This is a genomic window from Vreelandella songnenensis, assembly GCF_003002925.1.
In the GTDB taxonomy this organism is placed as follows: Bacteria; Pseudomonadota; Gammaproteobacteria; order Pseudomonadales; family Halomonadaceae; genus Vreelandella; species Vreelandella songnenensis.
The window spans coordinates 1-56,636 of the sequence record NZ_PVTK01000011.1 but is presented as its reverse complement, the minus strand read 5'-3'; the positions used below and the strand labels follow the sequence as shown (position 1 = coordinate 56,636).

55 protein-coding genes (1 of these 55 running past the window's edge) are annotated in these 56,636 nt (G+C 58.7%); 36 read left to right on the top strand and 19 right to left on the bottom strand.

What is annotated here, in order from left to right:
* The 5 genes in view from sufC to B0H98_RS15350 are tightly spaced (at most 26 nt apart) and all read left to right on the top strand, a layout consistent with a single transcriptional unit that may run on beyond the window.
* Positions 1–720, top strand: partial view of a Fe-S cluster assembly ATPase SufC gene (sufC, locus tag B0H98_RS15370; RefSeq protein WP_106375949.1) — the 3' portion only. The gene continues 30 nt to the left of window position 1, outside the view; 720 of the gene's 750 nt are visible here — the last part of the coding sequence; the start codon falls outside the window, past its left edge; it ends in the stop codon at positions 718–720.
* Positions 717–2,060, top strand: coding sequence for a Fe-S cluster assembly protein SufD (sufD, locus tag B0H98_RS15365; protein WP_106375948.1), 1,344 nt, complete (start codon positions 717–719; stop codon positions 2,058–2,060). The genes sufC and sufD overlap by 4 nt, the downstream gene beginning before the upstream one ends.
* 26 nt (positions 2,061–2,086) lie before the next feature.
* Positions 2,087–3,352, top strand: a complete 1,266-nt coding sequence (locus B0H98_RS15360; protein ID WP_106375947.1) for a cysteine desulfurase — start codon at positions 2,087–2,089, stop codon at positions 3,350–3,352.
* A gap of 8 nt (positions 3,353–3,360) precedes the next feature.
* The gene (sufT, locus tag B0H98_RS15355; protein ID WP_106375946.1) at positions 3,361–3,930 is read left to right on the top strand and encodes a putative Fe-S cluster assembly protein SufT; all 570 of its coding nucleotides are present in this window, start codon (positions 3,361–3,363) and stop codon (positions 3,928–3,930) included.
* 18 nt (positions 3,931–3,948) lie between these two features.
* Positions 3,949–4,710, top strand: a complete 762-nt coding sequence (locus tag B0H98_RS15350) for a SanA/YdcF family protein (protein WP_244183197.1) — start codon at positions 3,949–3,951, stop codon at positions 4,708–4,710.
* 18 nt (positions 4,711–4,728) lie between these two features.
* Here B0H98_RS15350 and B0H98_RS15345 read toward each other — a convergent pair whose 3' ends face one another.
* The 4 genes from B0H98_RS15345 to B0H98_RS15330 all read right to left on the bottom strand — a co-directional run bounded on the left by B0H98_RS15345 (position 4,729) and on the right by B0H98_RS15330 (position 7,723).
* Complete coding sequence (locus B0H98_RS15345; protein ID WP_106375945.1) at positions 4,729–5,175, bottom strand: hypothetical protein; 447 nt, start codon at positions 5,173–5,175, stop codon at positions 4,729–4,731.
* Positions 5,176–5,263: 88 nt separating this feature from the next.
* Entirely contained in the window at positions 5,264–6,172 is a 909-nt protein-coding gene (gene rimK / locus B0H98_RS15340) for a 30S ribosomal protein S6--L-glutamate ligase (RefSeq protein WP_106375944.1), read from the bottom strand.
* 40 nt (positions 6,173–6,212) lie between these two features.
* Positions 6,213–6,653, bottom strand: coding sequence for an ATP-dependent zinc protease family protein (locus tag B0H98_RS15335; RefSeq protein WP_106375943.1), 441 nt, complete (start codon positions 6,651–6,653; stop codon positions 6,213–6,215).
* Positions 6,654–6,688: 35 nt separating this feature from the next.
* Positions 6,689–7,723: a DUF3549 family protein gene (locus tag B0H98_RS15330; protein ID WP_106375942.1), complete on the bottom strand. Its 1,035-nt coding sequence runs from the start codon at positions 7,721–7,723 to the stop codon at positions 6,689–6,691.
* A gap of 286 nt (positions 7,724–8,009) precedes the next feature.
* On the opposite strand from B0H98_RS15330, the gene B0H98_RS15325 reads away from it, so the two are divergent.
* Positions 8,010–8,342 (top strand): YqcC family protein, encoded by a 333-nt coding sequence (locus tag B0H98_RS15325; RefSeq protein ID WP_106375941.1) that lies wholly within the window; start codon positions 8,010–8,012, stop codon positions 8,340–8,342.
* Between the two features lie 61 nt (positions 8,343–8,403).
* Here B0H98_RS15325 and B0H98_RS15320 read toward each other — a convergent pair whose 3' ends face one another.
* The 5 genes from B0H98_RS15320 to B0H98_RS15300 form a co-directional block, all read right to left on the bottom strand.
* Positions 8,404–9,030, bottom strand: a complete 627-nt coding sequence (locus B0H98_RS15320) for an OmpW/AlkL family protein (protein ID WP_106375940.1) — start codon at positions 9,028–9,030, stop codon at positions 8,404–8,406.
* A 250-nt stretch (positions 9,031–9,280) separates the two neighbouring features.
* Positions 9,281–10,771, bottom strand: a complete 1,491-nt coding sequence (gene putP / locus B0H98_RS15315) for a sodium/proline symporter PutP (RefSeq protein ID WP_106375939.1) — start codon at positions 10,769–10,771, stop codon at positions 9,281–9,283.
* A 137-nt stretch (positions 10,772–10,908) separates the two neighbouring features.
* Complete coding sequence (putA, locus tag B0H98_RS15310) at positions 10,909–14,100, bottom strand: bifunctional proline dehydrogenase/L-glutamate gamma-semialdehyde dehydrogenase PutA (protein ID WP_106375938.1); 3,192 nt, start codon at positions 14,098–14,100, stop codon at positions 10,909–10,911.
* A 150-nt stretch (positions 14,101–14,250) separates the two neighbouring features.
* The gene (locus B0H98_RS15305; RefSeq protein WP_106375937.1) at positions 14,251–15,084 is read right to left on the bottom strand and encodes an AraC family transcriptional regulator; all 834 of its coding nucleotides are present in this window, start codon (positions 15,082–15,084) and stop codon (positions 14,251–14,253) included.
* A 30-nt stretch (positions 15,085–15,114) separates the two neighbouring features.
* Complete coding sequence (locus B0H98_RS15300) at positions 15,115–15,474, bottom strand: hypothetical protein (RefSeq protein WP_106375936.1); 360 nt, start codon at positions 15,472–15,474, stop codon at positions 15,115–15,117.
* Between the two features lie 372 nt (positions 15,475–15,846).
* On the opposite strand from B0H98_RS15300, the gene B0H98_RS15295 reads away from it, so the two are divergent.
* The 8 genes from B0H98_RS15295 (at position 15,847) to B0H98_RS15260 (ending at position 22,100) form a co-directional block, all read left to right on the top strand.
* Positions 15,847–16,386, top strand: a complete 540-nt coding sequence (locus tag B0H98_RS15295) for a YqaE/Pmp3 family membrane protein (protein ID WP_106375935.1) — start codon at positions 15,847–15,849, stop codon at positions 16,384–16,386.
* Positions 16,387–16,473: 87 nt separating this feature from the next.
* Positions 16,474–17,343 carry a carboxylate/amino acid/amine transporter gene (locus B0H98_RS15290; RefSeq protein WP_106375934.1) on the top strand — a complete coding sequence of 290 codons (870 nt, stop codon included), beginning with the start codon at positions 16,474–16,476 and terminating at the stop codon, positions 17,341–17,343.
* A 116-nt stretch (positions 17,344–17,459) separates the two neighbouring features.
* Positions 17,460–18,404, top strand: a complete 945-nt coding sequence (locus B0H98_RS15285; RefSeq protein ID WP_106375933.1) for an NAD(+) kinase — start codon at positions 17,460–17,462, stop codon at positions 18,402–18,404.
* Positions 18,405–18,406: 2 nt separating this feature from the next.
* Complete coding sequence (locus tag B0H98_RS15280; protein WP_106375932.1) at positions 18,407–19,363, top strand: metallophosphoesterase; 957 nt, start codon at positions 18,407–18,409, stop codon at positions 19,361–19,363.
* A gap of 250 nt (positions 19,364–19,613) precedes the next feature.
* The gene (locus B0H98_RS15275) at positions 19,614–20,462 is read left to right on the top strand and encodes a rhomboid family intramembrane serine protease (RefSeq protein WP_106375931.1); all 849 of its coding nucleotides are present in this window, start codon (positions 19,614–19,616) and stop codon (positions 20,460–20,462) included.
* Between the two features lie 10 nt (positions 20,463–20,472).
* Positions 20,473–20,757, top strand: a complete 285-nt coding sequence (locus tag B0H98_RS15270) for a YeaC family protein (protein WP_106375930.1) — start codon at positions 20,473–20,475, stop codon at positions 20,755–20,757.
* The gene (locus B0H98_RS15265) at positions 20,741–21,592 is read left to right on the top strand and encodes a DUF2797 domain-containing protein (RefSeq protein ID WP_106375929.1); all 852 of its coding nucleotides are present in this window, start codon (positions 20,741–20,743) and stop codon (positions 21,590–21,592) included. Before B0H98_RS15270 ends, B0H98_RS15265 begins: the two co-directional genes overlap by 17 nt.
* Before the next feature lie 82 nt (positions 21,593–21,674).
* Positions 21,675–22,100 carry a CopD family protein gene (locus B0H98_RS15260; RefSeq protein ID WP_106375928.1) on the top strand — a complete coding sequence of 142 codons (426 nt, stop codon included), beginning with the start codon at positions 21,675–21,677 and terminating at the stop codon, positions 22,098–22,100.
* Between the two features lie 21 nt (positions 22,101–22,121).
* Here the strand turns inward: B0H98_RS15260 and B0H98_RS15255 are convergent, their stop codons facing one another.
* Positions 22,122–22,583 carry a DUF2231 domain-containing protein gene (locus B0H98_RS15255; RefSeq protein WP_106375927.1) on the bottom strand — a complete coding sequence of 154 codons (462 nt, stop codon included), beginning with the start codon at positions 22,581–22,583 and terminating at the stop codon, positions 22,122–22,124.
* 35 nt (positions 22,584–22,618) lie between these two features.
* On the opposite strand from B0H98_RS15255, the gene coxB reads away from it, so the two are divergent.
* From coxB to B0H98_RS15235, 4 genes are read left to right on the top strand one after another with little or no spacing between them, the layout of a single operon-like run.
* The gene (gene coxB, locus B0H98_RS15250; RefSeq protein WP_106375926.1) at positions 22,619–23,680 is read left to right on the top strand and encodes a cytochrome c oxidase subunit II; all 1,062 of its coding nucleotides are present in this window, start codon (positions 22,619–22,621) and stop codon (positions 23,678–23,680) included.
* A complete protein-coding gene (ctaD, locus tag B0H98_RS15245; protein WP_106375925.1) occupies positions 23,677–26,202 on the top strand; it encodes a cytochrome c oxidase subunit I in 2,526 nt (841 codons plus the stop codon). Before coxB ends, ctaD begins: the two co-directional genes overlap by 4 nt.
* A gap of 5 nt (positions 26,203–26,207) precedes the next feature.
* Positions 26,208–26,564: a hypothetical protein gene (locus B0H98_RS15240; protein WP_106375924.1), complete on the top strand. Its 357-nt coding sequence runs from the start codon at positions 26,208–26,210 to the stop codon at positions 26,562–26,564.
* A 31-nt stretch (positions 26,565–26,595) separates the two neighbouring features.
* The gene (locus B0H98_RS15235) at positions 26,596–28,779 is read left to right on the top strand and encodes a heavy metal translocating P-type ATPase (RefSeq protein ID WP_106375923.1); all 2,184 of its coding nucleotides are present in this window, start codon (positions 26,596–26,598) and stop codon (positions 28,777–28,779) included.
* Between the two features lie 12 nt (positions 28,780–28,791).
* Here the strand turns inward: B0H98_RS15235 and B0H98_RS15230 are convergent, their stop codons facing one another.
* On the bottom strand, positions 28,792–29,112 hold the full coding sequence (locus tag B0H98_RS15230; protein ID WP_106375922.1) for a winged helix-turn-helix domain-containing protein: 321 nt from the start codon (positions 29,110–29,112) through the stop codon (positions 28,792–28,794).
* A 239-nt stretch (positions 29,113–29,351) separates the two neighbouring features.
* On the opposite strand from B0H98_RS15230, the gene B0H98_RS15225 reads away from it, so the two are divergent.
* Entirely contained in the window at positions 29,352–30,533 is a 1,182-nt protein-coding gene (locus B0H98_RS15225) for a Na/Pi symporter (RefSeq protein WP_106375921.1), read from the top strand.
* Positions 30,534–30,537: 4 nt separating this feature from the next.
* Positions 30,538–30,768, top strand: a complete 231-nt coding sequence (locus tag B0H98_RS15220) for a hypothetical protein (protein ID WP_106375920.1) — start codon at positions 30,538–30,540, stop codon at positions 30,766–30,768.
* A gap of 15 nt (positions 30,769–30,783) precedes the next feature.
* Here the strand turns inward: B0H98_RS15220 and B0H98_RS15215 are convergent, their stop codons facing one another.
* Positions 30,784–31,869 carry a PA0069 family radical SAM protein gene (locus tag B0H98_RS15215; RefSeq protein ID WP_106375919.1) on the bottom strand — a complete coding sequence of 362 codons (1,086 nt, stop codon included), beginning with the start codon at positions 31,867–31,869 and terminating at the stop codon, positions 30,784–30,786.
* 227 nt (positions 31,870–32,096) lie between these two features.
* Between B0H98_RS15215 and B0H98_RS15210 the strand changes: the two genes are divergently transcribed.
* The 5 genes from B0H98_RS15210 (at position 32,097) to B0H98_RS15190 (ending at position 37,573) form a co-directional block, all read left to right on the top strand.
* Positions 32,097–33,536, top strand: coding sequence for an alkaline phosphatase (locus tag B0H98_RS15210; protein ID WP_106375918.1), 1,440 nt, complete (start codon positions 32,097–32,099; stop codon positions 33,534–33,536).
* Positions 33,537–33,619: 83 nt separating this feature from the next.
* Positions 33,620–34,081, top strand: a complete 462-nt coding sequence (locus B0H98_RS15205; RefSeq protein ID WP_106375917.1) for a hypothetical protein — start codon at positions 33,620–33,622, stop codon at positions 34,079–34,081.
* Between the two features lie 149 nt (positions 34,082–34,230).
* A complete protein-coding gene (locus tag B0H98_RS15200) occupies positions 34,231–34,677 on the top strand; it encodes a hypothetical protein (protein WP_106375916.1) in 447 nt (148 codons plus the stop codon).
* A 98-nt stretch (positions 34,678–34,775) separates the two neighbouring features.
* Entirely contained in the window at positions 34,776–35,336 is a 561-nt protein-coding gene (locus B0H98_RS15195; RefSeq protein ID WP_106375915.1) for a cysteine hydrolase family protein, read from the top strand.
* Between the two features lie 395 nt (positions 35,337–35,731).
* Positions 35,732–37,573 (top strand): autotransporter domain-containing protein, encoded by a 1,842-nt coding sequence (locus tag B0H98_RS15190; protein WP_106375914.1) that lies wholly within the window; start codon positions 35,732–35,734, stop codon positions 37,571–37,573.
* An 89-nt stretch (positions 37,574–37,662) separates the two neighbouring features.
* On the opposite strand, the gene B0H98_RS15185 is transcribed toward B0H98_RS15190, so the two are convergent.
* Positions 37,663–38,580 (bottom strand): RodZ family helix-turn-helix domain-containing protein, encoded by a 918-nt coding sequence (locus B0H98_RS15185; RefSeq protein ID WP_106375913.1) that lies wholly within the window; start codon positions 38,578–38,580, stop codon positions 37,663–37,665.
* A gap of 105 nt (positions 38,581–38,685) precedes the next feature.
* On the opposite strand from B0H98_RS15185, the gene B0H98_RS15180 reads away from it, so the two are divergent.
* The 6 genes from B0H98_RS15180 to B0H98_RS15155 all read left to right on the top strand — a co-directional run bounded on the left by B0H98_RS15180 (position 38,686) and on the right by B0H98_RS15155 (position 42,441).
* Positions 38,686–39,282 carry a GNAT family N-acetyltransferase gene (locus B0H98_RS15180; RefSeq protein ID WP_106375912.1) on the top strand — a complete coding sequence of 199 codons (597 nt, stop codon included), beginning with the start codon at positions 38,686–38,688 and terminating at the stop codon, positions 39,280–39,282.
* Between the two features lie 266 nt (positions 39,283–39,548).
* A complete protein-coding gene (locus tag B0H98_RS15175; protein WP_146130265.1) occupies positions 39,549–39,977 on the top strand; it encodes a hypothetical protein in 429 nt (142 codons plus the stop codon).
* Between the two features lie 99 nt (positions 39,978–40,076).
* The gene (locus B0H98_RS15170) at positions 40,077–40,571 is read left to right on the top strand and encodes a super-infection exclusion protein B (RefSeq protein ID WP_106375910.1); all 495 of its coding nucleotides are present in this window, start codon (positions 40,077–40,079) and stop codon (positions 40,569–40,571) included.
* Between the two features lie 113 nt (positions 40,572–40,684).
* Positions 40,685–41,239 (top strand): hypothetical protein, encoded by a 555-nt coding sequence (locus B0H98_RS15165; RefSeq protein WP_146130264.1) that lies wholly within the window; start codon positions 40,685–40,687, stop codon positions 41,237–41,239.
* Between the two features lie 430 nt (positions 41,240–41,669).
* Positions 41,670–41,945: a hypothetical protein gene (locus B0H98_RS15160; protein WP_106375908.1), complete on the top strand. Its 276-nt coding sequence runs from the start codon at positions 41,670–41,672 to the stop codon at positions 41,943–41,945.
* Between the two features lie 43 nt (positions 41,946–41,988).
* On the top strand, positions 41,989–42,441 hold the full coding sequence (locus tag B0H98_RS15155) for a hypothetical protein (protein WP_146130263.1): 453 nt from the start codon (positions 41,989–41,991) through the stop codon (positions 42,439–42,441).
* Positions 42,442–42,626: 185 nt separating this feature from the next.
* Here B0H98_RS15155 and pgi read toward each other — a convergent pair whose 3' ends face one another.
* From pgi to ptsP, 4 genes are all read right to left on the bottom strand, one after another.
* The gene (pgi, locus tag B0H98_RS15150) at positions 42,627–44,288 is read right to left on the bottom strand and encodes a glucose-6-phosphate isomerase (RefSeq protein ID WP_106375973.1); all 1,662 of its coding nucleotides are present in this window, start codon (positions 44,286–44,288) and stop codon (positions 42,627–42,629) included.
* A 182-nt stretch (positions 44,289–44,470) separates the two neighbouring features.
* Complete coding sequence (locus B0H98_RS15145; protein ID WP_106375906.1) at positions 44,471–46,207, bottom strand: PTS fructose-like transporter subunit IIB; 1,737 nt, start codon at positions 46,205–46,207, stop codon at positions 44,471–44,473.
* Entirely contained in the window at positions 46,207–47,172 is a 966-nt protein-coding gene (pfkB, locus tag B0H98_RS15140; protein WP_106375905.1) for a 1-phosphofructokinase, read from the bottom strand. The genes B0H98_RS15145 and pfkB overlap by 1 nt, the downstream gene beginning before the upstream one ends.
* Positions 47,172–50,063, bottom strand: coding sequence for a phosphoenolpyruvate--protein phosphotransferase (ptsP, locus tag B0H98_RS15135; protein ID WP_106375904.1), 2,892 nt, complete (start codon positions 50,061–50,063; stop codon positions 47,172–47,174). Before ptsP ends, pfkB begins: the two co-directional genes overlap by 1 nt.
* A 212-nt stretch (positions 50,064–50,275) precedes the next feature.
* Here ptsP and cra point away from each other — a divergent pair, with 212 nt between their 5' ends.
* Positions 50,276–51,256, top strand: coding sequence for a catabolite repressor/activator (gene cra, locus B0H98_RS15130; protein ID WP_106375903.1), 981 nt, complete (start codon positions 50,276–50,278; stop codon positions 51,254–51,256).
* On the opposite strand, the gene B0H98_RS15125 is transcribed toward cra, so the two are convergent.
* Together B0H98_RS15125 and pyk are read right to left on the bottom strand one after the other, a co-directional pair.
* A complete protein-coding gene (locus tag B0H98_RS15125) occupies positions 51,253–51,726 on the bottom strand; it encodes a methylglyoxal synthase (RefSeq protein WP_106375902.1) in 474 nt (157 codons plus the stop codon). The genes cra and B0H98_RS15125 overlap by 4 nt on opposite strands.
* A gap of 2 nt (positions 51,727–51,728) precedes the next feature.
* Positions 51,729–53,204, bottom strand: coding sequence for a pyruvate kinase (gene pyk / locus B0H98_RS15120; RefSeq protein WP_106375901.1), 1,476 nt, complete (start codon positions 53,202–53,204; stop codon positions 51,729–51,731).
* A gap of 232 nt (positions 53,205–53,436) precedes the next feature.
* On the opposite strand from pyk, the gene gap reads away from it, so the two are divergent.
* From gap to B0H98_RS15100, 4 genes are all read left to right on the top strand, one after another.
* Positions 53,437–54,441, top strand: a complete 1,005-nt coding sequence (gap, locus tag B0H98_RS15115) for a type I glyceraldehyde-3-phosphate dehydrogenase (RefSeq protein WP_106375900.1) — start codon at positions 53,437–53,439, stop codon at positions 54,439–54,441.
* A gap of 178 nt (positions 54,442–54,619) precedes the next feature.
* Complete coding sequence (locus B0H98_RS15110) at positions 54,620–55,141, top strand: DUF3455 domain-containing protein (RefSeq protein WP_106375899.1); 522 nt, start codon at positions 54,620–54,622, stop codon at positions 55,139–55,141.
* 112 nt (positions 55,142–55,253) lie between these two features.
* On the top strand, positions 55,254–55,817 hold the full coding sequence (locus B0H98_RS15105; protein WP_106375898.1) for a sigma-70 family RNA polymerase sigma factor: 564 nt from the start codon (positions 55,254–55,256) through the stop codon (positions 55,815–55,817).
* Positions 55,814–56,530 carry an anti-sigma factor gene (locus B0H98_RS15100; protein ID WP_106375897.1) on the top strand — a complete coding sequence of 239 codons (717 nt, stop codon included), beginning with the start codon at positions 55,814–55,816 and terminating at the stop codon, positions 56,528–56,530. Before B0H98_RS15105 ends, B0H98_RS15100 begins: the two co-directional genes overlap by 4 nt.
* Positions 56,531–56,636: the final 106 nt, after the last annotated feature.

The following is a 56,636-nucleotide window of genomic DNA, read 5'->3' as shown; positions in this document are numbered from 1 at the left end:
GTTGAAGACAAAGAGATTCTCAAGGGCCTGACCCTGACCATCAATGCCGGCGAAGTGCACGCCATCATGGGGCCTAACGGCGCGGGTAAATCGACCCTGTCAGCGGTGATTGCCGGTAAGGATGGCTACGAAGTCACCCAGGGCAGCATCACCTTTGAAGGCCAGGACGTGCTGGAAATGGAGATCGAGGAGCGCGCCCAGGCAGGCCTGCTGCTGGGCTTTCAGTACCCGGTCGAAATTCCGGGGGTGAAGAACATCTACCTGCTGAAGTCCGCGCTCAACGCACAGCGCAAGGCCCGTGGCCTTGACGACATGCCGGCACCTGAGTTCATGAAGCTGGTGAAAGAGAAACTCGGCTTCATGAAGATGGATGCCAGCTTTTTGCAGCGCGCCGTCAACGAAGGCTTCTCCGGTGGCGAGAAAAAGCGCAACGAAATTCTGCAGATGCTGGTACTCCAGCCCAAGCTCGCCATGCTCGATGAAATCGATTCCGGTCTGGATATCGATGCCATGAAAGTAGTGGCTGACGGCGTCAACAGCCTGCGCGCGCAAGAGCGGGCGATTCTGCTGGTGACCCACTACCAGCGTCTGCTGGATTACATCGTGCCGGACAAGGTTCACGTTCTGGTAGATGGCCGCATCGTCAAGACCGGCGACGCCGAACTTGCCAAACAGCTAGAGGCCAACGGTTACGAAGGTATCGAGGAGTCCGCGGCATGAGCGATACGCAAACCTTTCTGGATACGCTGAAAACGCGCAGCCAGCAGCGCGATGCGGAGCCTTCCTGGATTGCCGCGCGCCGTCAGGCGGGTGCCGCACGCTTTGAAGCGCTGGGTTTTCCGACCCGTCGCGATGAAGAGTGGAAATACACCGACGTGCGCAGCATCGCCCAGGGCAACTTTGCTCTGGCCGACAACGCGGATTTCTCGCCGGCCCAGGCCGCCGCCTTGACGCTGCCGGTAGATGCGTACCGTCTGACCTTCGTGGACGGCGTCTACGCGCCGGCGCTTTCCGACGTGGATGCGCTGCCTGAAAGCGTGCACGTGCTGCCGCTCTCCAAGGCGCTGAGCGAAAACCACGAAGCGGTAGGCGGCCCGCTGGGGCGTTTGACCGGGGTCGACTTCTCCACGTTTGCCGCGCTCAATACCGCCTTTATGGAAGAGGGCGCCGTGGTGCGTATCGCGCCTGGTACGGTGGTCGACAAGCCCATCCTGCTGCAGTTTCTCTCACGCGCCAACGCCACACCGGTGATGAGCCACCCGCGTATTCTTGTCGAGGCCGGCGGGCGCAGTGAAGCCACGTTGATCGAGCACTACTGCGGTGATCTGGAAGCGGCGAACTTTACCAACGTGGTGGGTGAGTTCATGCTGGATCGCGGCGCTATCCTCAATCACTACAAGCTGCAGGAAGCACCGCTCAATGACATGCACGTGGCCAGCATGCACGTCGAGCAGGGTCGCGATACGCGCTACACCTCCTATAACCTGAACCTGGGCGGCGCGCTGGTGCGCAACGACCTGATCAGTGACTTGAATGGGCAGGGTGCCGAGACCAACTTCTTTGGTCTGTTCTTCGGCCAGGGCCGTCAGCACGTGGATAACCACACCAAGGTCAATCACAACGCGCCGCTGACGTTCTCCAACGAGAACTACAAGGGCATTCTGGATGATCGCGCCCACGGTGTGTTCAATGGCAAGGTGTACGTCAAGCGTGACAGCCAGAAGATCGAGGGCTTCCAGAGCAACCAGAACCTGCTGCTCTCGGACCGCGCCCAGATCGATGCCAAGCCCGAGCTTGAGATCTATGCCGATGACGTGAAGTGCTCCCACGGCACGACCACCGGCCAGCTGGACGAAGAAGCGATCTACGCACTGCGCACCCGCGGCATCGATGAAGCCACGGCGCGCGGCCTGCTGACCCTGGCGTTTGCCGGCGAAGTACTGGATAAGGTAACCCTGGACGCTGTGGCCGAACGGGTCGAGCTTGCCGTTGCCGGCAAGCTGCCCGAGCGTTTCAATCTGGCCGGGCTGGTGGAAACCGCCGTCGCGCTTAACGACTAGGCCTCGCGCCTTTAAAGGAGTGAACAATGTCCTCGACGGTCCTTGAAAAGGCCAATGCGTTTGCCCAGGCGCCCTATGACGTGCTGGCGCTGCGTCAGGATTTCCCGATCCTGGATCGCAAGGTCCATGGCAAGCCGCTTGTCTATCTGGATAACGCGGCGACCAGCCAGACGCCTCGGCAGGTGATTGACGTGTTCAGCGATTACTACTCGCGCTGTAATGCCAATATTCACCGGGGGCTGCATACGCTTGCCGATGAGGCAACGGCAGCCTTCGAGGGCACGCGTCATAAGGTCAGGGCATTTCTCAATGCAGAGGATGCACGGCAAATCATCTTTACCCGCGGCACTACCGAGGCCATCAATCTGGTGGCCCAGACCTGGGGGCGTACGCACCTGGGCGCGGGTGATGAAGTGCTGATCTCGCTGCTTGAGCATCACTCCAATATCGTGCCCTGGCAGCTGCTGGCCGCCGAGCGCGGGTTCACCATCAAGGTCATACCGGTGGATGATAGCGGCGCGCTGGACATGCAGGCGTACCGTGAACTGCTCAATGAGCGCACCAGGCTGGTTGCGGTGAATCACGTCTCCAACGCCCTGGGTACCATCAACCCGGTCAAAGAGATGGCGGCACTGGCGCATCAGCAGGGTGCACTGATTCTGGTGGATGGGGCTCAGGCCACACCGCATCAGGCGGTGGACGTTCAGGCCATTGACGCTGATTTCTACGCCTTCTCGGGCCACAAGGTTTACGGCCCGACAGGGGTTGGCGTGCTCTACGGCAAAAAGGCGTTGCTCGAGGCCATGCCGCCCTGGCAGGGCGGCGGCGAGATGATCAAGACCGTCTCGTTTGATGCGGGTACCACCTTTGCGGGCATTCCGCACAAGTTTGAAGCGGGTACGCCGGCAATCGCCGAAGTGATTGCCCTGGGACGCGCCCTTGAGTGGCTGGAAGAGGTGGGCGTGGGCGCCATTGGGCAGTGGGAACACGTGCTGCTTGAGCACGCCACACACGCGGTATCGTCGATTGACGGGCTACGCATTCTGGGAACGGCGCCTGACAAGGCGGGCGTGCTCTCGTTCGTGGTGGATGGGGCGCATTCCCAGGATATCGGTCTGCTGATCGACCAGTTGGGTGTGGCGATTCGTACCGGCCATCACTGCGCACAGCCACTGCTGCATCATTTTGGTGTGGATGCCACGTGCCGTGCGTCATTTGCCGCGTATAATACCCTTGATGAAGTAGACACCTTCGTGGATGCTCTCAATCGGGTGATTGGTATGGTGCGTTAAGGAAACCTATGAATATCGAGCAAGTCGCAAGCCTTGAGCGAGGCCAGAAACTGCCGCTTCAGCGCGACGTCGAGGCGATTGCGATTCCGTTTGGCAAGACGGAAACCCTGGCGGAAGATAGCGTGGTCAGCGTTATGCAGGCGAAGGGCAGCTCGGTCAGCGTTGGTTATGAAGGGCGGTTGTACCTGGTGGAAGGACGCAACCTGGACGCGCTGGGCCTTGAATCGCTGCCGCGCCCGACCCTGCATGAGAATGCCAGTGAGGAAGAGATCGAGCAGTTCGTATGGGATCAGTTGCGCACCTGTTTCGATCCGGAGATCCCCGTCAATATCGTGGATCTTGGATTGGTGTACGGTTGCCGAATCGAGCGCCTGATCAGCGGTGAGCGCATGGTGACCATTCGCATGACCCTGACAGCGCCTGGCTGTGGCATGGGGGATGTGATTGCTGCCGATGCCCGCAACAAGATTCTGGGCGCGCCGCAGATCAATAAAGTACACACCGAAATCGTCTTCAGCCCTCCCTGGAGCCGCGACATGATGAGCGATGAGGCAAAACTTGAGCTTGGCATGTTTTAAGCGCCCTTGGGTCACAAGATGCACAGCGTGCTGTTAACCTGGGCAAAACGCCTGTTGATGTCGCTAGGAGCCTTGTTGCTGCTGGCGGCATTGCTGTTTGTGGTGGGTAATTTATGGGTGTTGGCGACGACCGCACGCTATATCGACAGGCAGGTGCTCGAGTGCCGGCCTGCCGATGTGGGTATCGTATTCGGCACCTCGCACTGGACGCGTAGCGGGTTACGCAACCCGCATTTTCATGCGCGCATGCGTACCTCTGCTTCGCTGATTGCCGAGTCGCGCGTATCGCACCTGCTACTTTCCGGAGACAACCGTACCCAGGCCTACAACGAACCCCGTGCCATGTGGCGCGACCTTTATCGGCGCGGCGTACCTGCCGAGCAACTTACCATGGATTTTGCCGGTTTCAGCACCTACGACACGCTGGTGCGAGCCCGCGATGTATTTCAGCTTGAAAAAGCGCTTCTGGTAACACAAAGCTGGCACCTGCCGCGCGCCATCTTTATTGGCCGGGCGCTGGGCATGGAAGTCACCGGGTGCGTGGCAGAGGAGGAGCCGGCAGCGGGAGAGTGGCGCTTGAGAATGCGCGAGTGGGCTGCCCGGGTTGCAACGCTCGGCGATATCTACGTCTGGGCCAGGCAGCCTTATTTTCTTGGCCCGGCCGAACCGATCGAGGTTAACAAGGCGCTTGAGAACACCGAAATGCCAGCAATGTCGGTGCCGTATCTTCTGGAGACGGGCGACCTCGATACAGGCGAGCTCCAGATGGGTGAACCCTAAGTATCAGGACCCCGGATATCAGCGGTGCGTCTTGCGTTTTTGCAAGGCGTAAAGTTCACGAATCAGCTGGCGGCACCCCTGCATGCATTCATCCACGACCGGCTCGATCGGGTCGGGCAGCGGGTGAGTGAATAGGGTAGACAATGCCTGCATCAGCACGCGCTCCTGCTCTAAAAGCTCGTTGATCAGTACCTGGCTATCATTACCGACAAAGCTTTTCAGGCGGCTCCAGAGCCACAGGAAGTCGTCGCGCTCAACGTCAGCATCACGAGGCAACATCTTCAGGTGCGCACGGGCAAGTTCCTGCAACTTGCGCATCTGTTTCAGCCGGGCCGTATAGTGCGGTTTCAGCGCATCGCGCAGCGAGGGGCGCAGGCGTTCGATATTGTCCTGGAAATAATCAATGCTGTCGGCCAGCGCTTCCAGCACGCTGTCCATCGCCACTTGGCGATTGTCGAGAAACATGAGCGTCTACCTCCTTCGGTGACGCAGATTGTGGGGGTGGCAGCGACGATTTGCCACCCCTAATGCGGATTATTTTTTGGTTTTCCCCTTAGCCTTTAGGCTTGGGGGGGGCTTTACGCACAGGAGAGGCATTCTTCTCGATATGCTCGATGATCATGCCCGCGATATCCTTGCCAGTAGAGCTCTCGATACCCTGCAAACCGGGGGAGGAGTTGACCTCCATGATGACCGGGCCGTGATTGGAGCGCAAAAGATCTACCCCCGCCACGCTGAGCCCCATGGCCTTGGCAGCACGAATGGCCGTCGAGCGCTCTTCCGGCGTGATACGGATAACGCTCGCAGTACCTCCACGGTGAAGATTGGAGCGGAACTCGCCTTCGGCTGCCTGACGCTTCATGGAGGCCACGACCTTGTCACCGATCACGAAACAGCGGATATCGGCGCCACGCGCTTCCTTGATGTACTCCTGCACCATGATATTGGTCTTCATGCCCATGAAGGCCTGAATGACGGATTCCGCCGCCTGGTTGGTTTCAGCCAGAACCACACCGATACCCTGGGTGCCTTCCAGAAGCTTGATGACCAGCGGTGCGCCCTTGACCATGGTAATCAGATCGGGAATATCGTCCGGCGAATGGGCGAAGCCGGTAATGGGTAGCCCCAGCCCCTTGCGTGAAAGCAGCTGTAGCGAGCGCAGCTTGTCCCGCGACCGGGTGATCGCCACCGAGTCGTTGATGACGTAAGTGCCCATCATTTCAAACTGGCGCAGCACGGCACAGCCGTAAAACGTGACCGATGCACCGATACGCGGGATGACCGCGTCAAACGGCTCGATCTCCTGGCCTTTATAATGGATGGAGGGATGGTGCGAGGCGATGCTCATGTAGCAGCGCAGCGTATCCACCACGCGTGCGGTATGGCCACGCACCTCGGCCGCCTCGATAAGGCGCCGAGTGGAGTACAGGTTGCGATTACGAGAAAGAAGAGCGATGTGCATTCAGGACTCCGGGCCAGAAAAAGGGCTAGTCATTGTTGAGTTAAGGCTCGCCATGAAGAAATGCGGCGCCTGGAGCAACCAGCAGGCGGCGCATGGCGCGGCGTCCAAGTAACATGGGGTGGCGCATATTGCTGCGATCGGTCAGGGTTAGTTCAACGAAAAAGTTCAGCTGACCCATCTGCATGGGCGTTCGAATCACGTAGCGCCACTCGCTGTGTCCGTTTGAGCTGGTAACTCGGCGCCGGTCATGAAGATGCAGCTTGAGACGGTGTTCAGGCGTTGTCGGCCCGCCGCTATGGGTCAGAAAGCTCACCCAAAGTTGGCCGTGCTCATCTTCATGAGTTTCAATCTCTTCGGCGTGCAGCGCTGAAGTCCGGGCACCCGTGTCTGCTTTACAGCATAGGTGAAGACCCAGTTCAGGCAACGTCACCATCTCACGACGGCCAATTACCGCTTTAGCCTGATAGGGTAGTTCCTTCACGGTACACTCCTTGCAATTCGTTGATAATGTCCAGATCAGCGTTTGACCGCCTGTGTCATGGCGGCAAGTCGACGTTGAACAGCCGAGCCTTCCGGCGCATCGCGCAGCGCCAGCATGACAGGCAGGCGCAGGCGAGGTATCAGGGCAATGTCGCGAACCACGCTGGCAAAATTGGTGCGTTCGTCGTCTGCCAGGCGATCAAGAAAGAGCGGCAGTCGGTATGCATCTTCAAGCAGCGGCCAGCCACGCCCGGCGATGGCCGCCAGAACGTCAGGGCCACAGGCATGCGGATCATCCAGCAAGCTTGAGTACCACGTGCCCACGTCCGATGCATCAGAGCTTCCGACCGCGCGAATACAGGCACACAGCGTTTCCATATCGCCTTCACTCGCCGCCTGTTCGCCACGCTTGCGAAGCGCTACGACCAGCGGCGTTGCCAGTGACTGATGCTCTAAACAGTAGCAGAGTGAATGCACAACGCTAGTGGGCAGTGTTCCAAGCCGCGATGCCAGCACATCACTCTGCTCGGCATCCAGGCGAACCGCATAATCGGCGATTCCCTGCAGCCCCAGCGCCTGCCAATCGATGGCCAGCTGGCCGCTCAGATAAGCGTCGACCGGCTCGAAATGCTGGCTTGCCGGCAGGCCTTTCGCATGAGTGGCATGGGCGTTAAGCATTGCCTGGAAGGTCACGCTGGGCGTAAAGGCGAGCGGATTATCCTTCATAAAATGGTCCACGTCTTTAGCGTTGTGATCCATCGCTGAAACATTTTTACCCAGCGTTTCCATCAGTCGATTTAGAAAGCCATCACGCTGGGCAGGAGAGAGCATCCCCTGTTCATCCAGGGGAAGCGCCAGGAACCAGATGGCAGGCTCCGGCATGTCGCCCAGGCTGAATACGGCGGCCAAGCGCGCCTGGCCCTGCCAGGGCTCGGGCCATGGCCGTTGGCCCTGCTCGAATTCGGCAAGCGTCTCGCGTGAAAGAGGTGCCACGCGTCGGCCCATGTGGTAGAGCGAAACTTCAGCGCCGCTGCGTGTAAAAAAATCTTCAATGGTCTGAATTGGTTGCATGATGTCCTTCCGCATTGCAAGTTTGCACTCTACCTTGCCCCTTTCGCGGTGTCAGCCGAAACGGCTGATAAATCCTTGCTTTGTTACCTGTATGGTCAAAAAATGAACAACTTTGCGAAAGCCTTCTGAGAGTAGCGCTGGCGAGACCTTTCCATAGTTTATCCACAGGCTCTTGCAGGTTTTCTGTGAATCTGTGAGTAACCCTTGTTGGCGGGGTATAAGTGGCAACTCGACTGCAGAGTTGGGATAATGGGGTCAACCCAAAAATGATCTTACCAAGGTGTTTATGAGCGTCCATCAACAGCTTCAAACCGCGCTTCTCGAGCTTGAAGCCGCCATGAAGGCCGCCAATCTGTGGCGCGTCCCGACTCCCGAGGCCAGTGCCTTTGCAAGCCAGGAGCCTTTTTGTATCGACACCATGTCGCTCCCACAGTGGGTGCGCTTTGTGTTTGTAGCCAGGCTCAACGCGCTTGTTGAAGCGAAAGCGCCCATGCCTGCCAAGTGCGATGTAGCCCCGGCCATGGCCGCCTACATGATTCAGGAAAAGCTGCGGGCCAGTGACCACCTGCTGGTGGTGCGCGCTTTTGAGAAGGTCGACCAGCTGGTGACGGATAACTAACCATAAAACACCGGGCCTGCACGATGGCAGGCCCGGTGGCAAAAGCGTCCAGTCCGTTCAGTTAAAAGCGGTAGCTTAGCCCACCCATGACCACGACCGGGTCGATATCCACAGAGCCTGCGGCGGCGCCGTTGATAGTGGCATCGGTGTTGATATCCAGATACCAGGCGGCAGCATTCAGCGCCCAGTGATCGTCTATCACCAGATCCACGCCCACCTGACCTGCTGCTCCCCAGGAATTTTCCAGATCAAGCTCGCCAATCGCCAGATGCTCGCTTGAGAAACGTGTGTAGTTGACGCCTGCGCCAACATAAGGCTGCACGCGGGACGCAGTGCCGCCTAGCGGGTAGTACTGCAGTGTCAGCGTGGGCGGAAGGTGCTTGGTAGACGCAAGGTTATCCCCGTTAAGCGCGATGTCATGCTCAAACGGGCGTGCGGCCAGTAGTTCAACACCTAGCTTGTCGTGAAAGCGATAGCCAAGGGTAAAGGCAAAATCAGTTTTATCCTGTACATCTACTGAAAAAGCGCCGTTGGCGAGCGTGCCGTTATCGCCTTTAGGGGATACCTTGGCGACCCCTACACGGGTAAAGAAATCGCCCGCGCCGTAGGCGAGTGCCTGGGTGCTGGCCAGCAGTGACGCGGCGGCGAGGCCGGTTACAAATAAAATAGGAAGTGATGAGTGGCGCATAGCATTGCTCCTGCCGTTAACGTGATTCCGGTGAATGATTTAAATCGTTGCGAATCATGGAGGTAGTGTATCGGCGCAATAACACGGTGTTATTGACCTGAAGCAAAGAGTGATGCGCTGGCGGAGGCATGAATCAGAACGGGGTGGGTGGTCAGAGGGCTTGTGCACTGTGCAGGGTTATTGGCAGTGCTGAATGCAAAAGGCCTCCCCGTGATGTCACGGGGTGGCCTTTTCGCTCGCGGTAAGGCTTTTAGCGCTCGATATGCTGATATTCGCCTGAGTCCGCCGTGATGGAGCTGACCACAAGGATGGCGATAAACGATGCAATGAAACCAGGAATGATCTCGTAGATACCGGGGCCACCCAGGAACTCGCTGCTCCAGCCCAGTGAAATCCAGATCATGACCGTGGCGGCGCCAACAATCATACCTGCGATGGCACCGGCACCGTTGGTGCGTGACCACATCAGCGACAAGAGGATCAGCGGACCGAACGCGGCGCCAAAGCCTGCCCAGGCGTTACTCACAAGCCCCAGCACCTGAGAGTCAGGATTGGAGGCAATGACGGCGGCCACCAGACCCACCAGCACAACGCTTATCCGGCCAACGGTCACGGTCTGCTTTTCAGACGCCTGCTTGTTCAAGAACAGGCGGTAGAAGTCCTCGGTCAATGAAGAAGACGCCACCAGCAGCTGGCTTGAAATCGTACTCATCACGGCTGCGAGCAGAGCCGCATACAGGAAGCCGGTAATCAGCGGATGGAACAGCAGTTCCGCCAGAATGATGAAGATAGTTTCCGGGTCCTGAATTTCCATGCCGTTACGAATCGCATAGGCCCGTCCGAAAATGCCCAGAGAGACCGCCCCGATCAGCGAAATGGCCATCCAGCCCATACCGATGTTGCGCGCCGTCGGCACATCTTTCAGGTGACGAATGGCCATGAAACGCACGATGATATGCGGCTGGCCAAAGTAGCCCAGGCCCCAGGTCACCGCCGAGAGCCAGCCGATGAAGGTCAGCCCATCAGTCCAGGAAAGCAGGGTGGGGTCAACGCTATTGAGCGTCTGCGACGCCTGGGTGAAGCCGCCACCGCCTTCGCCGAACAGCACTACCGCCGGCATGATGATCAGCGCCAGCATCATGATGCAGCCCTGCACGAAGTCCGTCATGCTCACGGCCAGAAAGCCGCCCACCACGGTGTAGATAAGCACCACGCCCAGGGTAATGATGACGCCCAGGGCATAGTCACTCATGTCGCCAATGTTGATGATGCCGGCAAAGGCGCTTTCAAAAAGCTTGCCGCCAGCCACCAGGCCGGACGCCGTATACACCGCAAAGAAGATAACGATGACAATGGCCGATACCGTTCTAAGCGACATCGCCCGCGTGGGGAATCGGTTGGCCAGAAAGGCCGGAATGGTGATCGCATTGCCGTAGTGAACGGTCTGCTCACGCAGGCGCGGGGCGACCAGAATCCAGTTGAGAAAAGCACCCACGAACAGGCCAATGCCGATCCAGGCCGAGCCCAGCCCGGATACGAACATCGCGCCCGGCAGGCCAAGCAGCAGCCAGCCGCTCATGTCCGAGGCGCCAGCCGAAAGGGCCGCTACCTTCGGGCTCAGCGTTCGCCCGCCCAGCACGTAATCTTCAGAGGTTGACGTTGATGTGCGCATGGCATACACGCCGATGCCAATCATGAGCGCAAAGTAAGCAAAAAGGCTGATCCAGACGCCAATAGCCATGAAGTTCTCCTGTTATCGAGTCGGATAGCTCCGACAGGTTAGTGCGCCTTCCTGTCCGTGGCAGGTAAGGCGCCGCCTTGTTGTTGTTAACCCTTTTTATCTATTGACGTTGCCGATCTCAGCGAACGCCTGGTCGTTCAGTCATCACCCAGCGCCAGCAGGGAGGCATTGCCACCCAGCGCCGCCGTATTGTTGGTGACGGTTTTTTCAGTAATGAAGCGCTGCAGGTAGTGCGGTCCGCCCGCTTTGGGGCCTGTGCCTGAAAGCCCTTGGCCGCCAAAGGGTTGAACGCCTACCACGGCCCCGATGATATTACGGTTTATATAGACATTGCCCACTCGAATTTTCTGCGCTATTTCAGCGGCAAAGGATTCATTGCGGCTATGCACGCCAAACGTCAGGCCATAACCCCGGCCGTTGATATCCTTGATCACCTGATCAAGCTCGCGGGCCTTGTAGCGCACGATATGCAGCACGGGGCCGAACTGCTCGCGGGTCAGGGAGTTGATGCTGTCAATGACAAAGGCAACCGGCGCCACGAAGGTGCCGTTTTGAGTCTGCTCGGCCGCCATGGGCGTTTCAGCCACCATGCGGTTTTCACCCTTGAGCTTTTCGATATGCTCAAGCAGCCCCTTGCGTGCCTCTTCGTCAATCACCGGGCCAACGTCGGTTCCCAGATCGCGCGGGTCACCAATGCGCAACTCGTTCATCGCCCCTTGCAAGATGGTGATCACGCGGTCGGCAACGTCATCCTGCAGGTAAAGCACGCGTAGCGCCGAACAGCGCTGGCCCGCGCTCTGGAAGGCAGACTGAATCACATCCACCACTACCTGCTCGGGCAGGGCGGTCGAGTCGACGATCATGGCGTTCATGCCGCCGGTCTCGGCAATCAGTGTGGGCAGCGGGGCATTTTCGCGGGCGGCCAGAGCGCGGTTGATGATCTGCGCGGTGTCGGTGCCGCCGGTAAATACCACGCCGGTAATGCGTGGATCGGACGTCAGCACGCTACCCACCGTCGGGCCGTCGCCCGGCAGCAGTTGCACCACATCCCGGGGCAGGCCGGCTTCGTAAAGCAGTTCAATGACCCGATGAGCCACGATGGAAGTTTGCTCGGCGGGCTTGGCAAGCACGGTGTTGCCGGCAACGGCTGCGGCAACAATCTGACCGCAGAAGATAGCCACCGGGAAGTTCCAGGGGCTGATCGCGGCAAACACGCCTTTACCGCCCATGATCAGCCGGTTGGATTCGCCGGTCGGGCCGGGTAGTTCGATCGGCGCGCCCAATGACTCCTCGGCACGCATGGCGTAGTAGCGGCAGAAATCCACCGCTTCCTTGATCTCGTCCACGCCGTCGGTCAGAAGCTTGCCACCTTCGCGCGAGCAAAGGGTCATCAGCTCCGGCATGTTGTCTTCCATCAGGTCGGCCAGACGGCGCAGTACGGCGGCGCGCTCGGCCACCGGTGTGGCTTCCCAGCGCGGGAAGGCTTCCCAGGCGGCGTCCAGCGCCTTGGCGGCCTGCTCCTGGGTGGTCCACTGCACGCTGCCCACGCTCTGACGACGATCAAAGGGCGAGGTCACCTGGTGCGTGTTGGCAGCATCGTCGGCCACGTCAAAGGCCAGCAGCGGCTTGGCCGGATACTGCTTGTCCATGAAGGTGGCCATCTTCTCCATCAGCGGATAGAAGTGGCTGCGCACGTTCAGGTTGACGCCGCGCGAGTTGGGCCGCTTCGGCCCGTAGATATCGCGGGGCAGCGGAATGCGCGTATTGGTCAGCGATTTCTGCTTGCGCAGGGTCTCGATCGGATGCTGGCACAGCCACTCGACCGGCACCTCCGGGTCAACCAGCTGGTGAACGAAGGAGGAGTTGGCGCCGTTTTCCAGCAGGCGACGTACCAGGTAGGGAAGCAGATCCTTATGGGCGCCGACCGGGGCATAGATGCGGCAGTAAGTACCTTTCGGCGCGCGGGCGAGGGCGGCGTCATAAAGCGCTTCGCCCATGCCGTGCAGGCGCTGGAACTCGAACGGACGGCTATCGTGATTGGCCAGCTCCAGAATGGTCGTAACCGTGTGGGCATTGTGGGTGGCAAACTGCGGGAAGATACGTCCCAGGGTATCCTTGGAGAGCAGGAACTGGGCGCAGGCCAGATAGGCGACATCAGTACATGCCTTGCGGGTATACACCGGATAGCCGTCTACGCCCAGCTGCTGGGACTCCTTGATCTCACTGTCCCAGTAGGCGCCTTTTACCAGACGCAGAGGAATCTCGTCGCCCTGCTGTTCGGCCAGGCGGTTGAGATAGTGCAGTACCGGCAGCGCCCGCTTGGAGTAGGCCTGTACTACCAGACCAAAGTGGCCCCAGCCCTTGACGGCGCTGCTTTCGTACACGGCACGGAACACTTCCAGCGAAAGCTCCAGGCGGTCGACCTCTTCGGCATCGATGGTCACGGCCACGTCCAGCTCGCGGGCCTTGGTGACCAGTTTGATGACCGTATCCACCAGCTCCGCCAGCACCTGCTCGCGGCGGCCAAACTCGTAGCGCGGGTGAAGCGCGGAAAGCTTGATCGAGACCGAAGGCTTCGGCGTCTTGTCGCTCAGGCGCTGGGAGGTCTTGCCTACCTGCTCGATGGCGCGGGCGTAGTCGTCGAAGTAGCGCTTGGCGTCATCGCGGGTGCGCGCCGCTTCGCCCAGCATATCGTAGGAGTAGGTATAGCCTTTGTTGAACAGCGGCTTGGAGCGCTTCAGGGCTTCATCGATATCCCGGCCCAGCACGAACTGCTTGCCCATGATCTTCATGGCTTCGACCATGGCGCGGCGAATGACCGGCTCGCCCATGCGGTTGACCATGCGGTTGATAAAGGTGGCGGGCTGGCCATCCCTTGGGTGGTCAAGCTTCAGGACCCGGCCGGTCATCAGCAGACCCCAGGTGGAGGCATTCACCATCCAGGATTCACTCTTGCCTGCATAGGATTGCCAGTCGGCCGGGCCAAGCTTGTCTTCAATCAGGGCATCGGCGGTCGCTTTATCTGGAATACGCAGCATGGCTTCGGCCAGGCACATCAGCATCAGGCCTTCGTGAGTATCCAGGCTGTACTGTTGTAAAAGCTCATCGATGGTATCCACGGCCGTGTCCATCTTGCGGACATCACGGATCAGCGCCGCCGTGTTGGCCTCAATGCGAGCGAAGTCTTCGCGATCCGTATCCAGCAGCTTGATCAGCTCACCCACGTAGGTTTCTTCGTCCACAATATAGTGGTCGCTCACCTGCGCCATCAGCGTATCAAGATCAGTTTGCCAGGTGGCAGAGTCACGCATTTTTTTAGCGTTGAGCATTGAGGCCCCCGTGAATCCAGTTAAAGCGAATAGGTAGTAGGGCGTTTACGCCCAGGCAGCGCTCGAATGTAGAGTGCCGCGCGCTTTGGTGTATGTCGTTTTCTCGGCAAAACGTGTCAATTTCATGGCAAGCGTAGGCCGTTTTCAACTTTAGTAGTAGGCGTTTGGCGCCGTCAGCGGGCTTTTTCCTGCTGCCGATGAGGCTGGCGCGAAAGGCGCCGGGGTGCCTTGACGCAATGTGCGCGGTGATACGCCGTAGCTACGTCGAAAGGCATGCGAGAGAGCACTCTGATTGGCAAAGCCGGTTTGAATGGCAATATCGGTCAGCGGTAGACGGCTTTGCAGGATCAACTGGCGCGCGGCGTGCAGGCGCTGGCGCTTGACGTACTGCCAGGGCGAGAGCCCTGTCTGGGCACGAAAGCGCTCGGAAAAATGCGCCTCACTCAGGCAGGCCAGTTTGGCCAGGTCTGCCACGCGTAGCTCATCGGCCAGGTGATGATGGATAAAGCGGTCTATCTGGGGCATATCGATGCGCCGCTGACAGGCGGAAGTGGCATCGCCCAGACGCGCTTTCAACGAACCAAGCAGCGTTGCTGCCAGGCGGTCCTGCTGAAACGAAGTGACGGAAGGGTCGAAGCCCTGGGCCAGCTCGCTCTCCATGAACGCCAGGTAGTGACGCAGCGGTGTATCGAGAGCAAAAAAACGCGGCGCGTCAAACAGGGCTACCAGCTCGCGATGTTCGCCGGTCAAGGCTGGGGCGTCTTCGGGCAAGTCCAGGATCAGCTGGCGATTGTGGCCGTGGCCTGCGTAGTAGTGCTCGTGATTGGCCGGCACGATACAGCCCGAAAAGGCGTTGATGCGCCCGCCAAGGCCTTCGATCTCGAATTCCGAAGAGCCGCAGAGCGTAATCACGATCTGATGGAAATCATGCGCGTGGTGATGAGTGGCGCTATCCAGCGGGATCTTGCGAATGGTGCTCGGCATGAGTGTCATCTCCTGGCGCTGCTTGAGCCGCTATTGCTGACGCAACGCCGTATGGGCCGCTAGATGGTCACGTAATACTTGAAGCTCCTCTTGGCCCTGTGCATTCAAAAGCGGCTTGCCCTGAGCAATCTGCCAACGCCGTCCATGAAGCTCCATCAGGTGCGAGGCACGACGGCGCACGCCTTCTAGATACTCATTGTGGCGAATCGGGTAGCCGATAATCGCATTCCACTCGGTTTCACCTACCTGGCTATTCAACGCTTTATCGAAAAGGGCCAGCAGATCCTTGGGTTCGGTGCGATAGCGCGGTGTACCTACGGTCAAAAGCACCGCTAGCACGCCCCCGATTACCAATAGGCAAACCCCGAGTACCAGCAGGTATAGTGCCATGCGTTAACTCCCAGCCGCGGTTCTTCATTTAGTCGTCAAGTATACGCGCGCGCTATCCAAGACGAAAATTTTACCGGCGGGCGAACTTTTTCAACGCAGAGTGTCTGAAGTAGTACAGGCAACGTAGCGATAGCAGTCGCTAATAGTGTTGTCCTAGCTATTGTTTCTCGATCCCTTGCTTCCGCTGCCTTCCCGGCAGCGGTTTTTTTTGCCTGCTCGATCTACGGCTGCGTGCTGAGGCGTTCAAGGGGCAGGCAGGGTAGCGCCAGGCCTGATAGTTTATGCTACCACTCAAGGTAAGCATAGCTGAGTGGGTAGCTTGAACGTAAACTTCAACGCTTGGCTATCATGCATGCCACCAAGGAGCCTTACATGGACGCACGTGAGTATCTAAATCGCAAAGGCGTTGGCGTAGAGCGTGAGCCCGAGCGCCCCAACACGCTTGAGGAGAAAGCCTGGGAGCGTGCCCGCGGGGCCGGTATGCAACGGCCCAAGTCCGGCACGCCCCACGATTGGGAAGACTGGGAGCGCCACCACGACGATATCGCTTTTGACGCCGCAAGCCTTGAGCAGAAAATTGACAAGCAGGCGCACCGTAAAGGCCAGTCTGACGCTGTGCTGGCCGCTAACGCGCAGGAGGCTGTCGGCCACTTTACGCCGCCTGTCGTAACCCCTGCCCAGGTACCTCACGAACCTGCCAGTGCCAGCGGACAGAAAGCCCCGCAGCAGCACGTCCAGAGTGAACCCGCGGCCCTCAAGGCCGCCTATCGCATTCTGGCCGTTTTGCTGCCGCCGCTTGCGCTGGGATTAACCGGCGCAAGTGCCGGGCGCATCGTTATAAGCGTCATTCTGACGCTGCTTGGCTGGGTGCCGGGCGTCATTTACGCGTTTATGTGGCTGGGGCGTCGTTAACTTTATAATTGCCTTGGGTTTACCGCTTGGCAGGTAACGTAAAGTCCGTATAATTCGCGTAAACCATTTTATAACGCGGGGTTTACAATGGGCTATCTGGTCGGCGTAACGGCGCTTTGGGCATTTTCATTTTCACTGATAGGGGTGTATCTGTCAGGGCAGGTAGACAGCTACTTCGCGGTATTGATGCGGGTAACGCTAGCCATGCTGGTGTTTCTCCCCTTTCTGCGTCCAAGCCTTTTGCGTGGCAAGCAGCGCCTTGCCCTGATGGCCTTGGGAGCCATACAGCTGGGTGTCATGTACACCTTCTTTTACCAATCGTTTCTACTGCTCTCCGTGCCGGAAGTGCTGCTGTTCACCATCTTTACGCCGGTCTATATCGCGCTGCTTGATGACCTGATGTTTGGTCGTTTCACCCCCATGTACCTGATAACTGCACTACTGGCCGTCATCGGCGCGGCGGTGATTCGCTACGACGGTATCGATAGCGGTTTCTGGATGGGGTTTTTAGTGGTTCAGGGCGCTAACCTGTGCTTTGCCCTGGGGCAGGTTGGCTATCGCCGCCTGGCCGCGGATCTACCGCCTACGCTTGCCTGGCACAACGTGTTTGGCTGGTTCTTTATTGGCGCCATGCTCGTGGCACTGCCGGCCTACCTGCTGTTTGGCAACAGTAGCGCACTGCCCACCACCTCGCTGCAATGGGGCGTGCTTGCCTGGCTTGGATTGATGGCCTCAGGGGTCGGTTACTTCGCCTGGAACCAGGGCGCGACGAAGGTAGACGCCGGAACGCTTGCGATCATGAACAACGCGCTCATTCCCGCCGGGCTGCTGATCAACCTGCTGATCTGGAACCGGGATGCGGATGTTCCCCGGCTGCTGATCGGCGCACTAATCATGGGCGCCTCGCTATGGCTTAACAACTGGTGGCTGGCCCGTCGCCGTAGGGCACTTGCCTGAGGCGCGCGGGCGGGCATGGCCAAGTCCCTGCGTCCTAAGCCCACAAGTCCTAAGCCCATTTGCCCGAAACCCTGGCTATCTCCATAATGGCAGGCTGATGCTAGCGAGAGCCGTCCATGCCTAATACCCCACCGCCATCCTCGACACCGCCGCCCGGCCAAGCAGCTGGGCAAGCGCGTACCCGGCCCTTCAAAACGATCGGGCTGATTGGCCGCTTGGGTAGCGCAAAAGTCGTCGACTCCTTGCAGCGCCTGATTGGCTATCTCGTCGAGCACGGCTACCAGGTGCTGGTGGAAGACCGCACGGCTACTGCGCTTCCCAAGCACGGCCAGCCGGAAGCCAGCCGACGCATGCTGGGCGAGCTGTGTGATCTGGTGATCGTGGTGGGCGGTGACGGCAGCTTGCTGGGGGCGGCCCGCACGCTGTGCCGCAGTGGCACGCTGATTCTGGGCGTCAACCGGGGGCGGCTGGGGTTCTTGACCGATATCTCGCCAGATGAGCTGGAAAGCCGGGTAGGTGAAGTACTGGCCGGGGAATTCGAGGTCGAAGAGCGCTTTCTGCTGGACGCGGTGCTGTATCGCCACGGTGTGGCCGTGGGTAACGGCGAGGCGCTGAACGAGGTGGTGGTGCATCCGGGTAAAGCCGTTCGCATGATCGAGTTCGAGCTGTTTATCGACGGCCAGTTCGTGTACAGCCAGCGCAGTGACGGCCTGATTATCGCAACGCCTACCGGTTCAACCGCCTACGCGCTTTCCGGCGGTGGGCCCATTATGCATCCCAAGCTCGATGTCGTGACGCTGGTGCCCATGTTCCCCCATACGCTTTCAAGCCGGCCTATCGTGATCGATGCGGCCAGTGAGATTCGCATCCATATCGGGGAAACCAACCAGACCTACCCGCATATCAGCTGCGATGGACAAACGCGAGCGGTCGCCAAACCTGATGACGTCCTGGTCATCAAGCGCAAGCCCGAACGCGTGCAGTTGGTGCATCCCATGGGGCATAATTTCTACGATGTGCTGCGCAGTAAATTGGGTTGGAGCCACCGGCTGGGAGATTGAGCATGGCGGGTTACGACCTGATTGGCGACGTTCATGGTTGCGGGGCAACGCTGATCGCGCTGCTGGAAAAGCTCGGCTACCGCGAGCAGGGGGGCGTCTACCGCCACCCTGAACGCAAGGTGATCTTTCTGGGAGATCTGATCGATCGTGGCCCGCGTATTCGTCTGGCGGTGCGCGTAGCGCGGCGTATGGTGGAAGCCGGGCAGGCGTATATCGTGATGGGCAACCATGAGCACAACGCGCTGGCCTATACTCACCCCGCGCCGCCCGGCAGCAACAAGCGCTGGCTGCGCGAGCATACGCCACGCCACAACCGCATCATGGAAGATACCCTGGCCCAGTACCGGGATTACACTAACGAGTGGGACGATACGCTTGCCTGGTTCAAGACGCTGCCGCTGTTTCTGGAAATCGACGGCATTCGCGTGGTACACGCCTGCTGGGACGAGGCGCTGATCGAGCAGTTGAAGGCGCGTTTTCCCGATGGGCGCATCGATACCCGCTTTCTGGTCGAGTCCACCGACCCCTCCACCCAGGCCTATGAGATCATCGACCGCTTGACCCGCGGTGCAAATATTCCTCTCCCCAGTGGCGTGGCTATTCAATCCGGCGACGGCTATACCCGGCAGAGTTTTCGCGCGCACTTCTGGGCGGCCCAGCCCGAGCAGTGGGGCGATGTGGTTTTTCAGCCCGATAACCTGCCGGGCGAGCTGGAAAAACGGCCTCTCAGCCACAGCGAGCGCCAGCGGCTGAGCTACTATGGGCCTGAACAGCCGCCGCTTTTTATCGGTCATTACTGGTGTGAAGGAATTCCGGCGCTGCCTACCCAAAATATCGCCTGCCTTGACTACAGCGCGGTGAAATATGGGCGTCTGGTGGCCTATCGATGGAATGGTGAACGTCAGCTAAGCGCTGATAATTTTACCTGGATTCAAGTGGTTAAAGATGATCGTGGATAAATCGATAGGTCTGAAACCCTTGGCGTTTGACGCGCGTTTGCAAGAGTTACAATCGCTTACATTATTTTTGCGAAAAGGCTGAACTAACTGTGCGGGCGGCTATCAGAGTAAGTGTTCCCTTGAATGATCCCTTGCTTTGATCCGGCGGCCCCCTCCGCCGGATTTTTTTCGTCTGTACGCTGCACCGATAATTTTTGATCATAAGCTCCACGCATGGATTACTAGCCAAGGGCTACTACTGGGAGAGGCTATGCACCCCGTTGCGCGATTACCAAGCGGTGCCGATACGCAGGAACTACGCAAGGCACTTTGGCATTATCGAATAGGCCATCGCATTACCGATGAGCCGGACGGCTCGGTGCTATGGGTGGCCGACCCGCGCCAGCAAGAGCAGCTCAAAGCGCTGGTGGCACGCTGGGAGCGGGGTGAGTCGCTCATTCTCGACCAGCCCACCCACGCCGCTCGCGGGACGGGGCTTGCAACCACGCTGCGGCGGGTGCCGGTCACCGCGTTTGCGATTGCCATCAGCCTAGCGGTTTTTGGCCTGATCGCCGTGCTGGGCGACAGCGTCGTCATGGCTCTTACCATCGTGCCGGTCAGTGTCGCGGGTAATCAACTGGTGTACGAAGGATTGAGCGACACGCTGATGGCAGGCCAGCTCTGGCGGCTGCTGTCGCCGGCGTTTCTGCATTTTGGCTGGATGCACCTTATCTTCAACCTGATGTGGCTGTGGTATTTTGGCCGCCAGATCGAGGCATTGCAGGGCAGCAAGACCATGCTGCTGCTGGTTCTGGTGGCGGGTATTGGCGCCAATATTGCCCAGTACGTGACCGGCACGGTGCTGTTTGGCGGGATGTCCGGCGTCGTGTACGCCTTGCTTGGCCACGTATGGCTGATGTCCCGCCGAGTACCGCAAAGTGGTTTTTTCGTGCCTCAGATGCTGGTGGTCTTCATGCTGGGGTGGATGGTGTTTACCATGACGGACCTTGCGGGCTCCGTCGGGTTTGGCAACGTGGCCAACGAAGCGCATTTGGGCGGCCTTCTGGTAGGGCTTGTCACCGGCTGGCTCTATTCCGCCCGCCGTTTGAAAAAAAACTGAGAGGCTTTCAATGAGCGATATGACCTTCGACAAGATGATCAACCAGATGACCCCGGCGATTTATGAAAGCCTCAAACAGGCCGTGTCGCTACGCAAGTGGCCGGACGGGCGCTTTCTGACTCAGGAGCAGACGGAACTCTGCCTGGAAGCGGTCATGCGCTATGAGGCGGAAAACAACGTTCCCGAAGAGAACCGGGTGGGCTATCTGGAACAGCGCACTTGCGGGGCGGCGTCTTCGGGCGCCAACGTGACCCCTGAAATGGCCGGGCTTGCTCGGGATGCAACGCGTGACTGATGCTGTCAACTCCGTTCAAGGCTGTCTGAGTAAAATGGTGGCCACTCTGCCCGCAAGTCAAGACGCATCGGTGGTGTACCACCTGCGCGCAGGCGAGCAGCAGGTGCCGCTCAACGCGCGTATCGGCACGCCGATATCGCTTGAGTGGAGCGGCGCTATCGCCTGTACGCACTGCGGCCGGGCAACCCGAAAAAGCTTTGCCCAAGGCTACTGCTATCCGTGTTTCAAGCGTCTGGCCCAGTGCGATACCTGCATCATGAAGCCGGAAACCTGCCACTTTTTTCAGGGTACCTGCCGAGAGCCCGAATGGGGCGAGAAGCACTGCTTTCAGCCGCATATCGTCTATCTGGCCAATTCTTCCGGCTTGAAAGTGGGGATTACCCGCAAGACGCAAATGCCTACCCGCTGGCTGGATCAGGGCGCCATTCAGGCGCTGCCAATTCTTGAGGTCAATACCCGCCAGCAGTCAGGGCTTGTGGAGATGCTCTTCAAGGAGCAGGTCAGCGACCGGACCAACTGGCGGGCCATGCTCAAGGGCGAAGTGGAAGCGTTAGACCTTGTCAGCGAGCGCGACCGGCTGCTGGCGTTGCTTGAAGGCGGGTTGAATCAGCTGCGCGAACTGCACGGCAGCGACGCCATTCGCCCCCTGGATGAAAAGCCGCGGTCATTTCAATACCCTGTCGAAGTGTTTCCCCGCAAGGTCGTGTCGCACAATTTCGATAAGCAGGCGCGGGTGGATGGCGTGCTCCAAGGCATCAAAGGGCAGTACCTGATACTCGATACCGGGGTAATTAATCTTCGAAAATTCACGGGTTACGAAGTTACCCTGACATAATTCGCCTAGCCAGGGCGGCCTGCATTGGCTAAGGTTAAGGGCATACAACTCCTCCAAGTTCCAGCAACGCAAGGAAGCCCTGATGCCCTGGCTAAAACTGCTGCATATAGCCGCGCTCGTTATCTGGTGCGGCTCACTTTTGTACCTGCCAGCGTTACTTAGCTATACATTACAACTGCGTAAAGATGCGGGCTTTGCTCAGGGTTCGCCGCCCATGCCGCGCTTTTTCTATAATTCCGTAGCCACGCCCGCGGCCCTGGCGGCCATTTTTTCCGGCACGCTGCTGTTTCTGTTTCACGGCTTGATGGGTGGCTGGCTGATTTTCAAGCTGGGGGCGGTGGTATTGATGGTGGTCGCTCACGGCTGCTGCGGCTGGTTGATTCTGCGCCTGGAAATGGGTATCTACCGAGGAGTGAAAACCGCGTCAATTCTGGCCCTGCTGCTGGCGTTGGCGGGTATTCTCGGCGTGCTGGGGTTTGTGCTGGCCAAACCGCTGGACTGGAGTTAACCCGCCATGCTCAGTGATCTACTACTTGTCCACCTCGACGCCGACGGCGTGTTCATACACCAATTGACCGCCCAGCCAGCCTGTCAGCGCCACAAGCCCGCCTGTCACCAGCGAGATGACAATGCCCCAAGGCAGTACCAGCGCCGGGTCATTAAAGCGAATCAACCAGTTCAGCGATGCAAGGGACAGCATGACGACGGCAATGATCGCGTGGCTCCAGCCGGTGATCAAACGGCGAATCTGGCCGACGGTTACCAAGTCGACAATGCCCGCAAGGCTTGCAAACCATCCACCAAAAGCGCCAATGCCCGCAAGCCAAAGACCCACACGCAGCCAGAAGGGGTCGTCGGTATACCAATAGCCCAGATCGCAGGCGACCAGTGCCAGAAGCGCGGCAACGGGAAAGTGAACCATCAAAGGATGCAGCGGGTGGCCAGCAATAGCAGCGCGGCTTGTGATTTTACGCCTGTCGGGGTTTGCCATTGTCACTTCCTGTGGGCAGAAAAAGGAATAAGAGTATGAGGGAACGCTTTTTACATCACGCCGCCTTGGCTTGTATTCAACGTGCTGCGCTGCGGCGGGTCAACCGGTTAATGGTGATTCTTGTCGCGTTGGGGCTTGCAGGATGTGCCGGCGATAGATCCATTCTAGACCCTGCCGGGCAAGCTGCACGCGATGTGGTACTCATCTGGTGGGTCATGCTTACGTTTGCAACGGTAGTGTTCATTGCCGTGATTTCGCTCTGGCTTTATACGTTCAAGCGCAAGTATCACGAACGCACCCCGCAACAGGAGCGCAAGATTGCCCGCCGCTGGGTCATTGGCGGCGGTATCCTGCTGCCCGTGTTTAGCGTAAGCGCGTTGCTCATGTTTGGCGTGCCGGCGGGTAAGCGCATGCTGCCGTTACCGTTGGGCCACCCGGTAGAAGTTATCGAAGTCATCGGCCATCAGTGGTGGTGGGAAGTTCGTTACCCAGGGGCAGAAGGGGGCGAAGTGGTCACCTCCAACCAGCTCGTTCTGCCCGCTGGCGAACCGGTCGATTTTCATGTCACGTCTGCCGACGTTATCCACGCCTTCTGGATACCCAGGCTTGGTGGCAAGATCGACATGCTGCCGGGGCGAGTCAACGTGATTCGTCTGGAAGCCGACGAGCCGGGCGTCTATGGCGCCCAGTGTGCCGAGTTCTGTGGCGCGCAGCATACTCACATGGATCTGCATGTAGAGGCGCTGGAGCGTGAGGCGTTCGAGGCGTGGCTTGAAGACCGTCAAGCCGAGCGACTGGCCGAGCTTGCCTTGGCCAACGATGAGTTTGCTCAGGCGCGTGACACATTCTCATCAAGCTGTGCTGTGTGTCACAGCGTAGCCGGAATCTCATCCTCTGCGATCGGACCTGATCTTTCCGATATTGGCGCACGCCATACGCTGGGGGCTGGCGTACTGCCCATGGAAGAGGGGGCTATTCAGTACTGGCTCGAAAATCACCAAACGCTTAAGCCGAGTAACAAGATGCCGTCACACGACTATATGGAAACTGCCACCTTGGAGTCCCTGGGTGCCTGGCTGGAGAGCCTGACCCCATGACCACCATCAACCGCGAAGTCACACCGCAAGACCCGCAGGACCTGCACAGCGATCTGCACGAAGTATGGGGCAATCCACGCGGCCTGAAAGCGTTCACCATTGTGAACCATACAACGCTTGGTCTGCGCTTCATGGTCACCGGGATGGCCTTTTTCCTGATCGGCGGCATCTTGGCGATGCTGATTCGCACGCAGATTGCCACGCCCGATCAGAACTTCATGACCCCCGAGATCTACAGTCAGGTCACCACCATGCACGGCACGGTGATGATGTTCCTGTTCGCCATCCCCATTCTGGAGGGGTTGGCGATCTACATGATTCCCAAGATGATCGGCGCCCGCGATCTGGTCTGCCCACGTTTGACCGCGCTGGGCTACTGGTGCTATCTGTTTGGCGGCATCATCCTGTGCTTCAGCATGGTCATCGAGATGGCGCCGGACAGCGGCTGGTTCATGTACACGCCGCTGAGCAGCAGCGAATACTCACCGGGTCTGGGTTCCGATTTCTGGCTGCTGGGCATTACCTTCGTCGAGATTTCCGCGCTGTCTGCCGGGGTCGAGCTGGTCGTGTCGATCCTGCGCACCCGCACCCAGGGTATGGCGCTGCACAAGATGCCTATCTTTGCCTGGTACATTCTGGCCATGGCGCTGATGATTGTGGTGGGCTTTCCGCCGCTGATTCTGGGCAGTATCCTGCTTGAGCTCGAGCGTGCGGTCGGCATGCCGTTTTTTGATATTGCCGGTGGTGGTGACCCGCTGCTCTGGCAGCACCTGTTCTGGCTATTTGGCCACCCTGAGGTCTACATCATCTTTCTGCCGGCCGCAGGCATCGTGTCCACCCTGATTCCGGTGTTTGCCGGGCGGCCTCTGGTGGGCTATGGCTGGGTGGTCTTTGCCATCACCGTCATGGGCTTCATCAGTTTTGGCCTGTGGGTTCACCACATGTTTACCGTGGGTATTCCACAGCTGGCTCAGGCGTTTTTCTCGGCGGCCAGCATGCTGGTGGCCATTCCTACCGCCATTCAGGTATTTGTCTGGCTGGCCACGCTGTGGCTTGGCAAGCCCAAGATGAAACTGCCCATGCTGTGGATCGTCGGCTTTCTGGTGATCTTCGTCTGCGGCGGCTTGACCGGGGTAATGCTGGCGCTGGTGCCGTTCAACTGGCAGGTGCACGATACCCACTTCGTCGTGGCGCATATGCACTACGTGCTGGTAGGTGGCATGCTCTTTCCGCTGATGGCCGGTATCTACTACTGGCTGCCGCTGTTTTCAGGCCGCATGCCTTCGGAAACCATTGGTAAATGGGGTTTCTGGCTAGTGTTTGGCGGGTTTAACGCGACTTTCCTGATCATGCACTGGACGGGTCTTCTGGGCATGCCGCGGCGGGTGTATACCTACGATACCGGCTTTGGCTGGGATATCTTCAACCTGCTCTCCTCGGTAGGCAGCTTCGTCATGTCGGCAGGATTTGCCATGGTGATCATCGATATCGCCCTGCATTTCCGCTACGGCAAGCCCGCCAAGCACAACCCCTGGAACGCGGATACGCTGGAGTGGGCAAACTCCATGCCGCCCAGCGCCTACAACTTTGTTAGCCTGCCGGTTGTGGAAACGCGCCACCCGCTGTGGGACAACCCGGATTTGCCCCGCACCATGCGTGAAGGCCAGCATGGCCTGCCTACCATCAGCCATGGTCGCCGTGAAATGTGGGGTACCGATCCACTGACCGGCAAGCTGCGCGAAATCATTCACCTGCCAGGCAACTCCTGGTGGCCGCTATTCGCCGCCCTGGCGCTTGCCGTGGTGTGTATCAGCCTGCTGTTGCGCTGGTACCCGGTGGCCGGGATAGGGGTAGTGATTGCCGTCGGCTTTATACTGCGCTGGTCCTGGGAGAACGGTGCGCACCCCAAAGCCGCCCCAGATGCTCATGTGAAGGCGGGGGATCCGCCGCTGCACTCGCGCACCATGGACGGCCCAGGGCTTTGGGCAATGACCACCGCCATGATTGCCAACGGCTCCTTTTTCCTGTCGTACCTGTTCGGCTGGTTCTATCTCTGGACCGTATCACCCGAGTGGCGCATGCCCGACGAATCGCCGCTTTCGCTGATCGGGCTTTGCGTGGCAGGCGTGGCGGCGATTCTGGGCTGGGGTCTGCTCGAGAAAGCGGTACGCGGCCTGCGCGAGAAAAACGACAAAGGCCTGGCGTTCAACCTGTACGGGGCTGCCATGCTGGGTGCCGTGCAGTTCGGGCTAGTGCTTTGGGTGCTGCTCAATGCCAATCTGGCGGTCACAGAAACCACCCACGACGCCATCATCATGGTCGGCCTTGCCTATGCACTGCTGCATAGCGGTTTGGGGGCCGTCATGGCGCTGCTGCAAGGCATGCGTGTCGGCTATCGATTTGTAGGGGCTCACGCGCCTTTCGAGCCCTTGGTAGTGACTTACTTCTGGCGCTATAGCGTGCTGGTGTTCTGGATGCTGATCGTGGCGCTGGACATATTACCCCGAGTGATAGGGAGCTAGAAGCCATGAAAGCTATGACTCAACGCCTGCATCTCACCCACCCCGGCCACTTCGTGGGCGGGCTCACTCTCTGGAGTATCTGGTTCGTGGCCGTTTACGGCGGGCTTTCGGTTGCCTGTGCCGTCGCAACGCCCGATGCCGGTCAGGGGGCTTTTACGCCTATCAATGCATCGCTGCTGCTGGTGAGCCTGTTCACGGTGGTGCTGATTGCCGCACTGGCCTGGGCGTGCTTCAAAGAGGCCAAACGGCACCAGGCGCGGCGGCATTTCAATGCCAAGGTGTCGGCCTGGCTATATCTGTTTTCGGCCCTGGCCGTTGTCTTTGTTGCCGCGCCGATGGTAGGCCTGCCGCCGTGTCTTTAAGCGCCAGGCGCTTTAAACCCATGTGGCTTGAATGACAGATCAAACCGCACCAACAGGCGAAAACGACGAGGCGCTCTATACCCTTCACGGCATGTGGTGTACCAGCTGTGCGCTGGCTGTGGAGGGCGTCGTTGCCCACCGCCCGGGCGTCGAGAGCATCAGCGTTCACTACCCGACCGCCACGCTCTGGATCAAGGGGGGCGCGCAGGCTATTGCGCTTGACACTCTTGCCCCCAAGATCAAACGCCTGGGCTACCGCTTAACCCCCCTTGAACCCAATAGTGATGCCCATGCGCGCCTGGAGCAGGAGAGCCGCTACCTGAGCCTGCGCCTGCTGGTCGGGTCGGTATTCGGCATGTGGACCATGCTCGCCTCCATCTTGATCTACGCCGGCGCCCTGCCAAGCCCAACAGTAGAGTGGGTGGTGGCCTGGGTCTCCGGGGCGTTCTCCATTCCGGTGATCACCTTTGCCGGCTGGCCGTTCTATCGGGCAGGGCTTCGCACACTGCGCGCCCGGCGCCCTGGCATGGATGTACTGGTGACGCTGGGTGTCTGGTCAGCGGTCGTGGTATCCGTAGGGCTTTTATGGCGCGGCTCGGCGCAGGTCTATTTCGATACCGCCGTCATGCTCATCGTGCTTCTGCTGGGTGGGCGGCTGGTGGAAACGCTGTGCCGCCACCGGGGCCTGAAGGCGCTGGATGTTCTGCCCCAGCCCAAAGATGAAATCCTGGCCTGGCAGAGTAAGCAGTGGCTGATCACGCCGCTGGCTGAGGTGGCGCCGGGCGCCCGAGTAACCCTGGCCCCAGGGGAGCTAATCGCGCTGGACGGTATTCTGGAGAGCGCGGCCTGGGTGGATACCGCCTCGCTGACCGGGGAGAGTGTCCCGCGTCATTTCCCGAGAGGCGAGCCGGTGTATGCCGGTTGCCGGCTTTTGGGTAGTGAGGACATTGCCATTACCGTTACCCACGCCCTGGGCCAGCGCCGCCTGGACCGCCTGCGTAACCAGATGCGCCACTATCAGGCCCAGAAGGGGGAGCTGCAAAAGCTGGCCGACCGCTTTGCTGCCTGGCTGAGCCCGGTGGCGCTGCTGTTGGGCGTGGCCGCCTTGCCGGTAGGGCTACTGCTCGGTCTTGATTTGGAAGAGGCGGCGGTTCGAGCGCTTTCGGTACTGGTGGTTGCCTGCCCCTGCGCAGTAGGGCTTGCCGTGCCGCTGGCAAGCCTTGCTGGCAGTGGGCGGATGCTGAATCAGGGTATTGCCCTGCGCGACCCGGCCGCGCTTGAAACATTGGCCAGGATAACATCCATTGCCCTGGACAAAACCGGGACGCTGACCCGTGGCGAGCCTTCTCTGGTAAGCTGGGAGTGTCGCGAAGGCATGGCTGAATCGACACTAAAAAACCGCCTTTATCAAACCGCCACCGGCAGCCAGCACCCTTTGGCGCAGGCGCTCAAACGTTGGGCCGGTGCTTGCGACACATCTACGCCGAGCACGCAGGTAGTACAGGAAGTGCCAGGGCAGGGCATACAGCTCGAGCTGCCGGGACAGGGTAGCTTCTGGCTGGGTAGCCGGCGTTATTTGACCAGCCAAGGAATGGTGATTCCTGAGATGAATGCCGGTATGGCCCACCCGGGCGCATCTGAAGTGCTGCTTGCCGACGACCAGGGCTGGCTGGGCAGTTTCTATCTGGAAGATACGCCGTACGCGGATGCCGCCTCGAGTATTGCCCGGCTTCAAACCAACTACTGGGTGATCATGCTTAGTGGCGACCGCGTTAGCGCAGTAGATGCCATGGCAGAACATCTGGGAATGGCGAGTGAGGCCTGTTTTGCCGAGCGCTCGCCAGAGGCCAAGGCGCGGCTGCTTCAAGGGCTGCCTGCGCCGACCCTGTTTGTAGGGGATGGTGTGAACGACACGCTGAGTCTGGCGGCGGCGGACGTAGGGGTTGCGCCCCTCAATGCCAGCGACGCCGCGCGGGAAGGGGCGGCGGCGCACCTGCTCAAGCCCGGCCTTGAAGGCCTGGTGGAAGGGCTTGCGACCGCGCGAGTCACCCGGCGTGTGATGCTTCAGAACCTGACGCTATCCGCAGTATATAACACGCTGGCACTGGGGCTGGTCATCGTCATGGCCATTCCGCCGCTGGTAGCGGTATTAGCCATGGTGGCAAGCTCACTCAGCGTGACGCTCAACGCCGCCCGGCTTGCCTGGCGCGAATGACGCCGATACTGCTCAGTTGCCAAGTGACGTCAGCGGCGGGTACCCCAGCGCTTTGGCAAGTGCTGCCGCCTGCTTCTTTACCCAGGACGGGTCAATCGGCCCCCAGCTGATGATCCGATACTCTCCGCTATTGTGTCGCTCGCCCTGGGTAGGCTGAAACCGGCATTCGATATCCAGTTCGGCCAGTGACGCGATGGTGTCCTGCGCCGTGCGCCGTGGCATGCCGCAGGTGCTCACCAGCGCTGGCACGCTGGCCACCCCTGAATCGATCAGGTAGGCAACGTACAAGCGGCGGTAGAAGCTGGATTTTGTCTTGCTCAAGGGTTCGGTCATGAAAGCCTCTTGTACGGTTATCTTTGTGGCGCGGCCTAAAGCATACTCAACCCCATTGGCCGCTGCTACCCATCCTCTTGAGCGTTACTCAATTGCTCAACTATTTTCCTCGTTATATCCATGCCTTAGTTGATTGACGCCACGTTAGTCTTGCTTTTCCACACACTGGTCACGGTTATGTCACTTAGGGTTGCCATGCTGGCAAGTGGGTAGTTCCTGCTTCCAAGAGGGTATGGCCAATGACCGACACGACCAACAGCGCCGTGCGGGATACGTTCTCCCGCCGTGACGTCGAAACGACGCATAAAGGCAAGCTCAGGCACTGGCTGACGCTTGCCTTGCTGGTGTATTGCCTGATTTGTGCGGTGTCCATCGTGGGCGATGGCTTCAAGCTGGCCACTGGCGATTACGCCGAGCAGCTGTTCGCCTTTGCCGTCAACCCGTTCGTGGGGTTGATGATCGGCATCGTCGCCACCGCCTTGATCCAATCCTCATCCACCGTGACCTCGGTCATTGTCGGCATGGTGGCGGGCGGGCTGCCGGTCGGTCTGGCGGTACCCATGATCATGGGGGCGAACGTGGGCACCACGGTGACCAACACGCTGGTAAGCCTTGGACACGTCAACAACAAGGACGAGTTTCGCCGCGCCTTTGCCGCCGCCACGGTACACGACTTCTTCAACCTGCTGGCGGTAGTGATTCTGCTGCCATTGGAAATTCTGTTCAGCCCGCTGGAGCGCCTGGCCGAGCGTATCGCCGTTGTCTTTTACGGCAATGCTGACCTTTCCATGGATAACGTCAATATCATCGGACAATCGACCCAGCCGGTCACCGGGACCATCGAGCGCGCGCTTTCCAGCCTGCCGGAGATGGCAAGCGGGATTGCGATGATCGTCATTGGCGTGGCGCTGATCTTTCTTGCCATTCGCTATATCGGCAAGCTCTTGAAAACGCTGATGGTCGGGCGTGCCAGGCAGATCATGCTCAACGCGATTGGCAGAGGTCCGGTCACCGGCGTCATGTCCGGTGCCCTGGTGACGATGCTGGTGCAATCGTCCTCGACCACCACCAGTCTGATGGTGCCCATGGCTGGCTCCGGCGCGTTCACTCTGCGCCAGATCTATCCGTTCACGATCGGCAGCAACCTGGGCACCACGATGACCGCACTGCTGGCGGCCACGGCGGTTTCCGGCCCGACAGCGCTGTTGGCGCTGGAAATCGCCCTGGTGCATCTGCTGTTCAATCTCTTCGCCGTAGTGATCATCGGCGGCCTGCCGTTTTTACGCCTGTTGCCCGTAAAAGGTGCCCAGTGGTTGGGCAGGGTAGGTGCCGAGCGCAAGGTGCTGGCCGCCGGATGGGTGCTAGGCGTGTTTATCGCGCTACCCGCTTCGTTGATTGCCGTGACCGTCATTGCAGGATAACGCCATGAGTACTGAACAGAGCATTCACACCACGTCGACCGCCGAGCTGAAGGCCATGCTGAACGATTCGGTCGAGATCATCGACGAGATCAGAGCCGAGCTCGATGCCCGGGAAGCTCAAGCTCAGGAGCTTGAGAAGATGGACTCGCTGATCATCGAGGCGCGTCCCAAGCTTCAGGAGATACGCGGTTTTTTCGCGCTAGTGCTCGATGAGCTGCGAACCCGCCGCGGTTAGGCGCTGAAAGCCTGATCAATCGAACAGGTTGCCCTGGGCATGAGGTGGACGAAAATCACGGATGTTGAGCCCCTGTTCGGTGCGCGACTGGAAATTCCACTGGCGGCTGGCGCGAGCAAAGCGTTGAGCAATCAGATCGGCAAATACGCCCTCACCACGAAAGCGCGTGCCGAACTTGGCATCGTACGCTTTTCCACCCCGGCACTGGCGCATCAGGCTCATCACCTTGGCTGCGCGTTCGGGGTAGTGGGTCTCAAGCCACGCTTCAAACAGGGGGGCTACCTCATGGGGCAGGCGCAGCAGCATCCAGGTGGCGGTTCGCGCACCGGCCCGGCTGGCGGCCTCCAGAAGCCGCTCAATCTCGTGGTCGGTCAAGCCGGGAATGACCGGCGAAATCAGCGTGCCTACCGGGATACCGGCGGTGTTCAGTTCCTTGATTACCTTCAAGCGCGCCTGGGGGGAGGCCGCTCTTGGCTCCAGGGTGCGCTTGAGGCCGGCATCCAGGCTGGTAAGGCTCACAAACACACGTACCAGGCGGTGTTCGGCCATTTCCGCGAGTAATGGCAAATCGCGCAGCACCAGCGTGCTTTTGGTCACGATAGTGACCGGATGGCGGCAGGCCAGCAACAGCTCCAACAGACGGCGCGTTAGCTGCCGCTTGGCCTCTAGAGGTTGGTAGCAGTCGGTATTGCCGGAAAGATTGATAGGCCGACAGACATAGCCCGGCTTGCAGAACTCCTCACTCAAGCGCTCGACCAGCCCGTTACGGGCAATCAGTCTGGTTTCAAAATCAAGCCCCGGTGAGAGATCCCAGTAAGCGTGAGAGGGGCGAGCAAAGCAGTAGACACAGCCGTGCTCGCAGCCGCGATAAGGGTTTAATGAGCGATCAAACGGAAGGTCGGGGGAGGTGTTCCAGGACAGCGCACTTTTGCTGTTTTCCTCGCGTACCTCAGTGGCAAGCGTGGTGGAGGCTTCTTCCTGCCACCAGCCGTCGTCTTCGGCAATGCTGTGGGTCGGCGCGAAGCGGTTAGCCGGGTCGTAGGTCGCCCCGCGGCCTTTATATACGCTTGAACCTTGGGGCGGTTCGCCAGGAGACGCCATTTGCCTGCCTCTACTTAAATCATGTTTATGTATACAGTATAAATGGCGTATCGAAGCGTGCAAGCATTGGTTAATACTCCTTGAAGAAAGCATTTAGGTCAGCTTCTTGAAACGCTTGGTGATGAGTAGCTAAATTAATTTACTTTATTAGCCTTCACGAAAATGACATTTTCCCACGCTAGGCTTGTTCGAATAGTCAGTTAGTTAAATTTAGCCTAGGGATTAAAATGAAAAACTTTAAGCGGCATGCACTTACATTGGCACTGGCATCGGCCATGGTGACGCCGGTACTGGCGCAGGACGAAGCGACCAAGAACGTCATTCTGATGATCACCGACGGCACGGGCATCGAGACGTTCCGCGCGGCAAGCTACTTCCGGCATGGCGCACTGGGCCACGAAGTCTATGATGAATTCGACGTACAGCTCTTCATGGCCACCCACCCGCTGAATACCTCCAACACGCCCACCAAGAGCGATGAAGGAACGGTCACGTTCGAGCCCGCCGAGCTCTGGAACGACGAAGCGGTAGACACGGTTTATGAAGGTAGTCTGGGTAACTACAAAGGCTACTTTGCCGGTTACGACTACGCCCGCGCCGATTACACCGACAGCGCCGCGGCGGCGACCGCGCTGGCCTCTGGCCAGAAGACCTTCAACAACGCCATCAACTGGTCCAACGACGATGAGTCGCTCAAGCATATCGGTGAGTACACCGTCGAGAGCGGCCGGGCATTGGGCGTTGTCTCTTCAGTGCAGATTTCACACGCCACCCCGGCCGGTTTCCTGGCCCATAACGTAAGCCGCAACGACTATAGCGCGATTGGCCGCGAAATCGTTGATTCCGGCCTTGCCACGGTAGCCATCGGTACCGGCCACCCTTATTACGATGCGGCAGGCGAGCGTGTCGAAAACCCCGGCGAGAGCAATTTCCGGTTTATCGGTGGTGAAGAGTACTACCAGCGCCTGATGGACGGTGAAACGGATTACGCCTTTATCGAAAGCAAGGAAGACTTTGAAGCCCTGGCCGCCGGTGAGCTTGACCTGCCCAAGGACAAGATGCTGGGTCTGGTGCAGAACATTCAGACCCTGCAGTACAATCGCCCTGGCGTGGCCGGAGGAAACTTCCTGGATACCTCACCGAGCTTGGCCACCCTGACCGGCGCAGCCTTGAATGTACTCAACGCCAGCGAAAACGGTAGCGAGAACGGCTTCTTTCTGATGGTGGAAGGTGGTGCCGTTGATTGGGCCGCCCACGCCAATAACCTGCCGCGTATCATCGAAGAGCAGATCGACTTCAACGAAGCGGTCGAAGCCGCTGTCGAGTGGGTAGAAAACAACAGCTCCTGGGACGATACGCTGATCATCGTGACCACCGATCACGGCAACGGCCTGCTGCAAGGGCCTGATTCCGACGTCAATGCCTACAGCCCAATCGTCAATCAGGGCGCCGGCGCGCTACCGCTGGTTCGCTGGCACTCCGATACTCACACGCGTGAGCTGGTGCCGCTGTATGCACACGGTGCAGGCGCCGAGTTCTTCTTCGATATCGCTCAGCAAGAAGAAGGGCTTTCTCGCTACGAAGTGGATGAAGACAGCCATTACTGGATCGATAATACCGACGTATTCCGCGCGGGCATGAACGCCTTCGGTATCGACGAAGAGTAAATTCGTTAGCATTTGCACGACATTAGAGCCGCCTTCGGGCGGCTCTGATCCATTCGTCACTTATCCCCCTCAAAGAGCCAGCCATGACGTTTCGCGCCTTTTTCTGTTTTCTCCTGTTAACCATATCGGTAAGTACACCCGCCTTTGCACTCAACGCTGAACGCGCGCCCACTGCCAGCGGCCACGCCTATGCCGAACCGTACAAGGCCGTGCGCAAGGATGGCGTTTTGCATATTGAAGTGCGCTTTGTCACTGACTACCCCGGCTACTCCGGCGAGCTCATTTACGAAGACATTCCGCTAGAGCGTATCGATGGGCTCATCTACGCCGAGTTCGGTGACCAGTCGTTCTCACTGCTGCGTGAAGATGGTGGCGTGGTCGCACCGGATAACCTGCATCTAGGCTTTAACTACGATCCTTCCAAGAACCCGCGCGTCGGTTCCTGGAAAGCCGATTTCGTTGCCCCTATGCATGATGTTAATGAGGTGATGCTGTTTATGCCTAACGTCGCGCCCATCGGCCCCATTGCCATTCGGGATCGCTAATCAGTCGATCCTGAGCAGTCCCGTAATTCTTAGATACAACGATGCTTCCTCATTGCCCTGATAAGCAATTATCAGGGCAATATTGTATCTGCCCCGGGCTTTGGTACCTAATTTGGCTTATGCTGAAGTTTTAAGTGTGAGGTAAATCAATGAAACCCTTCTCCATTCTGCTGATTCGATTGCTCGCCGTTTACCTTGCTATCAATCCTTTACTTAGCGCATCGCCGTTGCTGTTTAGCCCAAGCTTTGAGGCAGAGCTAACCCAGTGGCTGCCAGGACTAGTGGCTACCATCGTTATTCCTATCATCGTAGGCATCGCACTGTGGTTTTCTGCCGTAACTCTGGCCAATAAAATTCATGAAAATGATAGCGCTGACTCAGCCTTATCCATCAGCGAGGCAGGCTTGGTACGGGCCGGTAGCTTCTTAATCGGCGTGTATCTTTTCGTTCAGCACTTGGGCACGGCGATTAGCCAATGGACGTGGGGCGGAATGGTGGCTTACGGTTCGCTGGCAGTGGTTATATTAAGCATTGGATTAATGCTGGGCACACGTTTTTTAGGCAAGCTGTACCGGTGGTTAAAGTATTTTAAATAATTGAACGTATTGGTTAGCCAGTATCGCTTAGTTTTCCTATTCGTGCCTGAGTGTATTTCTGATCCAAGAAGCACACAAAAGAGGACGTTGAATTAACAATGAGTAATCAACTTGCCGCCCTGATGGTCATCGATATGCAGCGAGGAATGAGCGATCCCGCCATTGGTGAGCGCAATAATCCGGATGCCGAAAATAATGTTCAGAGCCTGCTCATTGAATGGCGTAAAGCGGGCTGGCCCGTAGTGCATGTACGCCATATCTCACGCACGCCCAGCTCGCCATTTTGGCCAGGGCAACCAGGCGCAGAGTTCCAGCCCGCACTAGTCCCGCAACCTAAAGAACATGTAGTGGAAAAGAACATACCCTGCGCATTCACCAACTCAGGTTTAGAGCGCTGGCTTCACGCTCGCGAGATCAAGCGGCTGATTATTACCGGCGTCAGCACCAGTAACTCTGTGGAAGCCACCGCCCGTACGGCCGGTAATCTGGGCTTTGATACCTACCTCGTTGCCGATGCCACTTTTACCTTTGCCAAGCAGGATTACGCGGGTACACAGCGCTCGGCAGAAGAAGTACACGCCATGTCGCTGGCGAATCTGAAAGGGGAGTATGCCACTATTTGTATAACCGAAGAGGTATTGGCGAGTATAAAAGAGTAAGGGTTGCTGGCTTGCTACGTATGACAAGTAACGCTAAGGCATTAATTCTAGTCGCTCTTTACCACGCTCAGAGTTGGTGACTAAACGGCGACGTTAATACTTGAAGTGATAGAGTTTGTCTTTATAGAAGCTACTGGCAACTTTCATGACCTACTCCGTTTGCTACCAGAATTATCTATCGACCCGATCAGGGGTATCTTTTGCTAGCGTTAATAGCCGTTGCACAATGCCTGCAAGAGACTGTCGATAGGTACCCGAACAGTTTACGGTGCTTGTTCTTGTCGTGAACCCACCGCTATGTCATAAACGCATGGCTCGTTCGGCTTCACCGGTGCTGGCATTCGGCCGGGCAACGCCCATCGACACACAACAATAGCCACCAGGGGATCGATGTCATGCTAACGTCACGTTACCGGCGCCTGGCGCTGGGAGCCCTCGTTGGAGTCGGCGCTTTGCCGCTTCCCACACTTGCCGATACTACTTTCAATGACACCTTCGACGATACCGTCTTCTTCGGTGACAGCCTGACCGATAGCGGTTACTACCGCGCCACCATCGAGCAGTTGCTTTCCGTACCGGCCGGTCAGCTCGATTTCGTGGGTCGTTTCACCGACAACCCCGGGCCTGTGTGGTCCGAGCAGGTTGCCGCTTACTATGGCTCCAATGCCGCGCCCGCCAATGCCGGCGGCAACAACTACGCCGTCGGTGGCGCTCGGGTATCCGCCCCCTCGGGCAGCCTGTTCGGGGCGGCGCCATCGGTAAGCGACCAGCTGGAGAGTTATCTTGCCACGACCGGTGGTGTCGCCGAGGGCGACACGCTCTACGCCGTCTGGGCTGGTGCCAACGACCTGTTTACGGTGGGGGAAGGGGCTGACGCCGCGAGTGTCATCACCAGTGCAGCCTCCGGGACCGCCGCGGTGATCGGAGCGCTCGAGAAGGCCGGTGCCAGTCATGTGCTGCTTTTCAACGTACCCGACCTGGGGTTGACCCCACGCTTCAACGGCGACCCCGCCACTAGCGCTGGCGCCACCGCGCTCGCCCGGCAGTACAACGAAACACTCTATACCGCCGTGGCGGCAAGCGGTGCCGAGGTGATCCCGGTCGATACCTTCGCGCTGCTGCAGGAGGTGGCCGCCGTGCCCGGCGCCTACGGGTTCACCAACGTGACTGACCCCGCCTGCACACAGCCACTGCCGCTTTGCAACCCGACGACGCTAGTCGCCCCAGATGCCGGGCAGCGCTACATGTTCGCCGACGAAGTTCATCCCACCAGCGCCACCCACCGCATCATCTCCGAGTACGTGGTATCGATGATAGAGGCGCCGCAGCTGCAGCAGCTGGTAACCCACTCGGCAGTGCTTAGCGGGCGGACTCGTGCTAACCGAGTCGCGGAACATCTGAATGCAGTACCGCTGGACAACGGCCTGCGCTGGTGGGGCGACCTGCGCGCCGAGCGGCAAAACCTCGGCTCAGGGGATATTGTCGATGCCAAAACGCCAGCGGGGCTCTTGGGCGTTGACTGGTATCAGGACGGACGCGTACTGGGTGGGTTCGTCGGCTACGGCGATCAGGATGGCGATTTCGGCGGCGGCCGGGGCGATTTTCAGCGCCGGGATACCACCTTGGGACTCTTCTCCGGCTGGTATACAGAGAACGCTTGGCTCAACGCCCAGTTGAGCTACACCTGGCTCGACGTCGATCTTGACCGCAACGTTCAGCTCGGCACTGCGACACGCCGCCATACAGGATCGACAGAGGGCAAGAACCTGACCGGCGCGCTCAACGCGGGCTTCGAGTTCAGCACTTTCTCGACCGCCGAGGGCGACGTGCGCACCGGCCCGGTGGCGGGACTGACCTGGCAGCGCGTAGAGCTTGACGGTTTTGATGAGGCGGCGTCGTCCTCGACCGCGCTTGGCTACCCCGATCGCGACGTCGACTCACTGGTGGGCCGTCTTGGCTGGCAAATCCGGCGCAACGGGCCGGGCTTCAACCCCTACCTGCAGCTCAGCTACCACCGCGAGTTCGAAAAGCAGGAGGAGGCCAGCGCCACTCTGCAAAGTCTGCCGCAGTTGGGAGACTACCGTGTTCCTAGGCTCGATATTGATCGCGACTACGTCGAACTCGATGCCGGTGTACGCACCACGCTAGGCGGCGTTGATGCTCAAATTGGGGCGAATGTTGACCTCGACGACGCACGCAGCAGCGCGCTGTTTCTGAGTCTGGGCAAGCGCTTCTGACACATCGAATGATCACAGTAGGGCGAGTGTGAAATGAAGACGCCCCGCCGGATAGCTCCCGGCGGGGCGTCTTTCAACTAGGGTGATCGCTAAGCTTCTACATTGATAGTGGCGGTGGCTGAGCTGAGATCGCTGGTAGCCACTGGCAACATCTGGCCCAGCGAAGAATAAAGCGCGTTGGACGTTGACTGGGCAAGCGAGCGGTCAAGCTTGGCCATATCTTCCTCGGCCTTTTTGAGCTCGCGGCGCGCCTCTTTATCCTCTTCACGCAGACGTATCTTCAGTTCATTGATGGCTTCCTGCAGTTCTTTTTTAGCATCAATCAGAATGCCGCGCAGGGCGTGTTCGCTGGCGCTAGTCTCGTGAGGGCGGCGGGTATCCTGAGGCGATGAGGAGGGAGCCGCAGTGGGTTCGTTCGGCGCAATCTCAGCGGTAGACGTTGTATCTTTTTCCTGCTCTTTCTGTTCATCATTTTTTTGGGTAGCCGCGGCCTCTTCAGCACTAGCAAGCGTCGCGTTGGCGGCTTGGGTATCTGCTTCTGCCCCATTGTTTTCCGCACTGTCTGCAGAAGATGCCGAAGGAATACTGCCTAGGGGCTGGGTACCCGTCGCCGTAGGTGTGACAGAAGGGCCAGCATTGCCGCCGCCGCTATTACTTAATTGCCGAGCCGCCACGCCTAACTCTCGCGCAATACTTTTAAGCTCGCTGGCCATGGATTTAAGCTGTTCGGGTGAGGCAAAACGCATCATGGCTTTAAGCGATTCTAACCGCAGCTTTAAAAACCCCACTTTTTGCGCAGCGTTCTGCATCGCAGACTCCTTGGGGCTGGGTAGCGATGCTAACGCTTCAAACGCTTCTTTCTGTTTCTTGAGCCGTTTAGTCTGAGGGTCCTCCGTGTTGGGGGCGGCAACCGACAAGGGGTGGCCTGTTACCCGCGCCGCGCTCGGCCCAGAGGAAGGCTCGCGGCGAGTATTGATCATCATCAGGTTGGAAAATCCGATTTTCATGGCCGATCCCTCATTTTTATTAATAGAACCTATCGACTATTCCGATGATAACTTTAGTAAGATCAGGGCTAATCGTTTTCCCCACTGCCAGGGAGCTGGAAAGATATGACTTACGTTAACCCCGTTATCCTTGAAGCGCACAGTGTAAAACTTGAACCACTAGCGCACGATCACGAAGCGGGCCTGCGCGCCGCGGCCGCCGATGGCGAGTTGTGGAATCTACGCGTCACACCGGTGCCTTCACCTGATGAAACAAGCGCCTTTATTGAAACCGCCTTGAAAGACCGTGAAGCAGGCCACCGTTTTGCGTTTGCCGTTATTGATGAAGCCAGCGATACCGTGCTGGGCACGACCAGCTATCACGATATCTTGCCTGAGGTAAAACGGTTGGAAATTGGCCACACCTGGTATGCCAAACGCGCGCAACGTACCCATATCAATACCACCTGCAAGCTGCTGCTGTTGACACATGCGTTTGATACGTTGGGTTGTAACGTGGTGGGCTGGCGCACCGACAACTTCAACTACGCAAGCCAACGTGCCATTGAGCGTTTGGGCGCGAAAAAGGATGGTGTCATACGTGGGCACAAACTACGCCGCGATGGCACCATTCGTGACACGGTGATGTATAGCCTGCGCAGGGGAGAGTGGCCAGAAGTGTGCGCGCATCTCAACGATTTGTTAAGCCGGTCACGTAGCTAATAAATAGCGCTCTAGTTCTAATGCACACACATGGAAACGCAGCCCCCAATCACATTTGCTACAGGCAAAGCGAGAAGGCACGCGAATTTGGATAGAAAGCCAAAATTTGCTTTGCTAGCAATAGGATTAATAAGATAGATTCGATCTAGACGGCTACATAACCACTGTTATACATAAACCGAGCTTGATGTCATGAAGGTAGGTCTGGAAAGCTGCGCTGGTTTATTCGAAAAATTGAAGTATGAGAAATCGAAGCTCGACAAAGAGTGAATGCTTATGATTTTTTCAATTTCACGGTCACTGCTTGGCACTTGCAGAATGATTGGCTAAAAAATGATCGCGAAGGGAGGCCTGCCCACGCGATGAGAAAAATTAATCAGGCCCCGGAACAGATGAAAGAAGTCGTAAATATTGCTAGAGATATCACCAACGGCAGTAAGCACTTCAAGTTGGATAAGCCAAACATGGATAAGAAAGTGGTAGAGAAAGTGCATGCCCCTGAAATCCGAGATTGGCATTCATATTTTTTTGGGCCCAAGCATGGTATTTCAACTAAATCTGCGTATTACTCTACATCGGATTTCTTGTTTCTTGTGCATGAATACTTCGTTTGGGTATTCTCCGATAATTTACATGCAACAGAGTTTCCAAAAAATATTGCTGAACATCTCAGTTTGTGCAGCAGCAATGTATAACCAATACAGGCACGGCGACGCCCACTACATTGCACCTTCGGCTCCATTGCGTGGGCGCGCATGCTGCAAGCGTTAGCGGTTTAGGGTAAGGGGTAACTATTGGATATCAGCAAAATTACCGATTGGTTGAAGCTTCCAACGAAAACCTTGGCTGCGCTTTGTTTTGTTGCGGCTATTCTTCTCTTCTCCAGTGCCGAGTTCCTTTCTACTGTCGGACTCTCTGATTTAGTAGAGACATACCGCGGCTACGTCGGTGGGGTGTTTTTAGTTACTCTTGCTCTGGTCGTCATGAATGCAGCTGCTACAACGTGGAAATTTCTTAAGCCTTGGGTTGTTCAAGCGTATTTGATTTGGCAGGGAAAGAAACGCCTTCGAGCTCTCACGCCAGAAGAAAAAGAGATACTTGCTTACTATATCCAGAATCAGACGAGGAGTCAGAGCTTAGATATAAAGAGCGGAACGGTAAATGCTCTTCAAAGAGATAAGGTAGTATTTCGAGGTAGCAACCTCGGAACTTATTACGGCTTCGATTTTGTAATCCAGCCATGGGCATGGGAACATCTAAATGACCACCCTGAACTTTTAGAGGAATGAGGTGTGCATTATTGTTACCGCTAACAATCGCAGGCGCGGCGACGGCTTTTCCATTGCGGCTTCTCCTCCATTTCAAAGCCGCGCATGCTGCGGGCGTTAGGATTATTCTGCATATGGAAAGTATCTTCAGATTCTTTGAAAGCTTATTTAAAAATTTCACGTGGGGGCGCTTCACATTTCTTATTTTCGCTCTAATAATGAGCGCAGGGAGTGTTGTTATCTATGAAGTGTACACAAACCACTTTAAACTTAATCGCATTAGCAGCGAACTGAAAATCATTGAATCTATCGTTGAGCTAGAGAAAAAAGTTGAATCCCTTCCGGAAGATTCTCCTAGCAAAAGGTATTTTGCGCGCCTTATGGCTGAAGCAGAGAGCACCTCGGTCAACTTCAGCTTTCAACCTGGATTCCCATCGAAAAAAATCGAACGAATATCTTATCAAAGTGCTCCTTGGGTGCTTCTTCTCATATTAATATTTTTTACGACATCAAGGGGTCGTGGCTCCGCTATTGCTGGAGTAACTGTAATAGCAGCTCCTTTTATTGTTCTCGGATACAATCTTCCAGAGCTTGAAAAAAATTGGATAATCAACTATTTATACCCTTGGGGAACACTAAGTTTGATTTTAATTTCAATAGTTGTCTGGCAAAATAGAAAGAAGTCCTAACAAGACCAATCACGGCGGCAGTTTTTTCGTTACCGGCTTCGCCTTCACTACAAAACTGCGCATGTTGGCGGCGTTAAGCCGCAAAAGGAAGGCCTGTGGATCGACCCAAAATGCTCCAAAATGAAGCAGCAAAAGAGGAGCGATTGTCTCAGATAACCAAACCTCATTTTTCGAATCTTACAGACTTTGTCTATGGTCTCCGGGACAGGATGGGGCCAGAGCCGCTGTAAACATTCCAGTTTTAGTGGCATCGTTAATAGAGTTTTACGAACGGCTAGACTTTAAATGCTGCGTTAAAACGCTATCTCAGTACTGGATGGAAGCGACTTGATAAAGTTTGTATAAAGCGTTAAGCGAATTGTACACAAGGCATTATTTTCTCATCTAAAATAAGCGCTAGGTGAAATTTTTAAGTAAAAACGAGGTTTGCATGACCAGAACGGGTAAATCGAGAAAAATGGCAGTACTGAATAGCGTCGGCAGTCTGTCTTTACTGAGTGCAGTGGTATATATGCTTTTCACGAGTTTAAATCTACCGGGACTGATTATTTCTGGTATTGCGCTTTCAGTTGTTGCCACACCTGTTATTATGCAAAGCGATGGTGTTATTGAAATCTTAGTAGGGCTTTTTGAAGCACTGTTTGAGGGGGCAATGACCATTGTAGAGGGCATTTTCAGCATTATATCTACATTATTCAATTGGTGATTTTATGGGTAAGTGGCCGCAGAGGATGCTAGGGGTCCTAGCCGTGAGTGGCGGGGGCATTGGTGCTATAGCTGCTTTTACAGTCATGGCCAGCAGTAACAATATATTCGATTGGTTATTTTGCGTGCTATTCATAGTGCTATACGGCTGGGGTATAGCGTGCGGAATCAGGCTCATCGAAGGGCATGCCAATGCGTTGAAATCAAATTTCATATTTTGGCTATGCCAGGTTCCTGCGTTTGCTTCACCGATAGCCGGATATTTCCTAGGATCTGGCCTTTATGTAACAGCCTGGATAAGACCGGGAACAATGGAAAGAGGATTTGATTTCGCTGTAGGTAGTGCTTTTAGATATTCTCTGCTTGAGCAGTATCAACCTTTAACGCTTGGTGTCAATTTGGTGGCCGTTGCTATTTGCATCTGGTTCTACGTGAAAATGCCTAAAACGGTAAAAAAACTCGATACCGTGAGAGCAGATATTGACAGCCAGCAATGACTTGATAAATACAGAGAAGCCGTAACGTAGGCCTGTACAGAGAGCGGAGCAGCGGATTCAGAGTACCGTGGTGGGTTAATGGCGCAGCAGCCTGATGCCAAACGATACTGTTCAAGCACAAAACGCCCTGGCATAAGCCAAGGCGTTTCAGGTAAGGCATAGAAGAGTAGTGATACTGGTTCAGCCTATCTTCTCTTCTTTCCCGCCTTCTTACCGCTTTCAGCCTGACCATCCTCTTCAGCACCGCCACTTGGAAAATGCCCTCGCACCAGCTCCAGAAGCCCTTGGGTCGAGGCATCAAAATCCGCCGCATTGGTATCAATACGCTCGCTGATTTCACCGGCAATACGCTTGCCAAGCTGTACGCCCCACTGGTCGAACGAGTTGATGTTCCAGATCACGCCCTGAACGAACACCTTGTGCTCGTAGAGGGCGATCAGCGCGCCGAGATTTTTGGGTGTGAGTTCGTCGAGCAGTAGGGTACTTGACGGGCGGTTGCCGGGGCAGCTGTAGGGGTCGTGCTGGCTGAGTTCCTTGCTGTCGCCCTGGCTGCCTTCCATGAAGGCGTTGGCCTGGGCGAGCATGTTGGTGAGCAGCGCGAAGTGGTGGTCTTCCACGCCGGGCTCGGGCTTGAGCGAGGCGATGAAGTCGATGGGCACGTAGCGCGTGCCCTGGTGCAGCAGTTGAAAAAACGCGTGCTGGCCGTTGGAGCCGGTCTGGCCCCAGACGATCGGGCCGGTCTTGTAGTTGACCGGGTGGCCGAAGATGTCCACCGACTTGCCGTTGGATTCCATGTCCAGCTGCTGCAGAAACGACGGCAGCTGGTTGAGCGCCTGATCGTAAGGCACGATGGCCTGGGTCTCGGCGCCGATGAAGTTGATGTACCAGATGCCGATCAGCGCCATCAGCACCGGCATGTTCTGGGAGAAGGGCGCCTCGATGAAGTGGCGGTCCATCTCGTGGGCGCCTTCCAGCAGCTCGATGAAGCCCTCGAAACCAATCGAAAGCGCAATCGGCAGGCCAATCGATGACCACATGGAGTAGCGCCCGCCCACCCAGGCCCAGAACTCGAACACGTTCTCTTCGCGAATGCCGAATTCCATCGCTGCTTTGCGGTTGGTGGAAGCCGCAATGAAGTGCGCACCCACATCCGCATCTTCACCGGCGTTTTCCAGGAACCAGCGCCGGGCTGTCTTGGCGTTCAGCAGCGTCTCTTGGGTGGAGAAGGTCTTGGTCGAGACGATGAACAGCGTGGTCGCCGGGTCCAGGCGCGACAGTACCTTCTGAATATGCGTGCCGTCGACGTTGGAGACGAAGTGGAAGTGCAGCTCCGGATGGCGGTATTTCAAGAGCGCACGCACCGCCATGTTGGGCCCCAGGTCCGAGCCACCAATACCGATATTCACCACGTCCTTGATGCGCTTGCCGCTGTAGCCTTTCCACTCGCCGCTGCGCACCGCCTCGGAAAACGCCTTGATCTGCTCGCGGGTGCGGGTGATCTCCGGCATCACGTCGTCGCCATCCACGTATACCGGCTCATCGCCCAGGTTTCTGAGCGCTGTGTGCAGTACCGGGCGATTCTCGGTGACATTGATGATGTCGCCGGAGAACATCTGCGCGCGGCGCTGCACCAGTGCGGAGTGGTCGGCAAGTTCGATCAGCTTGGTCAGCACCTCGTCGGACACGTGGTGCTTGGAGTAGTCCAGAAACAGGCCGCCCACCCGCAGGCTCATGTTGTCAAAACGCTGCGGGTCGGCGGTGAAGTAGTCACGGATGCGGTCGTTATGGGTCTTGTCGCGCAGACGTTCGAGGGCCTGCCAGGTGACGCTTCGGGTAAGCTGGAACATGAGGTGAATTTCCTTGTCGATGAGGCAGTTGGAGCTTTCGCCTTTACTCTGTTTATTGTGTAAAAATACTACATAAAGCGCCTTCAGGAACAACCGCTGAGCATAAAAAAAGCGCCTTCGACGTAATAAAACGGTGCAAAAGGCGCTTTTCTGGGGTGGCCGGTATCACGCCGGCCTGTGGGTCAGCTGGTCACGGCCACCTGGGTGGCACCGCGTTTGATGAAGGCGTAGCTCAGGCCGGTAATCAGCGAGCCCGCCACGATCGCGCCCAGGTAAAGCAGTGCAGGGGTGATCGCATTGGGAATCAGCAGCACGAAGATACCGCCGTGGGGCGCCATCAGCTTTGCACCCACCAGCATCGAGAGCGCCCCCGTCACCGCACCGCCAGCGATGCAGCAGGGAATCACGCGCAGCGGGTCCTTGGCGGCAAACGGAATGGCGCCTTCGCTGATGAAGCAAAGCCCCAGCACGAAAGAGGCCTTGCCCGCTTCGCGCTCGGGTTCGGAGTACTTGTAGCGCGCGGCGAAACTTGCGATGCCCATGCCGATAGCGGGCACCATGCCCGCGGCCATGATCGCCGCCATGGGGCCGTAGGTTTCCGAGGCCAGAAGGCCGACGCCAAAGGTGTAGGCCGCCTTGTTGATCGGCCCGCCCAGGTCGAAGCACATCATCGCGCCAAGCAGAATGCCCAGCAGCACGGCGTTGGTGGAGTCCATCGAGGCCAGGAAGCTGGTCAGTGCGCTCAACAGCGCCGCGACCGGTTCGCCCACCACGTAGATCATCACAAGCCCGGTGACCAGACTGGCGATCAGCGGAATGATCAGGATCGGCTTGAGTGACTCGACACTCGAAGGCAGCTTCACATGGCGGGCGATGCCCAGCGCCACGTAGCCGGCCAGAAAACCCGCCAGAATACCGCCGATGAACCCGGAGCCGATGTTGGCCGCGAGCATGCCGCCAATCATGCCTGGCGCGATGCCCGGGCGGTCGGCAATCGAGTAGGCGATGTAGCCCGCCAGTACCGGAATCATCAGCGCGAAGGCGGTGCCGCCACCAATCTGCATGAGGGCGGCGGCAAGCGTGCCTTCCTGCTCGAAGGCTTCGATGCCGAACATGAACGAAAGCGCGATCAGAAGCCCGCCCGCCACTACCATGGGCAGCATGAACGACACCCCGGTGAGCAGGTGCTTGTAGACGCCTTTCTCTTTCAGGCTCTTGCCCTCGCTTGAAGAGGTGCTGGCAGCGCTGCCGCTCTCGACGCTGGCCTGGGCCAGGGCGTTTTCGATGGTTGCCCGGGATTTCTTCAGTGCGGTGCCCGTCGAGGTGCGATACACCCGCTTGCCCGCGAAGCGGGTCGGGTCGACTTCGATATCGCAGGCGAGAATCACCACGTCCGCCGCCTTGATCTCCTCATCGGTGAGCTTGTCCTGCGCGCCCACCGAGCCCTGGGTTTCCACGCGAATCGAATGGCCCAGCGCCTTGCCTGCATCTGCCAGCGCTTCTGCGGCCATGAAGGTGTGGGCTACGCCGGTCGGGCAGGCGGTGACGGCGACGATGGTCTGCTGGCCGGGGCTTGCCGTTACGCTGGTCGGGGTGGTTTCCGGCGGCGTGTAAAGCGGCGCCTCGCGCTTGGCGGTGGCCAGAAAGGCTTCCGGGTCGGGCAGCGCCTGGGAAATAGGGGCCTGGTAGAGGCGCTTGCCGGTAAAACGCTCGGGGGCGGGCACCTGCTCCGCCGCCACGACAATAAGGTCGGCCGTCTGGATCTGTTCGGCGCTGGCGGCCTCAAGCGGGGCCAGCTCGCCGTGCATTTCCACATGAACCTTCCAGCCCTGGCGCATGGCTGCCTGCTCCAGGCGCTTGGCGGCAAGGAAGGTGGTGGCCATGCCGCTGGGGCAGGCGGTAATCAGAATAACGTTCATCAAAGAGCTCCCTCGGTGTGGCTTGCGTGCAGGTGCTGTACCCGAGTGCGTTGTAGGAGTAAGGAAAAATCATCGGCCCGGGCGTTACCCACGCCCACATGGCGGACGGATTCGGCGGAAAGGGCCGTTGCAAAGCGCAGCGTCTGTTCTTCGCTCTCACCCGACAGCAGGCCGTGCAGCATGCCAGCCACAAAGGTGTCACCGGCGCCCACGGTGTTGACCGCTTGAACCTTTGGCGGCGTTGCCTGCCACGCCCCTTGGGCATTGACCCAGATGACCCCGTCGGCGCCGGCGGAAAGCAGCGCCTGGCGAACCCCCGCCTGATGCAGCCGCGTGGTGGCGCTCAACCGGCTTTGATGGCTTTCAAGTGGGTCACCCGCCCAGTCGGCAAGCTCGACCTCGTTGGGCTTGACCGCCTCCGGGGCGATGTCGATGGCGCGCAGCAGGGCGTCACCGCTGGTATCCACCCAAAGCGCCACGCCGGTGGCCTTCAGGCGGGCAAGCCATTCGCCGAAAGCCGTTACATCAAGCCCTGGCGGCAGGCTGCCTGCCACCAGAACGGCATCTGCCGGGGTATCCGCCAGCTGCTTCTCAAGTGTTTCGAGCAGGCTTGCCACCTGGGCCGCATCGACCGCGATACCGGGCCCGTTGATGTCGGTGACACGGCCGCTCTTTTCGGCCAGCTTGGCATTGATGCGCGTTTCGCCAGGTACGCGCAGGAAGGCATCGGTCACGCCCATGTGCTGAAAGGCGCGTTGGAAAGGGCCATCGTTATCGCCCCCCAGGAAGCCGCTGACCACCACGTCGTGGCCGAGCGCTGCCAGCACCCGCGCCACGTTGACGCCCTTGCCGGCGGCTTCCAGCTGAGCGTGCTGCGGACGATTGACCGCCCCCAGCGTCAGCGTTTCAAGTGCGAACGCCAGGTCCAGCGCCGGGTTCAAGGTAATACACACCACGCGGGCCATCAGCGGGCCTCCAGCGCATCGCGCACATCGATACTGGTGGCCTGTTCAAGCGCCAACTGAGCGCTGGCCTGGGCATCCGCCAGGTCGAACTCGCGCAGGCGCGCCTTCACCAGCGGAATCTGCCGTGCGCTGACGGAAAGCTCGTCGACGCCAAGGCCTACCAGCACCGGGATGGCGGCGGAGTCGGAGGCTAGCTCCCCGCAAACGCCTACCCACTTGCCCTTGGCGTGGGCAGCCTCGACGGTCATCTGGATCAAGCGCAGTACCGCCGGGTGCAGGCCATCGGCCTGAGCGGAAAGCTCCGGGTGGCCGCGATCGATGGCCAGGGTGTACTGGGTCAGGTCGTTGGTGCCGATGGAGAAGAAGTCCACCTCGGCGGCAAGGGTCGGGGCCAGCAGGGCGCTGGAGGGAATCTCGATCATCACCCCGAGCTGCACATCGGTTGCCCGCTCCTCAAGGGGAATCTCGGCCAGTAGGCGGTCAAAGATCGCCTTGGCGGCGCGGAACTCGGCCACGTCCTTGACCATGGGCAGCATGATGCGCAGTGGCCGGGCACTTGCGCCGGCAACCGGGGCAGCGGCCATCAACAGCGCGCGCAGCTGGGTTTCCAGCACCTCGGGCTCGGTCAGCGCCAGGCGGATACCGCGCAGGCCGAGAAACGGGTTGTCCTCCTTGGGCACAGGCCAGTAGGGCAGCGGCTTGTCGCCGCCCACATCCAGCGTACGCGCCACCAGCGGCCGCCCGTTCAGGGCCTCTATCGCCTGACGATACTCGGCGGTTTGCGTGGAAAGATCCGGGGCGCTCGAGTGCGCCATGAACAGAAACTCGGTGCGCAGCAGGCCAACGCCCTCGGCACCGCGCTCTACAGCGTCTTCGGCGTGGGCGGTGTTGCCCAGGTTGGCGGCCACTTCGACCGGGTGGCCATCACGGGTCTGGGCGGCTTCGAAACGCCGCGCCCAGGCATCCGCTTCGCGGGTCTGCAGGTCCAGAAGATTCTGTTCGGCGCGCTTCAGGCGCTCCTCGGAAGGCGAGGGAATGACCCGGCCACGCTCGCCATCCAGAATCATCAGGCTTGCGTTATTGAGCGCCATCACCGCCTTTCCAGCACCCACCACCGCGGGAATGCCCAGCGCGCGGGCCAGGATGGCGCTGTGCGCCGTGGCGCCGCCGCGCTCGGTCAGAAGGCCGCGCACCCGCGAGGTGTCCAGGCGAGCCACGTCCGACGGGCCAATGTCGTCCATCACCAGAATGTAGGGGTGATCCGGCGGCTCGGGCAGCGTGACGTCACACAAGATGCTGAGCACCCGGCGGCCGACATCGCGCAGGTCGGCGGCGCGCTCGGCCAGCAGCCTGTCGGCCAGCATCTCCTGGGCATGGGCGGCGGTTTCGATGGCATCCCACCAGGCAGCCTCTGCCGAGCGACCTTCACGAATGGCATCTTCGGCGGCGCGATGCAGCTCCGGATCGTCGAGCATCTCTTCGTGCATGGAGAGAATATCGGCCACTTCGCCGCCCGGGGCGTTGCGCACCAGCGCTTCAAGCTGCGCGATACCTTCCTGAATGGCATTGTGCAGGCGGCCGAGTTCGCGGTCCGGGTTATCGGCATGCTCGGCGTAGTCAAACTGCTGAGGGCGAATCACGAAGACCGGACCGATCGCCAGGCCCGGCGATGCGGCAATGGCGGTATGCGGTGTGTCCGCGGCCAGCGGTTCAATCGCCGGTTCCTGGGCGGTTTGTCGGGGCGCCAGGCGCTCGCGGCCACTATCAAAAGGCGTGACCTTTTCACCCAGGCCGCTCTCGATGGCCTTGGCGATTTCGCCAAGCGCCTGCGGGGCCTGGCTGCCCTCGCCGGAGAGTGTAAGCCACTGGCCGCGCCGCGCGCCCAGGCCAATCACCTTGGTCAGGCTGGCCGCAGAAACGCTGACCGGACTGCCTTCTTCCAGGCGTATGTTGATCGCCACCGGCTGAGCGCGCGCCACCTGGGCAAGCTGCTTGGCCGGGCGGGCGTGCAGGCCGTGAGGGTTGAGCACGCGCACGCGCAGGGTATGGGTATTGGCGGTTTCGCCGGCAAGCCTTGCCAGCACCTGCGAAGCCGACGCCCCCAGCAGCGCCTGGCTGTCGCCGTTTTCAAGCATAGCCTGAAGCTGTTCGAGAAGCGGGCGGTGGGCATCATTCTGGGCGGCCAGGCAGAACAGGCCATGAAGCGCGTGGCCGTCCTCTTTCAGGTGTTCATCAAAAGGGGTCGCCACGCCGAGAGCGGGCTGCTCGACGCCGCGTGCGCTGCTGACAAGCCAGAAACCCTCGCCAAGCCACACCGGCGGCGTGGCAGCGATATCGGCAATGAAGCGATTATCCACACAGCCACTCTGGCGAAGCCGGGCGGCGGCGGCCAGGGCGAGTTCCTGGGCGCTCTGCGCTGGAAATTGCAGGCACAGGGTGTCGCCATCAAGCTTGGGCGTCGCCACGCTCCTGGAGAGCAGGCGCGCCACTTCCTGCGCCGAGGCGGCCGCGGCCAGGGCATCCGCCACGCCGTCGCGGTCCAGTACGTGGGTCAGGGCGCGCAGGATATCAAGGTGTTCATCGTTTTGCGCGGCAATGGTGACCAGCACAAAAACGCGCTGGCCGTCGTGCCACTCGATGCCTTCTGGAAATTGCAGGACGCGCACGCCGGTTTTCATGACGTGCCGGCGACTTTCCGGCGTGCCGTGGGGAATGGCAATGCCGTTGCCAAGATAGGTCGACGACTGCGCTTCACGGGCATGCAGGCCATCACGGTAGTCAGGTTCGACCAGCCCCGCATCAGCCAGCACCCGGGCGGCATCATCCAGCGCCGCTTGCCAGCTGTCCGCCTGGCGGCCGAGCAAGATGTCGTTTGAGCCCAGTGTGAGCATGCAATTCTCCTGTAAAGACGAGTCCGTTAACGGCCCGGCAGTAACAAACATAGGTGATCAAGCGCCGAGCTTTCGGGATTGAACGAGGCCCGTAGTATATGGTGATAATGCTGAAACGATTCACCTAAAGGCACAAGGGGTGTGTTTTTAGACTTTGGTAGGGGCGGAGTCAAGGCGCTGGTACACTGTAAGGGCTTAATTAGGGGAAAAACATGACACTTGCCGATATTGCCCGGCTGGCAGGCGTTTCACGCACAACGGCCAGTTACGTCATCAATGGACAGGCACAGCAGCGGCGCATCAGCTCGGCCACCATCGAGAAAGTCATGGCGGTGGTGGCCGAACATCAATATCAGATAGACCCCCAGGCAGCGGCGCTGCGCCGCGGGGCAAGCCGACTGCTGGGGCTGATAGTGCCGGACCTTGAAAACGCAAGCTATGCCCGTCTGGCCAAGCGGCTGGAGCGCGGCGCGCGCGAACAGGGCTATCGGCTGTTGATCGTAAGTTCGGATGACTGCGCGCCAAGTGAGCGTGCCCTGGCGCTGGCGCTGCGTGCCCAGCGCTGCGAGGCGCTGATCACCGCCAGCTGTCTGGCCGATAATGACCCCTTCTATACTGATCTAGTCAACGATGGCTGGGCGGTCGTCGGCATGGACCGGGGGCTTGATCGCCAGCGCTTTGCCAGCGTGGTCAGCGATGACCGCGCCGCCGCCGAGCAGCTGACGCGGTCGGTACTGTGCGAAGGCACACGCCGCGTGGCGTGGCTGGATGCCATGCCCACGCTCTCAATCAGCCGCGAGCGCCGCGCCGGGTTTCAGGCGGCGCTTGCGGCACATCACATCGAACCTGTCTATTTAAGCGGCGCGCGCTATGAGCGGGAGGAAGCCGTGCGTCTGACGCATCAGCTTTTGGATGAGAAAGCGCCGGTGGATGCACTGGTGACGGCGTCCTACACCTTGATGGAGGGAGTTTTCGATGCGCTTCTAGCCCGTGGAGGGCTTTCCAATCGGTTCAGGCTGGCAACCTTTGGCGATCACCGCCTGCTGGATTTCCTGCCCCAGCCGGTGAACTCGGCCTTTCAGGATTACGACCTCATGGCGGCGCTGACCCTGCAAAGTGCACTGGAGGCTGCCCGAGGTGGTTCCGGCACCGGGCAGCAGGTGGTCAAACGCCATCTATGCAAACGTGGCTAGACTCTGGCGCTGGCCCAGGCGGCGGCATCCGGAATCGACATATCGTAGCGCTCGCTGATAAAGGGCGAGGAGAGCAGAAAGTCGGCGCTGGCGGCGTTGCAGGCTACCGGCACGTTCCACAGCGCGGCCAGGCGCAGCAGGGCTTTCACATCCGGATCGTGGGGCTGCGGGGCGAAGGGGTCCCAGAAGAATACCAGCACGTCGAGCCGCTGCTCGGCGATGCGCGCGCCAATCTGTTGATCCCCACCCAGCGGCCCGCTCATCAGGCCTTCAACGGTCAGCCCCAGCTGTTGGGTCAGGCGCGCAGCGGTCGTGCCCGTACCCATCAGCTGGTGCTGGCCAAGCGTTGACTGCCAGCGTTCGGCCCACTCCAGAAGCTCCTGCTTCTTGCCGTCGTGAGCAATCAGCGCAATGCGCTTCTGGGCGGGCAGGGTACGTGGCACCTGGCGGGGCGGTCGAGCATCAGTCATGGTCATTCTCCGGATTCTTCTTCGATGGCGATGATTTTCATCGTATTCGTGCCGCCGTGGGCATTCATGTGATCGCCGCGAGTCAGAATGATATGCCCACCCGGGCGCGCCAGGCCATACGCTTTAAGTAGTTTCAGCGCCTGCTCATTCACCTCGGCAGGTGCCATGTGGGTGGTATCGAAAGGCAGTGATACCACGCCGCGGTAAAGCGCCATACGGCGTTGCGCCACCGGGCTATGGGCCAGGCCCACGATCGGCAGGCCCGAACGAATGCGCGAGGCAATCAGCGGGGTATAGCCTGTTGAGGTCATGCAGGCGATGGCGCTGACACCGGTCAGATGATTGGCGGCGTACATGGCGGAGAGGGCGATGGTTTCATCCATGCGCTCGAAGCCTTCGTGCATGCGGTGGCCTGACGACTGTGCAAGGCGCTCGCGCTCGGCGCCCAGGCACACCCTGGCCATGGCTTCGACGGTTTCCACCGGAAATTCGCCCGCGGCGGTTTCGGCGGAAAGCATCACCGCATCCGTGGCATCCAGCACGGCGTTGGCCACGTCGAAGACTTCTGCCCGCGTGGGCAAGGGCGACTCGATCATCGACTCCATCATTTGCGTGGCGGTAATTACCGCGCGATTGAGCGTGCGGGCGTGCTTGATGATACGTTTCTGCGTGCCGATCAGCGCCTCATCGCCAATCTCCACGCCCAGATCACCCCGGGCCACCATGACCGCCTCGGAGGCCACGATGATGCCGTCCAGCGTTTCATCATCGGCCACGGCTTCGGCGCGTTCGAGCTTGGCGACAAGACCAATCTCCTTGCCCTCTTCACCCAGCAGTGCGCGGGCCTCCTGCATGTCTGCCGCGCTGCGCGGGAAAGAGACCGCCAGATAATCGACGCCGATGTCCACGGCGGTCTTCAAATCCGCCTTGTCCTTTTCGGTCAGCGCCGGAGCAGAGAGGCCGCCACCCTGCTTGTTGATGCCCTTGTTGTTGGAAAGCTTACCGCCTACATGAACCCGGGTATGGACTTCCTGGCCGCTGATCGACACTACATCCAGTACTACCCGGCCATCATCGAGCAGCAGGCGGTCGCCGGGGATAACGTCATCGGCAAGCGAGGGGTAGTCGCAGCCGACGCGCTCACGGTTACCCGCCTGACTATCCAGCGCCATATCCAGAATGAATGCTTGTCCGACCTCAAGCTCGATGGGCCCTTCGGCAAAGCGGGCGATACGGATCTTCGGCCCCTGCAAGTCGCCGAGTGCGGCGACGCACTTGCCCAGGCGCTCGGCAATTTCACGCACGTGGCGCAAGCGGCGGCGGTGATCGTCTGCAGAACCGTGGGAGAAGTTGAGCCGCACTACATCGACGCCGGCGCTGATCATGGCTTCCAGCACACCCGGGCGGTCGCTGGCAGGGCCGAGTGTGGCTACAATTTTGGTGCGACGAAGCGGCAGGGCCGAGGTAGTCGGGGTCATCAGAAGGTTCTCCTTGATAGGGACGTTTTAAGCTTGCAGGCGGGTTGAATTGCCACCGGCGGGTATAGACGTCTATGATGATAATATAGTAATTTTACTACAAATAGGTTGATTAATAGCCAGCGGGGAGTCGTTTTTAGGCATGATTTCCCCTATAAAAAGCTCATAGGGCATCTTTTAGGTAATTTTTTTACTGAAATGAAGCCATCCACCCCCAGCTTGAGGTGTCAGCATGACGATCAGAGTTGCTATTAACGGGTTTGGCCGGATCGGTCGTAACGTACTGCGCGCGCTGTATGAAAACCGCTATCGCGAGCAGCTTCAGGTAGTGGCCATCAATGATCTGGGGGACCCGTCATTGAACGCGCACCTGCTGCGCCACGACAGTGTTCACGGCCATTTTCCGTTTTCCGTGGAGCACGATGAGCACAGCATGACCGTGGACGGTGACAAGATTGCCATCTCTTCCGAGCGGGACCCGGCCAATCTGCCCTGGGCATCGCTCAAGGTGGATCTGGTAATGGAGTGCACCGGACTTTTCACCAAGCGTGAAGCCGCGGCCAAGCATCTTTCAGCGGGCGCTGCCCAAGTACTGATTTCCGCGCCCAGCCCGGATGCCGATGCCACCATCGTATTTGGGGTAAATGAGCATATCCTCACCGCCGAACACCAGGTGGTCTCCAACGCCTCGTGCACCACCAACTGCCTGGCGCCGGTGGCCAAGGCGCTCAACGATGCGGTGGGTATCGAAAACGGCTTGATGACCACGGTTCACGCCTATACCAACGATCAGAATCTTTCCGACGTATATCACTCGGACCCGTACCGCGCGCGCAGCGCGACCCAGTCGATGATTCCGACCAAGACCGGCGCCGCCGCCGCGGTGGGCCTGGTGCTGCCCGAGCTCGACGGCAAGCTGGATGGGTTGGCGGTGCGCGTGCCGGTGATCAATGTCTCGCTGGTGGATCTGACCTTTACCGCCGGCCGCGACACCAGCAAGGAAGAGATCAACAAGATCGTCGAGCAGGCCGCCGCCAATTCGAAAGTTCTGGCCGTGAATGCCCAGCCTCTGGTATCCATCGATTTCAACCACGATGCGCACTCGTCCACCTTTGATGCCAACCACACCCGCGTCAACGGTCGCCTGGTGAAAGTGATGGCCTGGTACGACAACGAGTGGGGCTTCTCCAATCGCATGCTGGATACCGCACTCGCCATGCAGGATGCCGCCAAGTAGGTATAGCGCAAGCTGTTGAAAACGTTCGGCCAGGAAGCCACGGATTCGTCCGTGGCTTTTTTTGCATCAAAAAAATATGTTTTTTTCGTCCTGGCTGCATCCAAACGCATCTCTTGCGGGTATTACTTATACAGTCGCCATCAAAGGCGGCTGACAATAATCCTTTAGGAGACTGAACATGACCCTTAATCATCTAACGCGTACTGCTTTGGCCGCCGCTGTGATCGCATCCTTCAGTCATGCCGCTCTGGCCGATGTGCCGGCGGATGTCCAGGTACCGGACGGCAATACCGTAGCGCTTGAAACCGTTGGTGTCGGCGCGATTACCTATATGTGTGAAACCAATGATTCTGGCGATGTAGCCTGGGTATTCAAAGGTCCGGCGGCAGCGCTGAACGATGGCGAAGGCGCACAGGTAGGCAGCTACTATGGCCCGCCCGCTACCTGGGAAGCGTTTGACGGCTCCAAGATTACCGGTACACAGCTTGCCACTGCCGCCAACGGCGATGGCAACATTCCGCTTCAACTGGTCGAAGCCAACCCGGCTGAAGGCGAAGGTGCCATGACCGGCGTTACCTACATTCAGCGTCTGAACACCGAAGGCGGTGTGGCACCGGACGCACCTTGTGATGCCGACCACGAAGGCGCTACTTCGGTTGTGACGTACCAGGCGGACTACATTTTCTGGACGGCCGAGTAAGCGTTAAAAAGTTAATTTAAGTTACGCTAGGGGCTCGTGCCCGGTGCCCCTAGCAGCTATGCTCTTTGAACATGCGTTAAACGGTACCGACGCGTCGCCAGGGAGCCTAGGTGTGACAGACGTAACCCATGAATTTGACCATGCCGCCGTGCTTGAACGTTGCGCACGCGGTGAACACGACGCACTGCATCAGCTCTACCTGCAGGAGGGGGGAGCGTTACTGGGCGTTGTGATGAGAATCGTCAAGGATCGCGGCATGGCGGAAGACATCGTTCATGACGCCTGCTTGAACATCTGGCAGCGAGCCGACAGTTTCGACCCCGCCAAGGGCTCGGCGCGTACCTGGATTTTCAGCGTGGCCCGCCATCTTGCCCTGAACGCGATTCGCTACCGTGATCGTGAAATCAATGTCGATCACAGTGACCCTGCCGAATTCGAGCACGATGAGACGTTTCAGCACGCTTTACGTATTGAAGAGGCCTTTGATTGGCAAACGGGCCAGCGTATGGATACCTGTCTGGAAGAGCTTGAAACTGAACGACGCAACTGCATACTCCACGCCTATGTAGACGGCTTGAGCCATGCGGAAATAGCCGCGCATACAGGCGCGCCGCTGGGGACCGTCAAAGCCTGGATCAAACGCAGCCTGCTACGTCTACGGGAGTGCATGGCATGAGTGTTTCTGACCAGCATGGCGATGACCACACCCTGGCCGGCGAGTATGTTCTGGGCACGCTTTCGCCCAGTGAGCGTCAAGCCGTTGAGGCGCGCCTGACCCACGATGAAGCGCTACAAGAAGCGGTCATGTCCTGGGAGGAGCGTTTTGCCCCCTATACCGCTCTGGCAACGCCTGTTCCCCCTTCTGAATTTCTATGGCCGCGCATCAAGCGCAGCCTGAGTGCCCAGGCACCCGCTCATCGCCCTGAAAAGGCGGTACCTGAGCAGCGGCGCCTTATCAACAGCCTGCCGGTATGGCGCGGTGTTGCTGGGTTGGGCCTTGCCGCTGCGCTGGTCATGGCCATCATGCTGGCCCGGCCGCCGGCAACGCCCACGCCGGAATACATGGTGGTACTGCTGGCACCGCAGAGCCAGTCTGCGGGCTGGGTAGTTCAAGCCTCTTCACGTCAGCGCATACAACTGATACCGCTGGGAACGTTCGAAGTACCGGAAGGCAAGGCGCTGGAGTTCTGGACCAAGGCCGATGACTGGCAGGCTCCGGTGTCGCTTGGCCTGGTGGCGCCGGGCGAGCCAATCAGTGTCGATCTTGATGCGCTGCCGCCGCTTGAAGACAACCAGCTTTTCGAGCTGACGCTGGAAGAGGCGAGCGGTTCGGCCACCGGCCTGCCCACCGGGCCTATCGAGTTTATCGGTCGGGCGGTGGAAATCTAGGCAGCTAAAAGGCTCCTAAAAGAACGTCAGGCCGACCTGGAACAGACGCTCCACATCGCGGATGCGGCGCTTGTCGATCACGAACAGGATCACGTGATCGCCGCTC

Coding starts and splice junctions, on each gene's coding strand:
- sufD (WP_106375948.1), top strand. CDS start 717: ATGAGCGATACGCAAACCTTTCTGGATACGCTGAAAACGCGCAGCCAG.
- B0H98_RS15360 (WP_106375947.1), top strand. CDS start 2,087: ATGTCCTCGACGGTCCTTGAAAAGGCCAATGCGTTTGCCCAGGCGCCC.
- sufT (WP_106375946.1), top strand. CDS start 3,361: ATGAATATCGAGCAAGTCGCAAGCCTTGAGCGAGGCCAGAAACTGCCG.
- B0H98_RS15350 (WP_244183197.1), top strand. CDS start 3,949: ATGCACAGCGTGCTGTTAACCTGGGCAAAACGCCTGTTGATGTCGCTA.
- B0H98_RS15345 (WP_106375945.1), bottom strand. CDS start 5,175: ATGTTTCTCGACAATCGCCAAGTGGCGATGGACAGCGTGCTGGAAGCG.
- rimK (WP_106375944.1), bottom strand. CDS start 6,172: ATGCACATCGCTCTTCTTTCTCGTAATCGCAACCTGTACTCCACTCGG.
- B0H98_RS15330 (WP_106375942.1), bottom strand. CDS start 7,723: ATGCAACCAATTCAGACCATTGAAGATTTTTTTACACGCAGCGGCGCT.
- B0H98_RS15325 (WP_106375941.1), top strand. CDS start 8,010: ATGAGCGTCCATCAACAGCTTCAAACCGCGCTTCTCGAGCTTGAAGCC.
- B0H98_RS15320 (WP_106375940.1), bottom strand. CDS start 9,030: ATGCGCCACTCATCACTTCCTATTTTATTTGTAACCGGCCTCGCCGCC.
- putP (WP_106375939.1), bottom strand. CDS start 10,771: ATGGCTATTGGCGTCTGGATCAGCCTTTTTGCTTACTTTGCGCTCATG.
- putA (WP_106375938.1), bottom strand. CDS start 14,100: ATGCTCAACGCTAAAAAAATGCGTGACTCTGCCACCTGGCAAACTGAT.
- B0H98_RS15305 (WP_106375937.1), bottom strand. CDS start 15,084: ATGCCGAGCACCATTCGCAAGATCCCGCTGGATAGCGCCACTCATCAC.
- B0H98_RS15300 (WP_106375936.1), bottom strand. CDS start 15,474: ATGGCACTATACCTGCTGGTACTCGGGGTTTGCCTATTGGTAATCGGG.
- B0H98_RS15295 (WP_106375935.1), top strand. CDS start 15,847: ATGGACGCACGTGAGTATCTAAATCGCAAAGGCGTTGGCGTAGAGCGT.
- B0H98_RS15290 (WP_106375934.1), top strand. CDS start 16,474: ATGGGCTATCTGGTCGGCGTAACGGCGCTTTGGGCATTTTCATTTTCA.
- B0H98_RS15285 (WP_106375933.1), top strand. CDS start 17,460: ATGCCTAATACCCCACCGCCATCCTCGACACCGCCGCCCGGCCAAGCA.
- B0H98_RS15280 (WP_106375932.1), top strand. CDS start 18,407: ATGGCGGGTTACGACCTGATTGGCGACGTTCATGGTTGCGGGGCAACG.
- B0H98_RS15275 (WP_106375931.1), top strand. CDS start 19,614: ATGCACCCCGTTGCGCGATTACCAAGCGGTGCCGATACGCAGGAACTA.
- B0H98_RS15270 (WP_106375930.1), top strand. CDS start 20,473: ATGAGCGATATGACCTTCGACAAGATGATCAACCAGATGACCCCGGCG.
- B0H98_RS15265 (WP_106375929.1), top strand. CDS start 20,741: ATGCAACGCGTGACTGATGCTGTCAACTCCGTTCAAGGCTGTCTGAGT.
- B0H98_RS15260 (WP_106375928.1), top strand. CDS start 21,675: ATGCCCTGGCTAAAACTGCTGCATATAGCCGCGCTCGTTATCTGGTGC.
- B0H98_RS15255 (WP_106375927.1), bottom strand. CDS start 22,583: ATGGCAAACCCCGACAGGCGTAAAATCACAAGCCGCGCTGCTATTGCT.
- coxB (WP_106375926.1), top strand. CDS start 22,619: ATGAGGGAACGCTTTTTACATCACGCCGCCTTGGCTTGTATTCAACGT.
- ctaD (WP_106375925.1), top strand. CDS start 23,677: ATGACCACCATCAACCGCGAAGTCACACCGCAAGACCCGCAGGACCTG.
- B0H98_RS15240 (WP_106375924.1), top strand. CDS start 26,208: ATGAAAGCTATGACTCAACGCCTGCATCTCACCCACCCCGGCCACTTC.
- B0H98_RS15235 (WP_106375923.1), top strand. CDS start 26,596: ATGACAGATCAAACCGCACCAACAGGCGAAAACGACGAGGCGCTCTAT.
- B0H98_RS15230 (WP_106375922.1), bottom strand. CDS start 29,112: ATGACCGAACCCTTGAGCAAGACAAAATCCAGCTTCTACCGCCGCTTG.
- B0H98_RS15225 (WP_106375921.1), top strand. CDS start 29,352: ATGACCGACACGACCAACAGCGCCGTGCGGGATACGTTCTCCCGCCGT.
- B0H98_RS15220 (WP_106375920.1), top strand. CDS start 30,538: ATGAGTACTGAACAGAGCATTCACACCACGTCGACCGCCGAGCTGAAG.
- B0H98_RS15215 (WP_106375919.1), bottom strand. CDS start 31,869: ATGGCGTCTCCTGGCGAACCGCCCCAAGGTTCAAGCGTATATAAAGGC.
- B0H98_RS15210 (WP_106375918.1), top strand. CDS start 32,097: ATGAAAAACTTTAAGCGGCATGCACTTACATTGGCACTGGCATCGGCC.
- B0H98_RS15205 (WP_106375917.1), top strand. CDS start 33,620: ATGACGTTTCGCGCCTTTTTCTGTTTTCTCCTGTTAACCATATCGGTA.
- B0H98_RS15200 (WP_106375916.1), top strand. CDS start 34,231: ATGAAACCCTTCTCCATTCTGCTGATTCGATTGCTCGCCGTTTACCTT.
- B0H98_RS15195 (WP_106375915.1), top strand. CDS start 34,776: ATGAGTAATCAACTTGCCGCCCTGATGGTCATCGATATGCAGCGAGGA.
- B0H98_RS15190 (WP_106375914.1), top strand. CDS start 35,732: ATGCTAACGTCACGTTACCGGCGCCTGGCGCTGGGAGCCCTCGTTGGA.
- B0H98_RS15185 (WP_106375913.1), bottom strand. CDS start 38,580: ATGAAAATCGGATTTTCCAACCTGATGATGATCAATACTCGCCGCGAG.
- B0H98_RS15180 (WP_106375912.1), top strand. CDS start 38,686: ATGACTTACGTTAACCCCGTTATCCTTGAAGCGCACAGTGTAAAACTT.
- B0H98_RS15165 (WP_146130264.1), top strand. CDS start 40,685: ATGGAAAGTATCTTCAGATTCTTTGAAAGCTTATTTAAAAATTTCACG.
- B0H98_RS15160 (WP_106375908.1), top strand. CDS start 41,670: ATGACCAGAACGGGTAAATCGAGAAAAATGGCAGTACTGAATAGCGTC.
- pgi (WP_106375973.1), bottom strand. CDS start 44,288: ATGTTCCAGCTTACCCGAAGCGTCACCTGGCAGGCCCTCGAACGTCTG.
- B0H98_RS15145 (WP_106375906.1), bottom strand. CDS start 46,207: ATGAACGTTATTCTGATTACCGCCTGCCCCAGCGGCATGGCCACCACC.
- pfkB (WP_106375905.1), bottom strand. CDS start 47,172: ATGGCCCGCGTGGTGTGTATTACCTTGAACCCGGCGCTGGACCTGGCG.
- ptsP (WP_106375904.1), bottom strand. CDS start 50,063: ATGCTCACACTGGGCTCAAACGACATCTTGCTCGGCCGCCAGGCGGAC.
- cra (WP_106375903.1), top strand. CDS start 50,276: ATGACACTTGCCGATATTGCCCGGCTGGCAGGCGTTTCACGCACAACG.
- B0H98_RS15125 (WP_106375902.1), bottom strand. CDS start 51,726: ATGACTGATGCTCGACCGCCCCGCCAGGTGCCACGTACCCTGCCCGCC.
- pyk (WP_106375901.1), bottom strand. CDS start 53,204: ATGACCCCGACTACCTCGGCCCTGCCGCTTCGTCGCACCAAAATTGTA.
- gap (WP_106375900.1), top strand. CDS start 53,437: ATGACGATCAGAGTTGCTATTAACGGGTTTGGCCGGATCGGTCGTAAC.
- B0H98_RS15110 (WP_106375899.1), top strand. CDS start 54,620: ATGACCCTTAATCATCTAACGCGTACTGCTTTGGCCGCCGCTGTGATC.
- B0H98_RS15100 (WP_106375897.1), top strand. CDS start 55,814: ATGAGTGTTTCTGACCAGCATGGCGATGACCACACCCTGGCCGGCGAG.